Source organism: Mycobacterium sp. E3251, assembly GCF_001666835.1.
GTDB lineage: Bacteria > Actinomycetota > Actinomycetes > Mycobacteriales > Mycobacteriaceae > Mycobacterium.
Window position 1 is genome coordinate 1 of the sequence record NZ_LZJF01000141.1, and the last position, 56482, is coordinate 56482.

Below are 56482 nucleotides of genomic sequence, written 5' to 3' on the forward strand. Positions count from 1 at the left end.
GCGAACCTCGCGATTGCCCCGGCCCGCAGGTAGTCGCCATAGGAGAAACCTCCCGGCACCACCACGGCGTCGACGCCCCTGAGATCGGCGTCGGCATGCCACAGGCTGACCGCCTCGGCGCCGACATGCCGCGCCGCCCGCGCGGCGTCGACGTCGTCCAGGGTCCCCGGAAAGGTGATGATGCCGATTCGTGCCGTCACTTGGTTTCCCGGCTGATCGTCCAGTCCTCGATCACCGTGTTCGCCAACAGCGTTTCCGCTATGTCGGCCAGCACCGAATCGTCGACGGTGTCGTCTACCTCGAGTTCGAATCTCTTGCCTTGTCGCACATCTGAGATCCCCGGATGACCGAGTCGGCCCAACGCGCCGACAATGGCCTGACCCTGCGGGTCGAGAATCTCCGCTTTGGGCATCACATGAACGACTACCCGGCCCACCGGCGCTCCTCCTCAGATCTGTCTTCGCGCCAACTCTACCGGCGGAAGTGCAGCTAGGCCGTTACGGGCACGAGGCAATGTAGGCCTCGCAGAGGGGCGCGGTCATGGCGTTCAGCACGGGATCGTCCGCCATTGCCGGCCACGGGACCTGCGGCGGGCCCGACGACCAGAGCGTGAGCTCGCTGATCGTGCTGCTGGCGGGGTGGGCGAGCAGGTAGGTGTGCATGACGACCGGACCGCTGATCACCGCGGCCATCCGGTTCGTTTCGTCGCTGGTGATCGACGGTGATTGCTGCGGCGCACGTTGCTGGCAGGAGCGCAGCGCGGAGACGGCGTTGCTGAACACCGATCCGGCGATGGCGCCGCCGCTGGCCGTATCGCCACGCCAGTGCAGGATCTGTGCCTGCAACTGCCACTGCCCGTCCGGGTGGGCGACCGTGGCGTGTGCCACGACGGCCGAATCGCGGGGGTCCCGCGGCACCGGCGGTGTGGCACACAACTCCTCGAACCGGAATCGAGGCCCGGGCGTCGACCCGGTCACCTGCGCCGCCAGGCTCGCCAGCGGCGGCCAGCCGTAAACCGGGTCCAGCGGCACCGCTCGTCGCTGGATCCACGCGGAGTCGGGGATCTGGTCACACACGGGCGGACAGGCCTGCGGCTCGGTGTGTGCGGGCACAGCGACGATCAGAGCCACCCCGAGGCCGCCGACCACCACCATGGTCGCCAGGATCACCCGCATCGGCATCACCCCCGTCAGGGCACAATCGTAGTCATGCAGCTCACGCATTTCGGCCACTCCTGCCTACTTGCAGAATTCGACCACACCCGCGTGCTCTTCGATCCTGGAACGTTCGCGCACGGCTTTGAGGGCATAACGGGGTTATCGGCCATCCTGATCACCCATCAGCACCCCGACCACGTCGACGGCAGCCGCCTGCCGGCGCTGCTCGAAGGCAACCCGGACGCCGCGCTGTACGCAGACCCGCAGACCGCCGCCCAGCTGGGCGCGCCGTGCCAGGCCGTGCACGTCGGTGACGAGCTGACGATCGGTGAGCTGACGGTTCGTGCGGTCGGCGGCAAACACGCCGTAATTCACCCCGAAATCCCTGTGATAGAGAACATTTCATTTCTGGTGGGCGACGGCGATCATCGCGCCAGGCTGATGCACCCCGGTGATGCGCTCTTCGTGCCCGACGAGCCCGTGGACGTCTTGGCGACACCGGCGGCCGCCCCGTGGATGAAGATCGCCGAGGCCGTCGACTACCTGCGCGCGGTGGCGCCGGCGCGTGCGGTGCCTATCCACCAAGGGATCATCGCCCCGGATGCACGGGGGATCTACTACGGCCGGCTCACCGAGATGACCACGACCGATTTCCAGGTGCTGCCCGAGGAGGACGCGGTCACCTTCTGACCGCTACTCACCTCGAGGGTCACGCCGGCGTGCCGTTCGGCGATGGGCCACAGCGCTAGGCGATGTCGTCGGCCACGCCGCGGCCGGCGGCCCGGCCGGAGAAGATGCAACCACCCAAAAACGTGCCCTCCAGGGCGCGGTAGCCGTGCACGCCGCCCCCTCCGAAGCCGGCCACCTCACCGGCGGCGTACAACCCGTTCAAGGGTGTGCCGTCGGCTTTCAGCACGCGGGCGGCCAAGTCGGTTTCGATGCCGCCCAACGTCTTTCGCGTCAGGATGTGCAGTTTTACCGCGATCATCGGGCCTGCCTTCGGATCGGTCAGCCGGTGCGGTGCCACCACCCGGCCCAGCCGGTCGCCCAGATAGCCCCGGGCGGCGCGGATCGCGGTGATCTGGCCGTCCTTGCTGAACTTGTTGGCCACCTCGCGGTCGCGGGCGGTCACCTCGCCCTCCACAGTGGCGTAATCCAGCGGCGCCACGTCGGGCAACTTGTTCATGCCGGTGACCAACTCCCGCAACGAGTCTGCGCTGACGAAGTCCACACCCCGGTCGACGAACGCCTGCACCGGCCCCGGCGGCCCGGAGCGCGCCCGGTTACGCAGCAGCTCGCGCAGGCTCTGCCCGGTCAAATCGGGATTCTGCTCCTGCCCAGACAGTGCGAATTCCTTCTCGATGATTTTGGCGTTCAACACAAACCACGTGTAGTCGTATCCGGATTTGGTGATGTATTCCAGCGTGCCGAGGGTGTCGAAACCGGGGTACAGCGGCACCGGCAACCGCTTGCCGGTCGCGTCGAGCCACAGCGACGACGGCCCCGGGATGATCCGGATCCCGTGCAGCGGCCAGATCGGGTCGTAGTTGGTGATGCCCTCGGTGTAGTGCCACATCCGGTCAGGGTTGATCACCCGCGCACCGGCCCGCTGGGAGATGCCGATCATCCTGCCGTCAACGTGAGCGGGCACGCCGCTGAGTAACTGCTCGGGTATGCGGCCCATCCGCTCGGGCCAATTCTTCCGCACCAGCTCGTGGTTGCCGCCGATGCCGCCACTCGTGACTATCACCGCGGGAGCACGGAACTCGAACTGCCCCACGGCCGTTCGTGATGACGCCACGCCCCTGGGCGCGGCAGAGGGCTCCAGCACAGTGCCCCGGACGCCGGTCACCGCGACGCCCTCGACGATCAACTCGTCGACCTGGTGGCGGTGCGCGAAGCGCACTGTCGAGCGGTTCCGCAGCTGACGGGCGAAGATCTCGACCAATGCGGGTCCGGTGCCCCAGGTGATGTGGAAGCGAGGCACCGAATTGCCATGGCCCTGTGCGTCGTACCCGCCACGTTCGGCCCAACCCACCAACGGAAAGAGCTTGAGTCCCCGGTCACGCAGCCAACGGCGCTTCTCCCCCGCAGCGAAATCGACGTAGGCGTGCGCCCATTGGCGTGGCCAGTAGTCCTCGGGCCGGTCGAACGCTGCGGTACCGAGCCAGTCCTGCAGGGCGAGTTCGTGGCTGTCGCGGATCCCCAGACGGCGCTGCTCGGGGCTGTCGACGAAGAACAGGCCGCCGAACGACCAGAACGCCTGCCCACCCAGGTTGGCGCTACTCTCCTGGTCGACGATCAGCACCCGCAGGCCCCGGTCCACCAGTTCGCAGGCGGCGACCAGCCCTGCGAGTCCCGCCCCCACGATGATGGCATCGGCGCCGAACCCCGCGGCCGAAGAATCGCTCATGTCGGACCAGGGTAGTGCCCGCGCCGGACGGGTTGAGGGGACGCTTGGTCAGGCCGCGTCGAGAATCGCCTTGTCGCGCCGCCAGCGGTAAACCGCGGGCGCACAGCCGTGCATCAGCGACAGATCGACGGCGTCCACCATCGCCTGCAGCGGACCGGGTTTGCGCAGGTGACGAGCGGCTACGGCGACCCGCACCACCCCGCCGCGCCGGGCGATCCGCTCGGCGGACAGCACCACCATCCGGCACCACCACGGTTCGGTGAGAAAACCCTCCCCGATACCCAACACCCGGGAGCGCACCGTGGTGTGCCGAACCAGGTCGGTAATGCCATGCAGGTCGGCAAGCAGGCGAAAACCGTTGTCCGGCAAGGCCTTGATCACTCCCGGGGAAACCACCCAGCCGGGCGCCGCGAACAGCCGCGTGCGCAGCCCGAGGTGCTCGAGCACCCGGTCGGCAGCCATCAGCCGCAGGTTTGCCTCGTGTGCCCGAAGGATCGCGAACTCGCCGCGCCGCTTCTTGGTGGCCGCGTCGTCGTAGCCGTGCAGCACGATCGCATCGCCGCCGGAACGCCGGTCGGTCAACCATTCGACGGTGCGCGGGTCGTGGTCGAGTCGGTAGTCACCACTGAGCCGGGGTGCCACCAACAGCGACACCGGCACGTTACGGGCATCCATTTGCGCGCAGAACGCCTCAACGTCAGGCAGGGTACGTTCGCCTATCCCCGAGACCGAGACGATCAATTTTCCAGCCACACCCGCAGTTTGACGATCTCAGGTGTCGGAATGGTGAAGGACACGCAGACGGCAGGCGTATATCGGTACCGCAGGTCCTGCAGATTCGGCCGCGCGGCATGGGCCTACGGGCGACCGCGGAGGGAATCGGTTCGATATGCTAAGCAACGCCATGGATCAGGCCCCGTACGCAGCGGCCGACACCCCGCTGCCTTACGTCCCCGCCCCGCAGCTGGGCGAGGGTGAGCCGGTCTATCCCGACAAGCTGGATGCTGGACTGTTGCGCATTTCCGGCGTATGCATCCTGGCCACGGTGATGGCGATCGTGGATGTCACCGTCGTCAGCGTCGCGCAGCGCACCTTCATCGACCAATTCGCCTCCTCGCAGGCCGTCGTCGCATGGACGATGACCGGCTACACCCTGGCGTTGGCGACCGTCATACCGATCACCGGGTGGGCGGCCGACCGGTTCGGCACCAAGCGACTCTTCATGGGCTCCGTGCTGGCGTTCACGCTGGGCTCACTGCTGTGCGCGTTGGCCGCGAACGTCTTGCAGCTCATCATCTTTCGGGTGGCCCAAGGCATCGGCGGCGGCATGCTGTTGCCCCTGAGTTTCATGATCTTGACCCGCGAAGCGGGCCCTTTGCGGCTCGGTCGCCTGATGTCGATCCTGAGCATCCCGATGCTGTTAGCCCCGATCGGTGGTCCGATCATGGGCGGCTGGCTCATCGGCACCTCGAGCTGGCGGTGGATCTTTCTGATCAACCTGCCGATCGGAGTCATCACGATCGTGCTCGGGGCCATCATCTTTCCCCGGGACCACCCGGCGCGGTCGGAGACCTTCGACCTCGTCGGCGTGCTGCTGCTGTCCCCCGGCCTCGCGACATTCCTGTTCGCGGTGTCATCGATCCCGCACTGCGGGACCGTGGCAGATCGCCGCGTGCTGATACCGGCGACCATCGGTCTGGGCTTGATCGCCGGGTTCGTTGCGCACGCGTGGCGCCGTGCGGATCACCCCCTCATCGATCTGAGATTGTTCCGCAACCCCGTGCTCACTCACGCCAATGTGACGATGCTGGTGTTTGCCGGCGCCTTTTTCGGTGCCGGCTTGCTGCTTCCGAGTTACTTCCAGCAGGTGCTGCACCAGACGCCGAGGCAGGCGGGCCTGCGCATGATCCCCCAGGGCCTCGGCGCCATGCTGACCATGCGTCTGACCGGGCCGCTGGTGGACCGGCAGGGCCCCGGCAAGATCGTGCTGGTCGGCATCACGCTGATCACTGCAGGCCTGGGCACGTTCGCCATCGGTGTCGCCAGGCAGGCCGACTACCTGCCCACGCTGCTGATCGGCCTCGCGATCATGGGTCTCGGGATGGGCTGCACCATGATGCCGCTGTCGGTCGCCGCGGTGCAGGCGCTTGCCCCGCACCAGATCGCCCGGGGCACGACGTTGATGAGCGTGAGCCATCAGGTCGGCGGGTCGGTGGGCACCGCGCTGATGTCGATGATCCTGACCAATCAGTTCAACCGGAGCGACAACATCGTCGCCGCGAACAAGTTTGCGGCGCTACAGCAGCAGGCCGCCGTCAGCGGGGTGCCGGTCGACCAGTCCGCGATGCCGCACCAGACGCTTGACGCCGGTTTTTGGGCCAAGGTCGCACACGATCTTTCCCACGCCTATACGGCGGTATTTGTGATAGCGGTGGTGTTGGTGATGTTCACGATAATTCCGGCGTCCTTTCTGCCGAAAAAGCCGGCGAGCCAAACATTGGGTGAATAGCCCGAGGCCGCCCTGCGCGGCGGCGGTCGGCCGTCACGAGCTTGTCGAACGGTTCACTGCGCCCGCCCGCGGGTGAACATTTTCGCTCCGACCACCGGTCACCCGTCTGGCCAGCAGGAAAAGGGCGACAGACGAACCAAACGCCTAAAAGCTTCTACGCGAGGGTATCGGTATAGATATGCTCGGCAACACGATGCAGAAGGCCTATTCCGCCCCTTCCGATGCCGCGGGCGACCCCCCTCCAACCGGGCAGTCGGACACGGACAAACACGAGTCTCCCGACAAACTGGACGCTGCGCTGCTCCGCATCGCCGGGGTGTGCGGGCTGGCCTGCATCATGGCGATCTTGGACAACACCGTGGTGCTGGTCGCGCAGCCCACCTTCCTCGCGCAGTTCGGCTCGACCCAGGCCATCGTCTCCTGGACCATCGCCGGCTACATGCTCGCCTTCGCGACTGTGATCCCGATAACGGGTTGGGCTGCCGACCGGTTCGGCACCAAACGGCTCTTCATGGGTTCGATCTTGCTCTTCACGCTGGGCTCACTCCTGTGCGCGTTGGCGCCGAACATCCTGACACTTATCATCTTTCGAGTAGTCCAGGGTGTGGGCGGTGGCATGTTGTTGCCGCTGAGTTTTGTGATCCTGACGCGCGAGGCCGGCCCCAAACGTGTCGGCCGCCTCATGGCCATCGGCGGCCTCCCAATTCTGCTCGGCCCCATCGGTGGCCCGATTCTGGGCGGCTGGCTGATCGATTCCTACGGCTGGAAATGGATCTTCTTCGTCAACCTGCCGGTCGGTCTCGCCGCATTCGCTCTCGCGGCGGTCATGTTCGCCAAAGACCGCTCGGCCCCGTCGGAGGCATTCGACTTCGTCGGTGTGCTACTGCTGTCGCCCGGCGTGGCGGCGTTCCTGATCGGGGTGTCGTCCATCCCGGGCCGGGGCACAGTGGCCGACCGCTACGTCCTGGTACCAGCGCTTCTCGGGCTGGCCTTGATCGTCGCATTCGTCTTGCATGCCTGGTATCGCGCCGATCACCCACTGATTGACCTGCGGCTTTTCCAGAACCGCGTTGTCACCGAAGTCAACGTGACGTTGCTGGTATTCGCCGTTGCATTCGTTGGCGCCGGGCTGCTGGTTCCGAGCTATTTCCAGGTCGTTATGCACGAAACCCCGATGCAGGCCGGGCTGCACATGGTGCCGGTAGGAGTCGGTGCACTGGTGACCATGCCGCTCGGCGGGGCATTCGTGGACCGGCGGGGGCCGGGCAAGATCGTGGTGGCCGGCCTCGCGCTGATGGCCGTGGGTCTGGGCATCTTCACCTTCGGAGTGTCCAGGCAGGCCGCCTATCAACCGATGCTGCTGGTCGGGTTGACGGTCATGGGCCTGGGCATAGGCTTCACCACGACGCCGCTCAATGCGGCGCTGATGCAGTCGCTGGCGCCGCATCAGATCGCCCGCGGGACGACGTTGATGAGCGTCAACCAACAGATCGGTGGCTCGATCGGAGCCGCCTTGATGGCGGTGATACTGACCAATCAGTTCAATCACAACGCGTACATCGCCAGTGCAAACAAGTTGGCGGCTCTGCAAGGTGACGCCGCCAGACGTGGGCAGGCGGTCGACCCTGCTGCCATTCCGCGGCAGACGACCAGTCCCGATTTCGCGGGCAACCTTATGAACAGTCTTTCCCACGCCTACACGGTGGTCTACGTGCTGGCTGTCGTGCTGGTCGCGTTGACGATGATTCCGGCGTGGTTCTTGCCGAAGAAGGTACCGAGCCACGCGGTCGAAGGGTGAGCCGCCGTCACCGTTCTCCAGAGCCGCCGCCATCACTGTGGCCTTCGGCCACAGCCAACAGCCAACAGCCAGGCGTACTGGAACGCGGTCTCCTGCCACGCCTTGTAGCGACCACTGACCCCGCCGTGTCCGGCGTTCATCTGGGTCTTCAGCAGAATCGGACTGCCGTTGGCATTGGCGTGCCGCAAAGCCGCCACCCACTTGGCCGGCTCGACGTAGTAGACCCTGGTGTCGTTCAGGGAAGTCATCGCCAAAATGGCCGGGTACTGCTTGGCCTCGACATTCTCGTAGGGCGAATATGACTTCATGTAGGAATAGACATCTTTGTCCTGCAATGGGTTTCCCCATTCGTCCCATTCCGTGACGGTCAGCGGCAAGGAGGGATCGAGGATGGTGGTCAGCGGGTCGACGAACGGGACCTGCGCCAGGATGCCGGCGAAGAGATCCGGCGCCAGGTTGGCGACCGCCCCCATCAGCAGGCCGCCCGCACTGCCGCCCAGCGCCACCAGCTGATGCGGCCGGGTGACACCCGTGTCGACCAAGTGCCTTGCCACGGCTACGAAGTCGGTGAAGGTGTTCTTCTTCTCCAACAGCTTCCCGTGCTCGTACCACGGCCGGCCCATCTCACCGCCACCGCGGACGTGGGCGATGGCGAAGACCATTCCGCGGTCGAGCAGCGACAACCGAGCGATGGAGAAGCTGGGGTCGGTGCATATCTCGTAGGCGCCATAGCCGTAAAGCAAGGCCGGCGCCGGGAATTCGATCCCCGCGCGGTGCACGATGGATACCGGGATGCGGGTCCCGTCGTCCGCAAGGGCCCAGTCGCGCCGCTCTACGTAGTCCTCGGTGCGATAACCGCCGAGGACGGGTTGCTCACGCAGCAACGTTCGTTCTCCGGTGGCAAAGTCGATGTCGTATACCCGCGCCGGGATGACCAGCGACCCCGCTCTGATTCGCAACTTGGGTGCATCCCAGTTCGGGTTGCCCGCAAGACCGGCCGACATCAGCTCCGAGTCGAACGTAATCTCCTCGGGCTCACCGTATTCCCCTCCGGAATCGATGTGCCACACCTGGAGCCTGGGCAACGCCTCCCGCCGGTAGCTGACCACCAGATGGCCGGCGAAGGCGTCGACGCCGTCGAGTCGCACGTCGTCGCGGTGCGGGATCAGCGTGCGCTGCCGGGTCGGATCGCTCACCGGCGCTTCGGTCAGCGCGAAGTTCACCGCGGCCTCGTTGTGCAGAATCAGGAACCGGTCCTGCCCACCGACCACCGCATGCTCGACGGCGTACTCGATGCCTTCGCGCCGCGGCAGCACGACGGTGAAGGTTGCACGCGGGTCGGCGGCGTCGGCGTACCGGTACTCGGAGGTGATGGACGAACCCGATGCGATCAATACATAGGTCTCGCTCCGGGTGAGCCCCACGCCGAGCCAAAACCGTTCGTCGGCCTCGTGATACACCAACTCCGCGGCCTCGCCGGAGCCGACCCGGTAGCGCCAGACCTTGTCCGGGCGGTGCGCCTCATCCAGGGTCAGGTAGTACACGGTGCGGTTGTCGGCCGCCCAGGTCGCGCCCGCCCCGATGTCGGCGATCTGGTCCGGATACAGCTCGCCGGTGCGCAGGTCTTTGAAGCGCAGCGTATAGCGTTCGTCGCCGATGGTGTCGACGGAATATGCCAGCAGATTTCCGTCCAGGCTGACGGTGGCGGCACCGAGCGCGAAGAACTCGTGACCCTGCGCCTCGGCGTTCGAGTCGAGCAGGATCTGCTCGCCGGGTATTTCGGTGTCCTCTTCCAGTGTCGGCGGATCCCAGTCATCGGGATCGCTCACCGGACAACGGCACTGGACGCGGTACTGCTTTCCTTCGAAGGTGCGGGCGTAGTACCACCAGTCGCCCTGTCGCGTCGGAACCGACAAGTCGGTCTCCTTGGTACGCGCCTTGATCTCATCGAAGATCTTCTGCCGCAAGGGTTCTAGATCGGCTGTCATCCGGTCGACGTAGTCGTTTTCCGCCTCAAGGTAGGCGACGACTTCGGGGTCCGACTTGTCGCGCAGCCACTCGTAGGGGTCGATGAAGACGTCTCCGTGATGCTCGCGTCGGGTCTCCTCGCGCTTGGCGACGGGCGGCGCCGACGCGCCGGCGCCTGTATCCGTCATGCGCCGATCCAGTCGCCGAAACTCAGGCCGGAAATGCGTTCGTAGGCATCGATATAGCGGCCGCGAGTGGCATCGATGATGTAGTCGGGCAGCGGTGGCGGTGGTTGCGAACCATGGCGGTCCCAGCCCGACTCGGGGCTGGTGAGCCAGTTACGGACGAATTGCTTGTCAAAGCTCGTCTGCACAACCCCGACCCGGTAATCCTCGGCCGGCCAGTATCGCGAGGAGTCCGGCGTGAAGATCTCATCGGCCAGAAGCAGATTGCCGTCGCGGTCGGTGCCGAACTCAAACTTCGTGTCGGCGATGATGATTCCCCTCGTCAGAGCGTGGTCGGCGGCCTGAACATAGATCTGCAGCGTGCGGTCGCGCAGCTGGTTGGCATAAACCCCGCCCACTAATTCGATCACCCGGTTGAACGAGATGTTCTCGTCGTGATCCCCCAGCGCCGCTTTAGTGGCGGGGGTGAACAGTGGTTCGGAGAACTTGCTGGCCTCGACGAGGCCGGGAGGCAGGGTGATGCCGCAGACCTTCCCGGTCGCCTGATAGTCCAGCAATCCCGACCCGGTGAGGTAGCCGCGCGCAACGCACTCCACCGGCAGCATCTCCAGCCGCCGCACCACCAGGGCACGGCCAAGGACCTCCTCGGGGATCCGTGGGTCATCCGGTGGCCCGGCCAGGTGATTGGGAGCGTCGACAAGGCCGAAGAAGAAGACGCTCATCGCGGTGAGGATGCGGCCCTTGTCCGGGATGATGCTGTCCAGGACGTAGTCGTACGCCGAGATCCGGTCAGTGGCGACCAGCAGCAGATGTTCCTGGTCGACGCCATAAATCTCGCGGACCTTGCCGCTGGCCAGGTGCCGGTAGTCGGACAGTGCGGGGCGCATCGGGTCAGCCTATCGGGCACCCGGGAAGGGGCCGCGCGTCGGGAGCTGTGCTGGGATCGAGACTATGACCCCGCGGTTTTTGCCCTACTCCACCCGACCCGGCCGGCTGATGGTCCAGCTGCTCAGCGACTTCGCCGTCGTCCTGTGGACCGCTATCTGGCTGCTAGTCGGACTGGCGGTTTACGACGCCGTTTCGACGATCGCGGACGCCGGCCGGCAAGTCGAGAGCGGCGCGCATGGCATCGCCGGCAATCTGGCGTCGGCCGGCCACGGCGCCCAGCAGATCCCTTTGGTGGGGGACGCGGTCAGCCAGCCGCTGAACTCCGCCAGCCAGGCGGCGCTCGATCTTGCGGGCGCGGGCCACGACTTGGACTCCACCGCCAGCTGGCTTGCGGTCCTGCTGGCGATGGCCATCGCCGCCGTCCCCATCCTCGTCGCGGACGTGCCGTGGCTTCTCCTGCGGCTGCGGTTCTTTCGACGGAAGTTGACCGTCACCGCGTTGGCCGCGACCCCGGCCGGTGAGCAACTCCTTGCCTTGCGGGCATTGACGAACCGTCCGCCGGGAAAGCTCGCCGCGGTCAGCGCGGATCCGGTCGGTGGGTGGCGCCGGGAGGATCCGCTCACCATCCGGGCCCTGGCCGCGCTCGAACTACGCGCGGCCGGCATCTCGATCGGCGGCCTGTAGCAGCGCGCGGCCCAGGAGCAACAACCCGGCGACGACGACAACGAGCCACGCCGCCAACGCATCCCAAAAGAAGACGAGCGAAACGGTCAGCAATGACCGCTGGCCGATCTCGTTGGCCATGGCGTAGCTGGCCGCGGAGTACATGCCCAGCGGGAACACGAGCGCCCACCACACCCCGGCGAAGCGCAACATGTTGGGACGCCTGCTGATCCGGTGCAGGCCGAAGTAGATCAGTGGCGGTATCCACAGGGTGGCCGTCACCCACGTCACGACCGTGACGATGCGCACGGGGCCGGCCAGCCACGCGGGGGCCACGGCGTGGATGTTGTCGCCGGCCAGCGTCGCAATCGCCATGCCGCCCATCAGGATCCAGGTGTCCGGCTCGAATCCGTCCCGGTCCTGTCGCTCGTTGATTACCCGCCACAGGATCAACCAGGTCATCAGGCCATAGATGAGGATCGCCGCCACCCAAACGGCCACGGCTACGGTCAGCCACCACCGATGACCGGTTTCATACGCCGCCCGGGCGATGACGATCGCCAGCCCGGAGCTTCCCACGCTACCCAGTTCCCACGCCCCGTGGGCGTGGTCGCGCAGCGCCGGCCAGCGGCGCGCCAACATGTTCCGCGCGGTGAGCCCGACCAGCACCAACCAGGACGAGAGCCCTACCGCGCCGAGCACCCGCAGGACCCACACGCTGGACGACAACCGGGTGTCGATCACCGCGCAGGCGGCAACGAAGGTGAACAACCGAAGGGTGACATCAGGATCCGCCAGATCCCAACGCAACTTCTCGCGCCTGGCGACGGTTGTCGTGGCCACCAGCGCTACCAAGAACACGAGGCCGACGGTGGCGACGACGCCCAGCGTGTCACTGATCCAGCGGTAGCCGTGGTTGTGCGCGGCGATCGACAGGATTCCGGTCGCCATGACCGCGGCGAAGACGTCCGGCGTCGGCTCGGCCTCGGCGCGTCGGATCGTCACCGTTCCTCGAGGAGTTCCACAACCAGGTGCCGGATGCCGGTATGCCGATTACTGCGAGCCCATTCGACCGGCCGCACAACCCGCACGCCGCCGAACCGGGAGAACAGCTCCTCATAGAGCACGCGCAGTTCCAGCCTTGCCAGGTTGGCACCCAGGCAGTAATGCACGCCTTGACCGAACCCCAAGTGCGGGTTGGGCTTTCGGGCAACATCAAACTCGTCGGCGCGCTCGAATACCGCGGGGTCACGATTCGCCGAGCCCTCCCAGATCTGGATCTTCTGGCCCGCCTCGATCGGCTGCCCGCCGAGCGTCGCGTCGCGGGTAGCGGTGCGCCGCTTGGACGGCGACGGCGACGTCCACCGCACGATCTCCTCGACGGCGGTCGGCAGCGCGTCGAGATCCGCTCGCAGCGCACGTAATTGCTCGGGATGGTTGGCCAGCGCCAGCAGCCCTCCCGCGACCGCGTTGCGCGTCGTCTCCGCGCCGGCACTGAACAGCAGGCTGAAGAACAGGTAGAGCTCGAGATCCGATAGGGACGGCGCATCCGCGTCGTCGACCATCGCGTTCGCCACGACCGACAACATGTCGTCGGTTGGCTCAGCCCGCTTCGACGCGATCAGCTGCTGGCCGTATTCGTACATCCGCGACCCGGCCTCCTCCACCGACAGCTGCGACATCGTGGCCTTGCGCGAGCCGCCGAAGTCGAATTGCGGCTCGATGGCCTCGAACAGCCAATGTCGTTCGGATTCGGGCACTCCCAACAGGATGCAGATCATCTGCATCGGCAGCTCGGCGGCGATGTCGACCAGGAAGTCGAACGGTTCGCCGGGTACCACGGCGTCCAGCAGCCGGCGCGTCCGCGCCCGCAGATCGTCTTCGACCAGCCGGATCATTCGCGGTGTCAGCCCGGAGCTGACGAGTCGCCGTATCTGTGAGTGGCGCGGGTCGTCCATCATGTTGAGTACTTGCCCGGCGATGGACAGATCCTGTAGCAGGGTGCCGCCATACGGTCGGCCGCCGCCCGTGACGGAGGAGTAGGTCGCCGGATCCTTCAGTACCTCAAGCGTTTCCGCATAGGTGGCGACGGACCAGAAGCCCTCGCCGTCGGGGGTGTTGTCGGTCGGCTCGTGCCAGTACACCGGCGCCTCGCGGCGGTGGATGGCGAACAAGTCGTGCGGAAATCCGTTGGCGAAATTGTCCAGATCGGTGAAGTCGATCCCCGCGAGCGCGCCGGCGAGGGTCACAGGATCGCGCCCGGGGCGTACTTGGCGGCGTCCGGGTAGCGGCTTACCAGCGCGTCCACCGCAGCGGCCACCTCGTCCACCTGATCGCCGGCGGCGCCGATGAACGCCTTCTTGTCGGCCAGCGCCGCATCCAGCGCAGCCCGGTCCAGCGGCAGTCGCTCGTCGGCGGCCAACCGCTCCAGCAGATCGGGCTCCGCGCCCTGCTCCCGCATGGCCAGCGCCGTCGCGACCGCGTGCTCTCGGATCACATGGTGCGCGGCCTCGCGCCCCATCCCCGCGCGGACCGCCGCGATGAGGACCTTGGTCGTGGCCAAGAACGGCAGGTAGCGATCCAGCTCGCGGCTGATCACCGCGGGGTAGGCACCGAACTCGTCGAGCACGGTCAAGAACGTCTCGATCTGCCCGTCTATGGCAAAGAAGCTGTCCGGCAACGCAACTCGGCGCACCACCGAGCAGAACACGTCGCCCTCGTTCCACTGCGCGCCCGCAAGCTCGGCAGCCATCGAGGCGTAACCGCGCAGCACCACCTGCAGCCCATTGACCCGTTCGCAACTGCGGGTGTTCATCTTGTGCGGCATCGCCGACGAGCCGACCTGGCCCGGAGCGAATCCCTCGGTGACGAGCTCGTGCCCGGCCATCAGCCGGATCGTATGGGCCATCGACGAGGGTCCGGCGCCGAGCTGCACCAGCGCGGAGAGCACGTCGTGGTCGAGCGACCGCGGATAAACCTGCCCGACGCTGGTCAAAACCGTTGCAAAGCCCAGGAATTGGGCCACGCGACGTTCGAGTTCTGCCAGCTTTACCGCGTCGGCGTCGAGCAGGTCCAACATGTCCTGGGCGGTGCCCATCGGTCCTTTGATACCGCGCAGCGGGTAGCGGTCGATCAACTCGCGCAGCCGCGTCAACGCGATCAGCGTCTCTTGCGCGGCGGATGCGAACCGCTTGCCCAAGGTGGTGGCCTGCGCGGCGACGTTGTGGCTGCGCCCGGCCATCACCAGATCGCGGTAGGACACCGCACGTTCGGCGAGCCGCGCCACCACCGCGATTCCATGGGAGAAGACCAACTCCAGGGACCGCCGAATCTGCAACTGCTCCACGTTCTCGGTCAAGTCGCGGCTGGTCATGCCCTTGTGCACGTGCTCGTGACCGGCCAGCGCGTTGAACTCCTCGATGCGGGCCTTGACGTCGTGGCGCAGCGACCGCTCGCGCTCCGCGATCGAGGCCAGATCGACGTCCTCGAGCACCCGCTCGTAGTCGGCGATGGCGTCCTGCGGAACGTCCACCCCGAGCTCCGCCTGGGCGCGCAGCACGGCCAGCCACAGCCGGCGTTCCGCGACGACCTTGGCCTCCGGCGACCAGATCGCGACCATTTCCGCGCTGGCATACCGGGCGGCCAGGACGTTCGGAATGCTCACAGACATAGAGCTTACGATCCGGCGCCCATACCCTGGGCAGGATGTACTTCGCCGGCGTCGATCTCGCCTGGGCCGGGCGCAATCCCACCGGGGTCGCGGTCGTCGACGCCGGGGGCCGCCTCGTGCACATCGACGCGGTCGGCGACGACGCGGCGGTGCTCGCCGCCTTGTCGCCCTATGTGCGGGGGCAGTGCCTGGTGGGATTCGACGCGCCGCTGGTGGTGACCAACCCGACCGGCCAGCGACCCGCCGAAGCGGCGCTCAACCGCGACTTCCGCAAGTTTCAAGCCGGGGCGCACCCGGCCAACACGGCGAAACCGGAATTCGCCGACGGTCCGCGTGCGGCGCGACTGGCGCGCGCCATGGGCCTCGACATGGACCCGCGGTCACCTGCGTCCCGGCGTGCCATCGAGGTCTACCCGCATCCGGCAACCGTGGTGCTGTTCCGGCTGGTACGAACGCTCAAGTACAAGGCGAAGCCCGGCCGCGGCGTCGATCAGCTCAAATCCGAGCTGCTCTTGCTGATGGACGGCATCGAGAAGCTCGCGCACGCTGCGGTGCCCTTGCATGTGGCGGGCAATGAAGAGTGGGCCAGGCTGCGCAAACGCGTAACCACCGCCGAGCGCAAAAGCGAGCTGCGCCGCGCCGAGGATCCCGTCGACGCCGTCGTCTGCGCCTATGTGGCGCTCTATGCGCAGCGCTGTCCGGCGGACGTGACGATTTACGGCGACTTCGCCACCGGGTACATCGTGACGCCTTCGCTGCCGGCCGACCGCACGGGCCGCTGATCTATGGGGGCAAGCACCTCGATGAGATCGACCACCGTCCCCAGCGCCGCCGCGCGGGGATCGCGGCCCTCGACCAACGCGGACACCACGGAGCCGTCGACCGCACAGATCAGCGTGCACACCAGCTCGATGTGCACCGTGCGGCCCGATCGCTCGATGGCCTCGGCGACGGCCTCGGCGCGCTGCCGCAGGCTGCGACGCATGGTCTCGCGCAATGCGGGCAGCCGGGTGCACGCGATGTGTCGCTCGTAGCGCGAGATCAACTGGTCGCTGAGTCCGGGGCTGGACACGTCGCCGACAAGCAGATCGACCAACACCTCGGCGATGGTCTCCGGTCCGCGGCGCCGGCGGGAAAGGGCGGTAACCCGCGACCGCAGCTGCGCCACCTCGATCATCGCGATGTGTTCGACCGCGCGCGCGATCAAATCATCAAGGGACGAGAAGTAATACGTAGTGGACGCCAACGGCAGTCCGGCCCGTCGAGCGACCGCGCGGTGACCCACGGCATCGAATCCGCCTTCGGCAAGCAGCTCGGCGGCGGCGCTAACGAGCGCATACCGCCGACGTTCTCCCTTAGGAGTGACTGCTGCCGTCACGAGTAGCCATCGTGCCAGCCAAAGTGGTACTGCATTGCCATTTCGGCCAAACGGCCCGCCGGACCAACATGGCATGATGGCCCGCATGCCCGACTTGAGCCGCCGCGCCCTGCTGGGTCTCGGCGCCAGCGCCGCCGCGGGTGCGGCGGGCACGTACGCGCTCGACATCCTGTTCAAGCCCCGGCCATCTCAAGCCATGCCGCTCTCACCGGCCGGCACCCAGGCGCCGCTGGCGCCGCCGCCGGCCCCACCTCTGGAACCGGCTCCCCCGGGTCAGCCGGCGCCCACCATGGTGACGGGTTCCTTCGTCTCGGCGGCGCGCGGCGGGATCAACACCAATTGGGCCATCGCACGACCGCCCGGACAAACGAAGACGCTGCGACCGGTCATCGCGCTGCACGGCAAGGGCAGCGACGCATCCACGGTGATGGCCGGCGGTGTGGAACAGGGCCTGGCCCAAGCCGTCAACGCGGGCTTGCCGCCGTTTGCGGTGGTCGCCGTCGACGGTGGCGGCAGTTATTGGCACAAGAGGGCGTCCGGCGAGGACAGCGGGGCCATGGTGCTCGACGAGCTGATCCCGATGTTGAGCGGCCAGGGCCTGGACACCTCGCGGGTGGCGTTCTTGGGCTGGTCGATGGGCGGCTACGGCGCATTGCTGCTCGGGGGCCGGCTGGGTCCGGCGCGCACCGCGGCGATCTGCGCGGTCAGTCCCGCGTTGTGGCTCTCCTCCGGCGCGGCCGCGCCCGGTGCCTTCGACGGGCCCGACGACTTCGCGGCGAATTCGGTGTTCGGGATGCCCGCGTTGGGGTCGATTCCCATTCGGGTCGATTGCGGCGACAGCGATCCGTTTTACGCCGCGACCAAACAGTTCATCGCGCAACTGCCGCATCCGCCAGCGGGTGGTTTCTCACCCGGCGGGCACAACGGGGAGTTCTGGAGTTCGCAGCTGCCCGCCGAGCTGACCTGGATGGCGCCGCTGCTGACGGCGTAAGTGCGCTTGGCCGCCGAGAGTCACGCTGGCGCGGCGCTGGGCACCGAGTGTGCCGCCGGCGCTACGCTCGCGAAGGTGACGGCACCTTTCGATTGGGAGTTCCCCTACGCGTGGCCGCGCAAGCCCATGCTGGCGGAAAACGTTGTGTGCACGTCACAACCGCTGGCAGCCCAAGCGGGCCTGCAGATGCTCGCCGAGGGAGGAACCGCGGTGGACGCGGCCATCGCCACCGCCATCGCGCTCACGGTGGTGGAGCCCGTCTCCAACGGCATCGGCTCGGACGCCTTCGCCATCGTGTGGGACGGCCGGCAGTTGCACGGGCTTAATGCGTCTGGCCGTTCGCCCGCGGCCTGGACGCCGGAATACTTCGGCGGCAACGCCGTTCCCGTGGTCGGCTGGAATGCGGTCACCGTGCCGGGCGCGGTGTCGGCGTGGACCGAACTGCACGCCAAGTTCGGCAAGCTCGAGTTCGAAAAGCTCTTCGAGCCCGCAATCCGCTACGCCCGCAACGGTTTCCTGCTCTCACCGACCGTCGCGGAGCAATGGGCGGCGCAGATAGCGCTGTTCGAAAGGCAGCCCGGGTTCGCCGGCGCCTTCATGCCCGACGGGCGGGCGCCCGAACCCGGTGAGCGGTTCAGCTTTGCCGAACAGGCCACCACGCTCGAGAAGATCGCCGCAACCAACGGCGACGCGTTCTACCGCGGAGAGCTGGCCGCTCAACTCGAGGCGCACGCGCTGGCCAACGACGGCGCGATGCGCGCCAGCGACCTCGCTGCTCACCGCGCCGACTGGGTGGGCACCATCAGCGGCACCTATCGCGGGTACACCGTCCACGAGCTCCCGCCCAACGGTCACGGGATCGTGGCGCTGATCGCCCTGGGAATCCTGCAGCACTTCGACATGGGCTCGTTCCCAGTCGATTCCGCGGACAGCGTGCACCTGCAGATCGAGGCGGTGAAGCTGGCCTTTGCCGACGCGCAGGCCTACGTCGCCGACATCGAGCACATGCCGGTCCGCCCGGAACACCTGCTGGACGCCGACTACCTGAGGCAACGCGCGGCCCTGATCGATCGTGCCCGGGCGAGGCCGGCGTCAGCGGGCGCTCCGAGCGGGGGAACCGTGTACCTGACCGCCGCCGACGCCGCGGGGATGATGGTGTCGATGATCCAGTCGAACTACATGGGGTTCGGGTCCGGTGTCGTGGTGCCGGGCACCGGGATAGCGCTGCAGAACCGTGGTGCGAATTTCGCTGCGGCCGAAGGACACCCGAACCGGGTTGGGCCGGCCAAACGGCCATACCACACGATCATCCCGGGCTTTGTCACCAAAGACGGCGCTCCCGTGATGAGCTTCGGCGTGATGGGCGGAACGATGCAGCCTCAGGGTCACACGCAGGTGATGGTGCGCATCGCCGACCATGGACAGAATCCGCAGGCCGCGTGTGACGGCCCGCGGTTTCGGTGGGTGCAGGGCATGCAGGTCAGCTGCGAGAAAGGCTTCCCGGCCGCGACGCTGGACGAGCTTCGCCGCCGCGGACATGACCTGGTTGCCGTGGACGACTACAACCAGTTCGGCAGCTGCCAGGCGATTTGGCGGCTCGACGGCGGCTATTTCGCGGCGAGCGATCCCCGCCGCGACGGCCAGGCCGCGGGTTTCTAGACGTTGATCTTGCCCTCGGCCGCCAACAGCGCGATGTCGCTTCGAAAGTGGCTGCCCGGCAGTCGGATCGACCGCATCAGCTGGTAGGCCTGCGATCGCGCGGCGGCGAGGTCGGCGCCGGTGCCCACCACCGATAGCACGCGGCCACCCGACGAGATCACCTCGCCGTCATCGCGGCGCGCCGTGCCCGCGTGCAGCACCCCCTCGGCTTCCGAGCCGGCGACGACGTCCCCGACCCGAGGGCGCCCGGGATAATTCTCCGCCGCCAGCACCACCGTGACGGCCGCCCCCTTTTGCCAGCGCAGATCGCCGAAGTCGGCCAGCTTGCCGGTGCCCGCCGCGTACAGCAGCTGCCCGAGCGGCGATTCCAGCAGCGCCAGCACGGCCTGGGTCTCCGGATCGCCGAAGCGGCAGTTGAATTCGACCACGGCCGGACCGTTGGTGGTGATCGCAAGTCCGACGTACAACAACCCGCAGAACGGGCTGCCCCGCTGAACCATTTCCGCCGCAACGGGTTCCACGATATTGCCGACGATGTCCCGGTATACCTCGTCGGGAAGCCACGGCACCGGCGCGTAGGCGCCCATGCCGCCGGTGTTGGGTCCGGTATCGCCGTCACCGACACGCTTGAAGTCCTGCGCCGGCAGCAGCGGCACCACGGTCTCGCCGTCGACGACGCAGAACAGCGACACCTCCGGGCCGTCCAAATATGACTCCAGCAACACCGGGTGGCCCGCCTCGAGCAGTCCGGCGGCGTGCGCGCGGGCGACGCCGCGGTCCGCGGTCACCACTACGCCCTTGCCCGCGGCCAGCCGGTCGTCCTTGACCACCCAGGCGGGGTCGCCCGCGGGAGGCCCGAACCGATCCAGGGCGGCGTCCAAATGCGCCGGGCTGTCAACGGTTTCGCTGGCCGCGGTGCGAACTCCGGCCGCGGCCATGACCTCCTTGGCGAACGCCTTGGAGCCCTCGATGCGGGCGGCGTCCTTGCTGGGCCCGAAGCAGACGATGCCGGCGGCGCGCAGTGCGTCGGCCACCCCCAGCACCAACGGCACCTCGGGACCGATCACCACCAGGTCGGCACGCAGCTCGCGGGCCAGGGCGACTACGTCGGAACCCGACGTGATGTCGACGTCGTGCTGCTCGGCCACGCGGGCGGTACCGGCGTTGCCGGGAGCGACGAATAGTCCCGTGACCTGGGGGTCTTTCCGAAGCGCCAGCAACAGCGCATGCTCTCGTGCACCCGAACCGATCACCAGAACTCGCACGACACGTCAGACTAGCCCAGGCGTTCAGACGATTCGCTCCAGCAGGCCTTTCAACTCTTTTTGCTGCGCCGCAGTGAGGCGTCCGAGACGCTTGTTGAACTCGTCGGACAGCAGCGCCAACCCGTCCGCGGCGGCCTTGCGCCCGGCGGGGGTGAGCAGTAGTCGATGTCGCCGCAGATCGGAGGCGTCGATCTCACGGCGCACAAATCCCGCGGCCTCGAGTCGTTTGAGGTAGACGGTGACCGTCGCCTTGGGCATGCTCAACGTCGCCGCCAGTTCGGCGGGGTAGGGATGCTCGTCGATCTCGGCGAGCAGGAACAGCTCCTTGGATTCGAGCCCCAGCGCGCAGATGTCGGCCTCCGCGCACGAGATGACCGACAGCAGCACGCGGTAGTTCAACGACCAGATCTTGGCCGCGTCGATCGCCGGCATCGACTTGCCCGATCGTTCAGACATGAACTAGTTTAGGATGGAACAATCCCATAATCGAACAATTTACCAGGAAGGCGGCCCTCATGCCCCTGGATCAGTACGTGACACTCGGACGCTCCGGATTGCGCGTCAGCCGGTTGTGCCTGGGCGCCATGACGTTCGGCGAAGACCTCGGCTGGGGCACCAGTGTCGAAGAGTCCCAACAAATCATCGACCGTTACACCGAACTTGGCGGCAACTTCATCGACACCGCCAACTTTTACACCCGAAGCCATTCCGAGAAGATCATCGGCGACCACATCGGTCGCAACACCGCCCGCCGGGACCGCTTGGTGATAGCCACTAAATTCAGCGGCAACCTGTATCCGGGTGATCCCAACGGAGGTGGCTCCGGCCGTAAGTCCCTGATCAACGCTTGCGAGAACTCCCTGCGGCGCCTGCAAACCGATTACATCGACATGTACTGGCTGCACATTTGGGACGTGAACACTCCGATCGACGAGACGATGTCGGCGCTCGACGACCTCGTCCGCGCCGGAAAGGTCCGCTACATCGGCGTTTCGGACACCCCGGCGTGGAAGATCGCCGAGGCCAACCTCATCGCCCGGTTCCGCGGCTGGTCGAGCTTCGTCGGCCTGCAGGTCGAGTACTCGCTGTTGGAACGCTTCATCGAACAAGAACTGGCCCCGATGGCAGCGGAGTTCGGGCTCGGCATCACGCCCTGGTCGCCGCTGAAGAGTGGCGTGCTCAGCGGAAAGTACACCCGAGCCAATGCCGGCCAACGCGGCGCCGATCGCGGCGCGATGGTCGACGCATTCCTCAACGAGAAGACCTATGCGCTGATCGACGAACTCGAAGGCATCGCGAAGGCGCACGAGACGAACGTCGCCAGCGTCGCACTGGCCTGGGTGCTCGCGCAGCCCGCCGTCTCCTCGGTCATCATCGGGGCGCGCAGGCTCTCGCAACTCGAGGACAACGTCCGCGCCGTCGACGCGAACCTCAGCGCCGATGAACTGGCCCGGCTAACCGCGCTGACCAAGCCGAAATTCGGGTTCCCGCACAACATGCTGGAGATGGCGCCCGGCATCATCAACGGCGGAACGTCGGTCAACGGCGGCCGTGCGCCGATCTCCGAGTACGTGATGCCCGAAGGTGGCCGGCCTTACTGATACCTGCTCAGCCGAGGCCCTGATAGATCAGCCGGGTGTATTTGCGCGTGCGCTCGGTTCCGGCCGAAGTGACTTGCCCCATCTTGTTCATCACATAAGCGAATGTGGTGCGCCGGTCGGGGTGCATGACCGCCATGGAGCCGCCCCAGCCGCCCCAGTAGCAGACCCTCTCGTCGGGAATGTCGGGCACCGCCTCCGGATGGGGCAGGGCGAATCCGATGCCCCACCGTGCAGGCATGGCCAGCACCAGGTCGGTGCCGATGGCCTGCTCCTCGAAGATCAGGTCGATGGTGTCGGGGCCGAGGATCTGTATCCCACTGGCCATGCCGCCCAACGCGATTGGCGAGAGAGCACGGACCAGTGAACGGGCGTTGGCGTGTCCATTGGCCGAGCCGATCTCCGCGCGGCGCCATGCGGTCGTCTCGGCTGCCAGCGCGGTTTCCGAAGCCGGCGGAATGGCGGCGAACGTCTTGTACATCGGATGGTCATGGGGAATCGCGTCGAGCGGGACGTCCAGCGGCGGGGGCGGAACCAGTTCGGCGATGCGGTGGTCGTCCTCGGGCCGCGCACCGATCTGCAAATCAGCGCCCAGCGGCTCGGCTAGCTCCCGCTGCACAAACTGCTTCAGCGTCGTGCCGGTGACCCGGCGGACGATCTCGCCTACGAGGTGGCCGATGGTCACGGCGTGGTAGCCGGAGGCAGTGCCGGGTGGCCACCACGGCGCCTGAGCTGCAAGTTGGGAAGTGGCTTTCTTCCAGTCGTAGACGTCCTCGAGGGTGAAGGGCATCTCCCAGCCGGACACCCCGGAGGTATGGCTGAGGATGTGGCGCACTTCGATGTCCTGCTTCCCGTTCGCGGCGAACTCGGGCCAGTACTTCGCCACCGGGGCAAACGGATCGATGAGACCGCGGTCGACGAGCATCAGCGCCGCCAAAGCGGTGACATTTTTTGTGGACGAGAAGACGTTGACGATCGTGTCTTCCGACCATTCACGGGTTTTCGCCTTATCGGCATGTCCGCCCCAGATGTCCACGACGAGCTCACCGTCGACATCGATGGCGATCGCGGCACCGAGTTCGCCGCCGGTCGTGACCTCCTCGGCCAGGGCGGCGACGAGATCCTCGAAGCGGCTGTCGTAGTGGCCGTGGAGCACACCCGTCGTGAAGTGCGCGTCGATCGAGTCGCGGCCGCCGGCAATGCCTGTCTGGCTGTTCATCTGTGACCTCCTCGAGTCCATGAACTCACTGTGGGACGTGGGAAGCCGAAGAACATTGGTCAAAGGGCCTAGATTCCGGTCGGTGCGGCCGGCTGGGCATATAGGCGTTTCTGCTGATGTTTGCTGCATGCGATTGACTCACGCTGGCTAACATGACTGAGACCGAGCGGTGCGTCGATACGCCGCGATTGAACTGGAGCGATTTGGCTTTGAGCGAGCTCCCGACGGGGACGGTGACGTTGCTGCTGGCCGACGTCGAGGGCTCGACGCGGTTGTGGCAGACCCAGCCCGGCGAAATGCGCGCCGCAATTGCGCTCTTGGACCGAGCAGTATCGGACCTGGTGGCCAAGCACAACGGAGTGCGCCCGGTCGAGCAAGGCGAGGGCGACAGCTTCGTTGTCGCCTTCGCCCGCGCCAGCGACGCCGTCGCATTTGCGCTGGACCTGCAACTCACGATGCTTTCCCCGATCCATCTGCGAATCGGCGTCCATACCGGCGAGGTGCAACTGCGCGACGAGGCAAACTACATCGGACCGACCATCAACCGCGCCGCGCGGCTGCGCGACCTGGCTCACGGCGGACAGACGGTCCTGTCCGCCACGACAAGCGATCTGCTCGCCGACGGGCTGCCGGCCGACGCGTGGCTGCTTGACCTCGGCATCCACGCATTGCGGGACCTCCCCCGACCGGAACGGGTCACGCAGCTATGCCATGCCGACCTCCGCAACGACTTCCCCCCGCTACGCGCACCGAAAAGCACCGGCTCGAACCATCTCCCGCCGCAACTCACGAGTTTCGTCGGCCGCGACGCCGAAATAGACACCGTTCGGCGGCTCATCGCCGACAACCGGTTGGTGACCCTCACCGGCGCCGGTGGCGTCGGGAAGACGCGGCTGGCGCTACAGGTCGCAGCCAAGGCGGACGGCGATTTCGCGGACGGGGTGTGGTACGCCGACCTCGCCCCCATCACCACCCCCGACGTTGTGCCGCTCGCGGTGACGCGCGCGTTGGGGCTGCCCGACCAGGCCGGGCGTTCGACGATGGACACCCTGACCCGTGCCATCGCGGGTCGGCACATGCTGCTCGTGTTGGACAACTGCGAACACGTAATCGACGCCGCCGCGGCGATGGTCCTCGCGCTGCTGGGTGCCTGTTCCGCCGTCCGGATCCTCGCCACCAGCCGGGAACCGATCCGGGTGGCAGGAGAGACCGCCTGGGGGGTGCCCTCCCTGTCTCTCAGCGACGAGGCGGTGGCGTTGTTCATCGACCGCGCCCGCCATGTACGCTCGGATTTCAGTGTGACCGAAGGTCATTCGGCCACGGTGACCGAGATCTGCCGACGCCTGGACGGCATACCCCTGGCGATCGAGCTGGCTGCCGCACGGGTACGTGCGCTGTCGTTGACACAGATTCTCGACAGCCTGCATGACCGGTTCCGGCTGCTGACCGGCGGGGCGCGAACGGCGGTACGCCGCCAGCAGACGCTGCGCGCGTCAGTCGACTGGTCGCACGCGCTGCTCACCGAGCCCGAACGGGTCCTCTTCCGCCGCGCGGCGGTGTTCCTTGGCGGATTCGACCTCAATGCGGCGCAAGCGGTTTGCGCCGAGGGCGAGATCGAGCGCTACCAAACCCTCGATCAGCTCACGCTGCTCATCGACAAGTCACTCATCGCCATCGAAGACGGCGACCTAGGGTCGCGATACCGGATGCTGGAGACGGTTCGCCAGTATGCGCTGGAGAAGCTCGGCGAGGCCGGCGAGGCCGACGCGGTGCGCGCCCGCCACCGCGACCACTATGCGGCGCTCGCGGCGGAACTCGACGCGCCAGGGCGCATCGATCATCAGAGCCGGATCGAGCAGGCCACGGTCGAGATGGACAACCTGCGTGCGGCATTCGCCTGGTGTCGTGAAAACAACGAGATCCCGGCGGCTTTGCACCTCGCATCGGCGTTGCAAACGCTGTGGACCACTCGCGGCCGCGTGCGGGAGGGAACTGCCTGGTTCGACGCGGCGCTCGCTGACGCCGCCGCGCACGGCGTGGAGGTGCCGCTCCCCATTCGGGCCCGAGCACTCGCGGACAAAGCCACACTCGAGGGCGCGCAAACCATCCACGAAAACATGGACGAGGCGTTGGAGGCGTTGGCGCTCGCCCGCGAAATCGGCGAGCCGGCGCTGCTGGTTCGCGCGCTCGCCGGTTGCGGGATTATCTTCGCCTACGACGCGGTTGCTGCCGACACCTATTTCAGGGAAGCGCTCGGACTTGCCCGCATGGTGGGCGACGACTGGAGTTTGAGCCAGATCCTGGCGTTTCAAGCCTTCGCGGCGGTCACGGGCAAAGGCGACCCGATCGAGGCGCGCGCCGCAGGCGAAGAAGGCCGCGACATCGCTGACGCGATCGGCGACGGCTACGCCTCTCGCGGGTGCCGGTGGTGTATCGGGTTGTCGCAGTGGTGGGAAGGCGATCTGGCCGGGGCCGTAGCACAATTCCGGGAGCTGGTCGCCGAGTCTGGTGCCGCCCACGACGAAACGTGGCGGATGGCCAGTCTGGTCAGCCTCGGCCACATGCTCGCCTATACCGGCGACACCGCTTCGGCCCGGGCCGCCGCGGATGCGGCCGTGGAAGCCGCCCGCGACCTCGGTTCGTTCAACCAGGGTTACGCCTACGCGGCTTTGGCCGATGCGGCGCTGGCGGCGGGTGATGTTGCCGCATCCGCGAGCGCCGCCGACGCGGCGTGGCAGCGCTTGAAGGTTCAACCCGAACTGGCTGTCGTCAACGTCATTCCGCTGGCGGAGATCGCGCTGGCATTGGCGGACCTGACGGGGGCGCGCCGTTGGGCCGACGATGCCATAGCTGTAGCCCCCGGCGCGCATCGGGCATTCGCACTGACCAAGCGCGCCCGCGTCGCGATCGCGCAAAGCGATTGCGAGCAGGCGCAACGCGACGCGCACGATGCGTTGAGCGCAGCGGTGGACCTCAACGCGCACTTCGTCATTCCCGAGGTCTTCGAATGCCTCGCGACACTTGCCATTGGTGGCGGTGCGAACCGAGAAGCCGCACGCCTGCTGGGAACGGCAAAGGCGCTACGCGACCGCACCGGTTATGTGCGCTTCAAGATCTACGACGATGCCCACGAGGCTTCTGTGGCCGGCCTGCAGGAGGCTATGGGCGACAAAGACTTCGAAGAGGCATGGGCCGAAGGGGAGGCGCTGTCCGTGACGGAGGCGATCGCATATGCACGACGCGGACGCGGTGAGCGCAAACGGCCGGCGACCGGCTGGGCGTCACTGACCCCCGCCGAGATCAACGTGGTGAAACTCGTGAGCGAAGGGCTACCAAACAAGGACATCGCCGCGCGCCTCTTCGTCTCGGCACGCACCGTGCAAGCGCATCTCAGCCATGTCTACTCCAAACTGGGCGTCAGCTCGAGAGTGCAGCTGGCGCAGGAGGCTTCGCGCCACGCCTAGTCGGCGGCCTTGTCCCCGGAGTGCATCTTCAACGCGGCGTCAACGTTGGCCTTCTTGTCCTCTCCGGCACCCTTCGCGGCGGCCTTCTTCCGCTTCGCGACGACGGCGTCGACGGCACCGTTGAGCGCGGAACCGAGGGGGAACCCGAGGTAGTGGGTGAGAAAGACGGCCATCTCCTTGAGCTCCGTCTCGGTGAGCTCCCCGTTGAGCAACGCGGCGTTGATCTGAATCTCGGCCAGGTCGCGGTTGCCGATCGCGGTCACTGCCGTCAACGTCATGATGCGCTTGTCGCGCATCGACAATCCCGGTCGCGTCCAGATGCTGCCGAACAAGTGGTCGACGGTCAGGTCGAAGTAAGCGTCGCCCTCGATGTTGGGCATCTCCCAGCCGTAGACCTCGTTCATCTTCGCGAGGCCCTTGCGGCGAAGTTCGTCCATCACGCCTCTTTCTCTGTGTGTGGCATCCCGAGCCCGGCCGCCAGCCCCTCGTGCGCCAACCGGGCCAGCGGCAGATCCACCGACACCGCCTCGCCCAGGACCAGCGCCAGGCTCAGGTCTTTCTCTCCCAGCCCGCGGGTGTGCAGGAACGGCTGGTACAGGAAGTGTTCCGGCTCAAGGTCTTTCATGTCGTCACGGACCATTATCGCGCCGGGCCCGCCGGTGAGGGCATCGGTGTGACGCACCACCCGACCCAGCGCCTGCAGATCCAGTCCCGCCGCCTCCGCCAGTTTCATGGCCTCACACGCCGCAACATACGACGTGAAAGTCAACATGTTGCGGGCCAGCTTCATTCGGGTCCCAGCGCCGGGCTCACCGGCGTGGATGACGACCGCCGCCCAGTGTTTGAACGCCGGCTTGATCCGCTCGTATACCTCCCGATCAGCCCCCACCATGGTGGCGAGCTCGCCCTTCGCGGCGGCCGCGGCGCCACCGCTGACCGGTGCGTCCACGACATGGATGCCGTGCGGCTTGAGGTCACTGGCCAGTTCCGCAGCCGTGGTATCGCTGATGGTCGAGTGGATCGCGATGACCGTGCCCGGCTTGGCGTGGGCGGCGAGCTCGCCGACGACCTCGCGGACCTGCGCGTCGTCGAGGACGGTGACGTGGATGATGTCCGCGGCGGCGACGTCGGCGACGCTGTCCGCCAGGCGGGCTCCCTTCTCGACCAAAGGCGTCATCGCCTCGGTCCGGATGTCGTAAACCGTCACCCCGCCGGGCCATTCGGTCATCTTCGTGGCCATCGGCGCACCCATATTGCCCAGGCCGATGTACCCGAGCTTCAAGTCACTGGTCATATGCGCCGCTCCTTCTCATCGCTGCGCTCTGCATCGTCGCCGGCGGTCATGACCGGATTATCTGCCCGCCGTCAACGTTGAAGATTTGCCCCGTGATCCACGACGCCTCATCGGAGAGCAAGAACAGGCACATCCCGACCAGGTCCTCGGGAGTCCCCATGCGCGACAAGGGAAGACCCTTGACGATGTCGGCGACCATCTCCTGCGGCGTCGTGGTTCGGTTTGCCTCAGTGTCGATGGGCCCTGGCGCGATCGCGTTGATCCGGATGTTCTGGCCACCCAACTCACGGGACAGCTGCTGGGTCAGGCCGTTCACCCCGGCCTTGGCCAGGCCGTAATAGTTCGAGTACAGCCACGCCGCCGTGGACGACTGGTTGACGATCGCCCCGCCGCCGCGCTTGGCCATCTTCTTATAGACCGCGCGGGTGCACCACAACGCGCCGTCGAGGTTGACGCTCATGAACTTCTTGTAGTACTCGGGATCGATGGTGAGCAGGAAGTCCAGCTTCATGCCCCCGAAGATCGCGGCGTTGTTGACCAGATAGTCGATGCCGCCGAACTCGGCGAGCGCGCGGTCGGCCATCGCCTTCGCCGAAGCCGGGTCGGACACGTCGACCGGCACCGCCAGGGCCGTACCGCCGTCGGCCACAATCTGCTTGGCCACCGCCTCGGCCGCCTCGGATTTGATGTCGGCCACGACAACCGCGGCGCCTTCACGTGCCAGGGCCTCGGCGTAGGCCTGCCCGATGCCGCCGCCCGACCCGGTGACGATGGCGACTTTGTTCTCAAACCGCATGCTCTCGAGCTCCTCTAGTTGACCTTTAACCGACTGAAGTCGCGATGGTCTTGATCTCCAAGTACTCCTCGAAACCGGCCCGACCCATCTCTCGACCGTTTCCGGACTGTTTGTAGCCGCCGAAGGGGGCATCGGCCGAATACCACACGCCGCCATTGACATTGATGGTCCCCGCGCGGACCCGCGCGGCAACTCTCGCCGCCCGATCCGGATCGGCGCCGAATACGGTGCCCGACAAGCCATATGGCGAGTCGTTGGCGATGCGCACCGCGTCGTCGTCACCGTCGTGCGGAATCACCGTCAGCACCGGGCCGAAGATCTCCTCGCGCGCGCAGCGGGCGTCGTTGCCCAGCCCCGCGATCACGGTGGGCTCGATGAAGAAACCGACGTCGCGGTCGGACGGCCGGCCACCCCCGCACGCGAATGTGCCGCCCTCGGCGATGGCCGAGTCCAGGTAGCCCTGGATCCGATCGCGCTGGCGCGCCGAAATCACGGGCCCACAGATCGTTCCGGGGTCGGTGGGGTCGCCGGCCTTGATGCCGCCCATCGTTGCGGCCGCGATGGCTACAGCTTCGTCATACTTGGCCCGCGGCACCACCAGCCGGGTGGTGATCGCGCATCCCTGCCCGGCATGCATGCACACCGAGAACCCGGCCACGCCCACGGCACTGCTCAGGTCGGCATCGTCGAGGACGATGAACGCCGACTTGCCGCCGAGCTCGAGGAAGACCTTCTTGATGGTGGCGGCACCGTCGGCCATCACGCTGCGGCCGGTTGCGGTCGACCCGGTGAACGAAACCATGTCCACCCGAGGGTCTTTGGCCAACAGCGCACCCACGCCGTGGTCGCTGGAGGTGACGATGTTGATGACACCGGGCGGGAAGTCGGTGTGCTCGGCGATGAGTTCCCCCAAAACCGCGGCGCACCATGGGGTATCGGGGGCGGGCTTGAGGACGACGGTGTTCCCCGCGGCCAACGCGGGCCCGATCTTGGCGAGGTTGATCTGGTGGGGGAAGTTCCACGGGGTGATCGCACCGACGACGCCCACGGCCTCACGGGCGATGGTGCGCCGGGTGGGGATGCCCATCGGCGACGCCACGCCGAGATCCTGGTTGTAAACGTAGGATTCGGCGGTATCCGCCGCGAACGCGAGGTCGTTGACCGGAACTTCGAGCTGGGCGATGCTGGTGAGCATCCGCGGCGCGCCGACCTCGGCGATGGTCAGGTCGCGCAGCTCTTCGAGGTGCTGCTGCATCGCCTCGCGCAATTGACGCACGCACCGCACCCGCAACTCGGTGTCCCGCGACCACTCCGTCTCATCGAAGGCGCGCCGCGCGGCGTCGATGGCGCGGCCCATGTCGTCGGCGTCGGCGTCCGCCGCGACCCCGAGCACCTCCTCGGTCGCGGGGTTGATCGTCGGGAACGTGCCGGTGCTGCCGGGCGACATCTTCCCGTCGATGAAAAGTGCGCTCACGCCGTCGGCCAACAAGGCCATCTCCCGCTCCCGTCTCTGCGACCAATCGAGCACGCGAAATCTCAGTGAACTTCAGTGGACACTTGTCCGATATTCTCCGATGGAACCATAGCCGTCCGGCTGTCGGCGGTGCAAGGGTCGATCGCGATCGGGGCGGCCGCCGCCCGAAAACACGACATTAAGCCGCATCTTTGCGGATCGGGGTTGCTTCCGGCGGAGTCGGTCCGATAGCTTGGACATGTGTCCAGCGATGCACTGGTGACGACCAAGTCCCAGGCCGATCACCAGGCCGGCCGGCCCACGCGGAACCGCCGGCAGGAGGAAACCTTCCGGAAGGTGCTCGCGGCGGGCATCGAGACGCTGCGTGAGAAGTCGTACGCCGACCTGACGGTGCGCGCGGTGGCAGCCCGCGCCAAAGTCGCCCCGGCCACCGCTTACACCTACTTCTCGTCGAAGAACCACCTCATCGCCGAGGTCTACCTCGACTTGGTGCGCCAGGTCCCCTACTTCACCGACGTCAACGACCCGATGCCCACCCGGGTGGAACAGGTGTTGCGCCACCTGGCCCTGGTGGTCGCCGACGAGCCCGAGGTCAGCGCCGCGTGCACGACGGCGTTGCTCAGCGGAGGCGCCGAGCCCGCGGTGCGGGCCGCGCGCGACCGGATCGGCGCGGAGATCCACCGTCGCATCGCATCCGCGATCGGCCCCGCCGCCGACCCCACCGCCGTGTCCGCGCTGGAGATGTCGTTCTTCGGCGCGCTCGTCCAGGCCGGAAGCGGCGAATTCACCTATCGCGAGATCGCCGACCGGCTGGCCTATGTGGTCAGGCTGATCCTCACCGGCGCCGGAGAGACTAGCCAGGAGACAAGCACCGAATGACCATCCATGTTGGCGACCACGAGCTGGTCCTCGATCCGTACGACTACGACTTCCACGAGGACCCGTACCCGTACTACAAGCGCCTCCGCGATGAGGCCCCGCTGTATCGCAACGAGAACCTGAACTTCTGGGCGTTGTCGCGGCACCAAGATGTGCTGCAGGGGTTCCGCAACAGCACGACGCTATCCAACAAGTACGGCGTCTCGCTGGACCCGGCATCGCGCGGGCCGCACGCATCGAAGACGATGTCCTTTCTGGCGATGGACGATCCCGCACATCTGCGACTGCGGACGCTGGTGTCAAAAGGCTTCACCCCCAGGCGAATTCGGGAACTCGAACCCCGGGTCACCGAGATCGCGGTACAACACCTGGACACGATGCTGGAAAAGGCCAGGTCTTCAGCGGACGGCACCGTCGACTACGTCGACGAGTTCGCCGGGAAGCTGCCCATGGACGTCATCTCGGAATTGATGGGTGTCCCCGAACCGGATCGAGTTCAGGTGCGCGCCTGGGCCGACGGGGTGATGCACCGCGCGGAGGGCGTCACCGACGTGCCGCCGGAGGCCGTCGAGGCCTCCATCAACCTGATCGTCTACTACCAGGGGATGGTCGCCGAGCGGCGCAAAAAGCTGACGGATGACCTGACCTCGGCGCTGCTGGAAGCCGAGATCGACGGCGACCGGCTCACCGACGAAGAAGTCCTCGGCTTCATGTTTCTGATGGTGATCGCCGGCAACGAGACGACCACCAAACTCCTTGCCAATGCCGCATTCTGGGGGCACAAAAACCCGGATCAGCTGACTCCGGTCTATGCCGACCTGTCGCTGGTGCCGCTGTGGGTCGAGGAGACCCTGCGCTACGACACGTCCAGCCAGATCCTGGCCCGCACCGTGTCCGGGGAGCTCACCCTCTACGACACGACCATTCCCGAGGGCGACGTCTTGCTGCTGTTGCCCGGTTCCGGCCATCGCGACGAGCGGGTCTTCGACAATCCCGACGACTATCTGATCGGGCGCGAAATCGGGCCCAAGCTATTGAGTTTCGGTAGTGGCGCACACTTCTGCCTGGGCGCGCATCTGGCGCGGATGGAAGCCCGGGTCGCGCTCACCGAGTTGTTCAAGCGAATCCGCGGATATCAGGTGGACGAGGCCAACGCCGTCCGCGTCCACTCCAGCAATGTCCGCGGATTCGCTCACCTACCGATGACCGTGGAGGTCCGCTGAATGCCCCGCTTTGACCCCCTGCCCGAACGCCGGCCGGCCATCGTGGCCGGCGCCTCGTCCGGCATCGGAGAGGCCACCGCCATCGAACTCGCGGCGCACGGCTTCCCTGTCGCGCTTGGTGCCCGCCGAGTCGAGAAGCTCAACGACATCGTGGGCAAGATCAACGCCGAAGGCGGCGAGGCCGTCGGATTCCACCTGGACGTCACCGACCCGAACTCGGTCAAATCCTTTGTTGCACAGTCGGTCGATGCACTGGGCGAGATCGAGGTGCTGGTGGCCGGCGCCGGCGACACGTACTTCGGCAAGCTCGCGGAGATCACCACCGACGAGTTCGAGTCGCAACTGCAGATCCACCTCGTCGGCGCCAACCGGCTGGCCGCCGCGGTGCTGCCGGGCATGCTGGAGCGCCGGCGTGGCGATTTGATTTTCGTCGGCTCCGACGTGGCCCTGCGCCAGCGGCCGCACATGGGTGCCTACGGCGCGGCGAAGGCCGCTCTCGTGGCGATGGTCACCAACTTCCAAATGGAGCTCGAGGGCACCGGCGTGCGGGCCTCGATCGTGCACCCCGGCCCGACGAAGACCTCGATGGGCTGGAGCCTGCCGGCCGAAAAGATCGGCCCCGCACTGGAGGACTGGGCCAAGTGGGGCCAGGCCCGCCATGACTACTTCCTGCGCGCGGCGGACCTGGCGCGCGCCATCACGTTCGTCGCCGAGACACCGCGCGGCGGGTTCATCGCGAACATGGAGCTTCAGCCCGAAGCCCCGTTGGCTGACAAGAAAGATCGACAGAAGCTCGCACTCGGCGAGGAGGGAATGCCGTCATGACAACCACCGCGATTGTTCCGCGGGTTTCCGGCGGTGCGGAAGAGCATGGTCACCTCGAGGAATTCCGCACCGACCCAATCGGTCTGATGAAGCGCGTCCGGGAGGAGTGCGGCGACGTCGGCTGGTTCCAGCTGGTCGACAAACACGTCATCCTGCTATCGGGCGCGGGCGCCAACGAATTCTTCTTCCGCTCCGCCGACGAGGATCTGGACCAGGCCGAGGCGTACCCGTTCATGACGCCGATCTTCGGCAAGGGCGTCGTCTTCGACGCCAGCCCCGAGCGGCGCAAGGAGATGCTGCACAACTCGGCCCTGCGCGGCGAGCAGATGAAGGGCCACGCCAGCACCATCGAGGGCGAAGTCAAGAAGATGATCGCCGACTGGGGCGACGCCGGCGAGATCGAGCTGCTCGACTTCTTCGCGGAGCTGACCATTTACACCTCGACCGCCTGCCTGATCGGGCTGAAGTTCCGTGAGCAGCTCGACCACCGCTTCGCGGAGTACTACCACGAGCTGGAACGTGGCACCGACCCGCTGTGCTACGTCGATCCCTACCTGCCGATCGAGAGCTTCAAGCGACGCGACGAGGCACGCGTCAAACTCGTTGCGCTGGTGCAGGAGATCATGGACCAGCGGCTGGCCAATCCGCCGAAGGACAAGGCCGACCGGGACATGCTCGACGTGCTGGTCTCGATCAAGGACGAAGATGGCAATCCGCGGTTCTCCGCCGACGAGGTCACCGGGATGTTCATCTCGCTGATGTTCGCCGGGCACCACACCAGCTCGGGAACCTCGGCGTGGACGCTGATCGAATTGATCCGCCATCCCGACGTGTACGCCGAGGTGCTCGCCGAGCTCGAGGAGCTCTACGCCGACGGCCAAGAGGTGAGTTTCCATGCGCTGCGGTCGATTCCGAAGCTGGATAACGTGGTCAAGGAGACCCTGCGGCTACACCCGCCGCTGATCATTCTGATGCGGGTGGCTCAGGGCGAGTTCGAGGTCGAGGGCTTCGGAATCCACAAGGGCGACTACGTCGCCGCGTCCCCGGCGATCAGCAACCGGATCCCCGAGGACTTCCCCGATCCGGACGCCTTCAAGCCCGACCGCTACAACAAGCCCGAACAGGCCGACATCGTCAACCGGTGGACCTGGATTCCGTTCGGCGCGGGGCGGCACCGGTGCGTCGGCGCCGCTTTCGCCCAGATGCAGATCAAGGCGATCTTCTCGGTTCTGCTGCGCGAGTACGAATTCGAGATGGCGCAGCCGGCCGACAGCTACCACAACGACCACTCCAAGATGGTCGTCCAGCTCGCGCGGCCGGCGAAGGTCCGCTACCGCAAGCGCCAGAAGTAGGTTCCCCCATGGGATTCAGGATCGAAGCCGATCTGGATTTGTGTCAGGGCCATGCCATGTGCGAACTGGAGGCGCCGGACTATTTCCGGGTGCCCAAGCGCGGCAAGGTCGAGATCCTCGACCCGGAACCGCCGGAAGACGCCCGCGACGAAGTCGAGCGCGCGGTCGATATGTGCCCAACGCATGCACTGTTCATCAAAGAGAAAGAAGACTGACCATGGCGTCATCACGCGACGAACTCGAGGCATGGGTCGACCGCTGGCTGCAGGCCAACAAGGACTGCGAGAAGGCCGGTGACTGGCGGCCGTTGGCGGACTTCTACGCCCAGGACGCCACCTACGGCTGGAACATCGGGCCCAAGGAAGACGTGATGTGCGTCGGCGTCGACGAGATCCGCGACATCGCCCTCGGAATGGAGATGGAGGGCCTGGAGAACTGGGTGTACGAGTACCAGAAGGTGCTCATCGACGAGAAGCAGGGCGAGATCGTCGGCTTCTGGAAGCAGATCGTCAACAAGTCCGACGGCACCCAGGATGAGATCTACGGCATCGGCGGCAGTTGGTTCCGCCTCAACGCCGACAACCTCATCGAGTGGCAGCGGGACTTCTTCGACTTCGGTCACGTCGCGTACATGTTCGGCAAGCTCATCGAATCCGGCGACCTCAGCCCCGGCATGCAGAAGCGGATCGAGCGCAGCATCGCCGGCGAGAAGCTGCCGGGCTACTACCCGCTCGGCCAGGCACCGGTGCAGATCTGGTGACCGGAGCCAATGGCGGACCAACCAAGCATTTGATTTGTTGCACGCGCTATGCTGACGCGACAAGGGTGCCTGTGGCGCCCGTCACCAAGCTGTCCGGCATGAAGGGGCCGGCCAGCTCTGATCGATTCAAAGGCGAAATGGGGTCAGGACCATCGTGAAGACAAAAGGCGCACTGATCTGGGAGTTCAACCAGCCCTGGTCCATCGAGGAAATCGAGATCGGCGACCCGCAAGCGCATGAGGTCAAGATCCAGATGGAAGCGGCCGGCATGTGCCACTCCGACCATCACCTCGTCACCGGCGGAATCCCGATGGCCGGCTTCCCGGTGCTCGGCGGGCATGAGGGTGCCGGCATCGTCACCGAGGTCGGGCCGGGCGTGGAAGACATCGCGCCGGGCGATCACGTGGTGCTGTCCTTCATCCCGTCCTGCGGGCAATGCCCGACGTGTCAGGCCGGCATGCGCAACCTGTGCGACCTGGGGGCCGGACTGCTCGGCGGTGCGGCCGTCTCCGACGGCACGTTCCGCATCCAGGCCCGCGGCAAGGACGTCTTCCCGATGACGCTGCTCGGCACGTTCTCGCCGTACATGGTGGTGCACCGCAGCTCCGTGGTGAAGATCGACCCGTCTGTCCCCTTCGAGGTTGCCGCCCTGGTCGGCTGCGGCGTCACCACCGGCTACGGCTCGGCGGTCCGCACCGCCGACATCCGGCCGGGCCAAGACGTCGCCATCGTCGGTGTCGGCGGGGTCGGCATGGCAGCGCTGCAGGGCGCCGTCAACGCCGGTGCACGCTACATCTTCGCGATCGACCCGGTCGAATGGAAGCGCGACCAGGCGCTGAAATTCGGTGCGACCCACGTCTATCCCGACATCAACGCGGCGCTGATGGGCATCATGGAGGTCACCTACGGGCTGATGGCCCACAAGGTCGTGGTCACCGTCGGGGAGCTACACGGCGCCGACGTCGACAACTACCTCAACATCACCCAAAAGGGCGGCACCTGCGTGCTGACCGCCATCGGCAGCCTGCTGGACACCAACGTCAACCTCAACCTGGCGATGCTCACCTTGATGCAGAAGAACTTGCAGGGCACCATCTTCGGCGGCGGCAACCCGCAGTACGACATCCCGCAGCTGCTGTCGATGTACAAGGCCGGCAAGCTGAACCTGGACGACATGGTCACCACCCAGTACCGCCTGGAGCAGATCAACGAGGGCTACCAGGACATGCTGGACGGCAAGAACATTCGCGGCGTCATCCGCTACACGGACGCCGACAGGTAACAGACGCTCCAACCGACTGGGTCCCGAATGACGGGGTTCGGGCACCTGCTGGCGCCGGGACGGATCGGCGCCATGACGGTGCGCAACCGCCTGGTGATGTCTCCGATGGAGACCATGTACGGCACGCCTGATGGGCTGCCGTCCGAGCGCACGCGCGACTACTTCGCCGCCCGCGCCAGGGGCGGCGTCGGCCTGATCACGGTGGGCGCCACCGGGATCGACCACCAGCACCCGGAGACTCCCGGCGGGTTGCACCTGGCCACCGACGAATCGGTGGAGGCGCATCGGGCTCTCGTGGAGGTGGTGCACGAGCACGGCGCCAAGATCCAGCCACAAATCGTGCATGCCGGTCCCGACGGTCTGGGGCCGGAGATCTTCGGGGTCACGTCATTGGGCCCGTCGGTGATCCCCTCCTACCTCACCGGACGCCCGTCCATCGAGATCAGCAAGCAACAGCTGTGCGGGGTGTTCGATTTGTTCAAGGCCGCTGCGCGGCGTGCCGTCGAGGCCGGGTACGACGGCATCGAGCTGCACGCCGCGCACGGCTACATGCTGCTGGGCTCGTTCCTTGCGCCGCAACGCAATCGCCGCACCGACGACTATCGCGGTGATTCGGCACGTGGCCGGGCGCGGGTGGTCCTCGATGCGGTGGCCGCGATCCGTTCCGAGATCGGTGACACCCTGCCGATCACGCTGCGCATCTCGGGCTACGAAAGGGTCGCGGGTGGCCGGCCGATCTTCGAGACCGCGCAGCTGGCACCGGAGTTCGCGGCCGCGGGTGTCAACGCGTTCCATGTCAGCGGCGGGGTGATCGATCGGTTGGTGACCGGGATGGTCAACGGCGCCGATGACGGCGACGGGCTCAACGTCGGGGCCGCGGCGGCGGTCAAGCAGGTGGTCGACGTCCCCGTGATCGCCGTCGGCCGCATCCACGATCCGGCCCGGGCCGAACGGATCCTGGCCGACGGGCGCGCCGATTTCATCGCGATGGGTCGTCCCCTGCTGGCCGATCCCGAGCTTCCGCGCAAACTGCGCGACGGGCAGGTACACCGGATTCGCAAGTGTATATCCTGTGAAAACTGCATCGACGCAATGGAACTGCGTTTCTCTGTCGACTGCGCCGTCAATCCGCGCACCGGCAAGGAGCGCGAAATGACGGCGGCTCCCGCTGCGCGCCCCAAGCGTGTGGTGGTGATCGGCGGCGGGCCGGCCGGGCTGGAGGCAGCCCGGGTGGCCGCCGAGCGGGGACACCGCGTCACGCTTTTCGAACGCAGCACCGCGCTGGGCGGGGCGCTGCGCTGGGCATCGGTTCTGCATCCGGAGAACGAGCCTTTCCTGCGCTACCTGCGCAACGAGATCAAGCTCAGCAGCGTGGACGTCTGTCTTGGTCAAACGATTTCGTCTCAAGGCGTCATCGATGCCGACCCGGATGCGGTGATCGTGGCCACCGGCGGCAGGGTCGCCGTGCCGGTGATCCCCGGATCCGATCTGCCGCACGTACACACCGGCCCCGGGTTGCGCGAATTGCTGGGCGGGCGAACCGAATCCGGCGCACCGGCCTGGCAACGCCTGGGTGCTTCCGCGCTGGGCGGGTGGCGGCAGCGGCTGATGCATCCTGCCGCGGTCCGGATGGCCAGCCGCGCCTGGATGCCGCTCGGACGACGGGTCGCCATAATCGGCGGTGACCTGGTCGCCCTCGAACTGGCCGAATTCCTGGCGAGTCGGGGCCGGCTGGTGTCGATACTCGAATCCGGCAAAGACATCGCCCCGGAGGTGGGCAACAAACGCAAGACTGAACACATGGATCGCCTCGATCGGCTGGGCGTCACCGTGCATGTGCGGACCGCCGTCGAACGGATCACTACCGAGGCTGTGGTGTTCACCCCGGCCCGTGGCACCACCCGAGAGCTGGAGGCCGACAGCGTCGTGCTGGCCGGCACCGCCGAAGCCGACACCTCGATGTTCGACGCGCTGGTCGCCGCCCTGCCCGGCGCTCAGGTGCACGCCGCCGGCGACTGCACCGGGCTCGGGCTGATCCGCAAGGCCACCGAGGAAGGCGCGCGCGCCGCGTGCGCAATCTAGTGACAGGAGAACAGAAATGACCGAGGCCAAAGAATCCCAGGCCACTCCGGCGCTCGCCGCCTCGCAGGCCTCATGGCGATGCGTGCAAGCGCACGACCGGGAGGGTTGGCTGGCCCTGATGGCCGACGACGTCGTCATCGAGGATCCGATCGGCAAATCCGTGACCAACCCGGACGGCACCGGGGTCCGCGGGAAGGCAGCCGTCGGCGAATTCTTCGACAACAACATCGCGGCCAACCAGCTGTCCATCACTTGCGAGGAAACGTTCCCGTCGAGTTCGCCCCACGAGATCGCCCACATATTGGTGCTCAACAGCAAGTTCGAGGGCGGCCTCACCAGCTCGGTGCGGGGCGTCTTCACCTACACGGTCAACGACGCCGGACTCATCACCAACATGCGGGGGTACTGGAACCTCGATGTCATGCAGTTCGGCCAGGAGGACTGAGCCGGCCGCTCAGCCTAGCGACGCGTAAAGCTCAGATGCGTGACCCCGCTGGGACTGCTCACCGACTCCAGCTCGAATCGCTGCTCGAGGCCTTCCAGACCTTCCCACAACGGCTCCCCGTGCCCCAGCACGATCGGCACCAACACGACGTGCAGGTGGTCGACGAGGTCGGCTGCGAGAAATTGGCGGACGGTCGAGGGGCCTCCTCCCACGCGAATGTCTAAATCTCCCACAGTTTTTCGGGCCAGCTGAAGGGCTTCCTCGGCAGTGCCGTCGATGAAGTGGAAGGTAGTGCCGCCCTCCATCTCGATCGAAGGCCGGGGGTGATGGGTGAGAACGAAGACCGGGGTATGGAATGGGGGATCGGCGCCCCACCAGCCTTTCCATTCTGCGTCGCTGCCTTTGCGCACCCATGGGCCGCGCTGGGGCCCGAACTTGTTGCGCCCCATGATTTCGGCGCCGATTCCTGGCTCCCACTTGCCGGCGATGGCGTCGTCGATGCCTGTCGTGCCGCCCGCCTCACCGTGCATAGCGCGGAAGGTGCGTGTCGCGAAAAACCACTCGTGCAACCGCCGCCCGGCATGCCCAAACGGTGCGTCCAGGCTTTGGCCGCTACCCGTGGCGAAGCCGTCGAGCGAGACCGAGAGGTTGTGCACACGCACCTGTGACATGGCGGAATCTCCTGAACTTCTATCCGAGGCGTTGATCTTGCAAGGATTGACCATCACCACTTCTGGAATTCATCGCCGAGATTGCCGTCATGGTCGTGATGTGGACGGCGACCATGACCGTGGCGGCAATTTCGACGCCCTATGCTGGGGCCATGGCGTCGATCTTCACCAAGATCATCAACCGTGAACTTCCCGGCCGCTTCGTCTACGAGGACGACGACGTCGTCGCGTTCCTGACGATCGAGCCCATGACCCAAGGGCACACGTTGGTGGTGCCGCGGGCCGAAATCGATCAGTGGCAGGACGTCGATGGCGCGACGTTCGCCCGGATCATGAGCGTGAGTCAGCTCATCGGCAAGGCAGTGTGCAAGGCCTTCAGGACTGAGCGGGCGGGGGTGATCATCGCCGGGCTGGAGGTGCCCCATCTGCATGTGCACGTGTTCCCCACCCGCCGCCTGAGCGACTTCGGTTTCGCCAACGTCGACCGCAACCCGTCACCGGAGTCGCTGGACGAGGCGCAGGCCAAAATCAAGGCCGCCCTGGCTCAATTGGCGTGAGCCGGCTCCTGCGCAGGCACTTCGCTGACGCGCGGCAGCGTGACGCGGAAACAGCAGCCCTCCCCGGGCGCGGTCGTCACCGTGACGGCGCCGCCGTGCGCACGTACCAGCGAGTCGACGATCGATAGCCCCAGTCCGGTACCTCCGCTGGCGCGTGCCCGCGACGAGTCGGTGCGATAGAAGCGTTCGAAGACGCGCGACGCGTCCTGCTCTGTCATCCCGGGCCCCTTGTCGGCCACCTCGAGCACGGCGTCGTCCCCCGCCGTGCCGACCCGGACGGTGACGTCGGCGCGCTCCGGGGTGTGCTGCAAGGCATTCGCGACCAGGTTGCTCAGCACCTGTCGGATCCGCGGTTCGTCCCCGAGCACCTCCGGGGTGCCCGGGCCGTCGAGCACTTCCATGGCAATGGTGCGTTTGGGGTCCATCGCCTGCGCGTCGTGCACGGCGTCGCTGGCCAGCGCAAGCAGGTCGACCCGGTTGTGCTCGAGCGGTCGTTGCACATCCAGGCGGGCCAACAGCAGCAGGTCGTCGACCAGCAGCCCCATCCGGCTGGCTTCGCTTTCGATCCGCGACAACAGCATGGCGACGTCTCGCGCGGCGCCCTGCCGATACAGCTCCGCGAAGCCCCGGATGGTCGTCAGCGGGGTGCGCAGCTCGTGGCTGGCGTCGGTGATGAACCGCCGCATCCGCTCCTCGGAACCGCGGGCCTTCTCGGCCGACGACTCCGACGACGCGAGCGCTTCCTGAATCTGCGCAAGCATCCCGTTGAGGGCGAGGGACAGCCGGCCGACCTCGGTGCGTGGATCACGTTCCGGGACACGGCGATCCAGCTGGCCGGCGGCGATCGCCGCGGCAGTCTGCTCGACCTCGGACAGCGGCCGCAGGCTGCGCTGAACGACCGCAAAGCCGGCGATGCCGACCACGACCAGCACCGCCACCCCAATGCCGATCTGCAGCCAGACCAGGGAGCTGACGGTGTGTTGGACATCGGAAAGGTCGATCGCCACGGTCGTCAGGCCGTGTGGGCCGCGCACCGAAACCGCGCGCCACAGGATGTCGGACCCGTTGACCGACGGCAGCGTCGTCGGATTGGGGCCGACATCGTTGTTGGGCGGCAATGCCGGTTCGGAGTTGCGGTCGTTGATGGCGGTGAACGGCGTGCCATCAGTGCCGATGCCGCGCACGTAGAACTTCGACGGCGGGCGGGCAGGGTCCGGGCCCTCATAGGGCGGTGGCGACTGCCGCCGCGGGGCCTGCGCCCAACCGCGCGACGCGTCGAGCAGCGTCTGGTCGATCCGGGTAACCAGGCTGTGCCGCAGGATCGAAGTGACCGCGATGCCCGAGACTGCCAGCCCGCACGCCACCAGCACCAGAGTCGCCGCGACCAGCCCTACCCGGAGCGGCAATCCACGTCGATGCGGTGTAGTCATGCGAATTTTTCTTCGCTAACGCTGATGACCGAGCGCGGACTCAGCGCGGTTCCCGCAACACGTAACCCACTCCCCGCAGGGTGTGCAGCAGCCGCTTCTCCCCGGTGTCGATCTTGCGGCGCAGATACGACACGTAGGACTCGACGACATTGACGTCACCTCCGAAGTCATATCGCCACACGTGGTCGAGGATCTTGGGCTTGCTCAAGACCGTGCCGGCGTTGATCACAAAGTAACGCAGCAGCGTGAACTCGGTCGGCGACAGCGAGACCGGTTCGCCGGCCTTCCACACCTCATGGGTCTCCTCGTCGAGTTCGATGTCGGCGAAGGTCAGCCGGGCGCTGCGGGGCTCAGCTCCGCCCTTTCCGGCGCGCCGCAGGATGACCCGCAGCCGGGCGACGACTTCTTCCAGGCTGAACGGCTTGGTCACGTAGTCGTCGCCGCCCAGGGTCAGGCCGGCGATCTTGTCCTGCAATGAATCGCGGGCCGTCAGGAACAACGCCGGGGCGTCTATGCCGTCGGCGCGCAGGCGCCGCAGCACGCCGAACCCGTCCATGCCGGGCATCATCACGTCCAGGATCACCGCGTCGGGGCGTGCTTCCCGGGCCCGGTCCAGGGCTTGGGCGCCGTTGGTCGCGGTGTAGACCTCGAACCCCTGAAACTTGAGGCTCACCGAGAGCAGCTCGACGATATTGGCCTCGTCGTCGACCACGAGGACACGAGCCTCGGGTTTCGTTTCACTTGGGGTTGCCGTGGTCATCAGATTCTTCTGCCTCTTGTTGAACGTTTCCTATGTGAAGATTGTGTGGTTGCTGAAAGCTCAGTGCCAACACTCTGATAGTAGTCTGCCAGGAATCATCGCGACCGCTTGGACCTGCGCGGGCTGACGCGGTCGCGTCGCGAATAAACTCGTGGAATGAACCTCGCCGCACGGATCGTCTTGGCCGCGACCGCCCCGGCACGTGTCGGGCTTGCCGCCGCGGACGCCGGCCTGACCGTGGCAACCGCGGCGGTCGGGGTGGCGAAGCGGGCATTGGGCGAAGGCGGGACCGGCGGGACGAACGCCATGACCTCCATGCTGGGAATCGACGACGCGATCGTTCGCGCCAACCGGCTCGCGCGGCTGCTCGACGACGATGCGCCACTGGGACGCGCCGTGGCGCCGGACGGCCCGATCGATCGGCTGCTGCGCCCGGGCGGGGTCGTCGACATGCTGACAGCGGACGGCGGTCTGCTGGACCGCCTCACCGCGGAGGGCGGCGGTCTGCACCGCACGCTGCAACCCGGTGGCCTGGCTGATCAGCTTGTCTCCGAGGACGGATTGATCGAGCGGCTGCTGGCCGAGGATGGGCTGGCCGACCGCCTGCTGAGCGAGGGCGGTCTGGTCGACAAGCTGACGGCGAAGAACGGGCCGCTGGACCAGCTCGCCGACGTCGCCGACACTCTGGCGCGGCTGACACCCGGGATGGAAGCGCTGGAGCCCGCGATCGCCACGCTGCAGGACGCGGTCGTCGCGCTCACCATGGTGGTCAACCCGCTGAGCAATATCGCCGACCGGATCCCGCTCCCGGGCCGGCGGCGCCCTTCGTCCCGGGCGGTGCGCTCAACGCGCATCATCGACAGCGGCGAGTGACCGTTTAGGCTTGGACCGGTTTGATCCCGCCTCCTTAGCTCAGTGGTAGAGCACTCGCCTTGTAAGCGAGCGGTCGTCAGTTCAATCCTGACAGGAGGCTCCGTAAGGTGGATGATTGGTTTCATGCCCGCAGTCGGCGCCATTGAACGCTGTACCGATGGCTCATGGATGACACGCGTTTTCGCTGCAGCGGCGGCCGCGGTCGCCGTGGTCATTGCCGAATGCTCGTGTCCCACCGCTTCGGCTGACCCCACGTCCGAGACTCCACCGTTCCCGATCGGTCAGATGGGCGTGCCCGTGCATGCTCGGGCGGCCGATGGTGCGACCGCCGACATCACGGTCAACAGTGCGAGGTGGTTACCGCCGGGATGCACCACCCATTTTGCGATTCCGACGCCTGGCTCCTCATGCGGCGTGGTGGAACTGACTATCACCGGAACGTCCCACCCGTTCTTCAAGTTCGACCACGGCTACATATTTGCCGGGTACGGCGGTGGCAATCAGCCATGGACCCATCCCGACGAAGCGCCCCAGCCGGCGACGCTTGCGGTCGACTACCAGAGGCTCGACAAGATGCCCCCGCTGCAATCGGGCGGCCTTCACGACGGCCAAACCGCGCACGGATTCGTCGGTTTCGCTATGCCGACGGCTGGTGACCTGTACATGACGATCAACGATCCCGCGCAGCCAGCTCCCTACACCGAAGCGGGCTTCATCGTCCACACTTGACGCTCGTCGGTCGCCGTGCAGTACACGCGTGCGGTCGTTCAATCCTCAAGGCGTCTGGCGCTGTCAGATCCCCGCGCAGATATGGATGATTGGAATCGGCGCGCAGATGCTGGCCGAGACGTAAGGCCTCGGGCCGTAATAGCCACCCCAAGCGGGCGGCGGAGGCGGCGGCGGTGGGGCTGCCGGGGGCGGCGCTGCTGGTTGGGCCGCCTGGGCGAGAACCACACAGGTATCGGATGGTGCGTCGTAGACGGTGCCTTCGCCGCATTCAGCGGCCCTACTCACAGCCGGCGAGAGAGACGTGATGGCGACCGCCAGCGCGAATACGGCTGGGCCGATGACCGCCAAGCGGTTAGCTAACCTGAGCATCACATGTCTCCGTGCAGGGAGATCGTAGCGCTGACCCCATTGCTAGGGAAGGGGCCGAAGTACCCCTTCGGTCGCCGCCTTACGTGAGCGCACCCGTCGTCCCCGGTGATCGAAGTCGCCGGGTTCGAAGAAGCTGTTCGACCAGCCGGCGCAACGACTCTGGCGTAGCACCGGCCGTAGTGGGTAGCCGATGACGTAGGACGTGTTGTTCAGGTGGAGGTCGCGCGATGCCGGTTACGGCGGGGCCCGTTCCCGGGATGACTTCGGATTTGCACAGGGTCCGGATGGACCCGGGGCGCTTCCGCAGCGGGCGTTGGTTGCTGCTCGGCGAGGGAGTGCTGGTGACGGCGTTCGGCATTGCCGGGCTGATTTCGGCTGCCCTGCATCCGCACGCGGTGCCCACCGGCACCCCAGTTCTCGGGCTGGCATTGACTCCGGCGCAGAGCGCGATTCTGCTGACGCTTGGGGTACTGGCCATCGCGGCTGTCGGCAATCGCCGAGCGGCGGTGACTGTCACGGCGCTGAGTGCGGTGGCCTACCTGCTCTTGTTGTTCTTCAGCAGCGTGGCCACCGCGCGCACGGTACCGACACCCCTGGGATTTCACGCCGCTGACATCGTCCTGCACGGTTTACTCGGGGTGGTCAACTTCGCCCTGCTGATGTGGCTGATTCCCGACGAGTTGGGAGACGAGGCTTGGGTGCGGCGACGGGGACGCGACCGCGAGCCGAAGGCCGCTGCCTCCGATGCTGCCTTTCCGGACGTGGCTTCGGCGACGGAGGCAGGACCACCGCCCTTGGCGGCAGTGGCGCGCGCGCACGAAGTCGGAGCCTACGAAAGCCCGTCGCAACGTCCAGTCGTGCCTCGACAGGCAAGCCAGCCGGGGTCGACCATCCCGCCCGTCAGTGTTCCGGGTTCAGGCCGCACCCTTGCTGAACAACCGAGTAGCCAACAAACGAACGAGCCCTCGGCTCACAACTTCGAGAGCTCAACACAGCCGAACCGCATCGTCGCTCGGGCGAACGATGCACTGCGATCAGGTGGTGTCGTTCCCGTGGCCTTGGCAATTCTGGCCGCTGTCGTCGGCATCGCCATCTGGTTACGACGCCGCTGAACAGCCAAACCCTCCGTAATTCCCCTTCACGGTCCTCGTTCACCGCCGAAGATCCGCGCGGAGCCGCAGTCAAGACGTCCCCGACGCTGCTAGGGCGAGTACGGCGGGCCTGGGATGCGGTCCAGACCTCCCTGGATACCCTGCAAATCCCCTTCGATGCCTTGCAGCTTTCCCTCGATGGCCTGCAGATCGGAGAGCGCATTCTGGTAGGCCGGCGACAAGTCGGCCGCTGAGGCGGGTTGCGACTGGGGGCAGTAAGCGACGATGGCGCCCGCGGTGACTTCGGCGCTTTGATTGGCGTCCCAAATCGACGATCGCCGAACGAATTCGACCGCATCCGCAAAATTGGGTTGGTGCGCCAGGAAGTCGCAGACCGCGTGACCTTGGGTCATCACGTATTCGTGGCTCGGGACTGGTACCCCTTCGTGCTTCAACGCGGCGATGAACGCCGCGTCGGCGACCTCGGTTCGCGGAGTGGGTGCTTGCGGCACAACGGGTTTGGGCGTGGGCGAAGCCGATGGCGGTGCTTCCGACGGCTGGGCCGATGAATCCTCGCGGTGGACCGAAAACATCATCACCACCGCGGCGACGACGGCCACCAGAGATAACGGCAACGCCGCGAGCAGGCCCAAGTGCCGCGACACGCCCTTACGCCGGCGAAGCGTGGTGCCGATTTGGCCGCCCCGCGACCCGGTGTTGGCGGCAATGTCGGTTTCATGCGCTTTGGCCGCCGCGGGGAGAGACGCCCCGACACTGTGGGCCAGGAGCTCGTCGAGCAGTTCGTCAACCTCGCGCGATGACGGCTGACCGCCGTGCTCCCGGCCCGCTTGGCGCCCGAGCGCGATGCGCCGCAATTCCGCATCGATGGTCTCGCGGTCGCGCATATCAACCAGTTTGAGCGTGTCAGGACAACGTCACAACCCCCGGTAAATGCGGGCCGATGACGGCGCCCTTACACGGCTGCGTCCCCGCTGGCCAGATGGCGTTGCCAACGTTGCCTCGAACGGCCCCGAACGCCGGGGGAGACTCGCTGCGGGCCGGCCGTCACTGTTGCCGGTTGGACCCCGCGCATGGCTCATCGAGGTGGCGCGGTGACAGGCCGGAGGCCCCGGATCCGATTCGTTGCCAGTCGGCCTTCGAATGACATGAAAAACGTTCTGGCGCAGTCGATTACATCTTTCCCATACCCCGCGTGGTACGCTTGCCCGGGATGCCCGTCGGCATCCGTTCAAAATGAGAGAAGTTGAAGGTATGACACAGGGAACTGTGAAATGGTTTAACAGCGAAAAAGGCTTCGGTTTTATCGCTCCGGACGGCGGCGCAGCAGATGTGTTCGTCCACTACTCGGAAATCCAGGGAAACGGCTACAGGTCGCTGGAGGAAAACCAGCGAGTTGAGTTCAGTGTCGAGCAGGGGGCCAAGGGTCCGCAGGCAGTCGGAGTGACCGCCGTCTAGGGCGAGTTCTACCGTGTGGGCTGGTGGGTTGTTTCCCACCAGCCCACAGCACGTTAAAGGGTGTTTCGGGCCGCTTCCGGCAGGACACAGATGGGCAAGAATTTCGGGCTCGACGAATGACAGGCGCTCGGCGCCGCGTCGTTGCTCATTCTGGCGTGTAGATTGGTGGCAGCAGTCCATGTTCGCGCTGCCGACTAACCAAATTCTTGTGGAGATGATCAGATCCACGAATCGATCGCCCTTCGCCCAGCCAACCATGTTTGGGCCGGAGCCAAACTAACTTGAGGACCCGCTTCATGACATCGTCCGATTTGTTTTCACATCGCTACGAGCCCGAGGTCGTGTCACCTGCCAGTCGCGATGCGGAACCGGTGCAACTTCCGACTTTCTCCGACCGCCCCAATAGCGATTCCGCAGCTCCCAAGCCCTGAGCGCCTGAGCGCGATGCCGGCCTGACCGCGACCCGTCTCGGCCACGCTCCGTCGCCTACTGCGCCGGAGGCGGGACGGGACCTGGCGGTCCGTCGGTCGGGGGCGGTGGCGACGGCGACCGCTGCGTGCAGTCGGGCACGAAGATCACCACATGCCCGACCATCGTCCAACCGATCGCGCACCCCGGCGGCAGCAGAGGGCGGGTACCCGGGGCAGTGATCAGCGCCGTCACCACCACGGTGAGCAGCGCCGGACGGATGAGACGGGAGGCGACCTTGGCGGTTGCCGTGGTCGTCGCAGCTCGGCGAATCCTGGTCCGTCTCTCGTTCGGTTCAGCCGCGGCGTCAGCCATGTTGCTTTCCACTCTGCTGGGCGGGCGATTCTCAAGTCTGGAATAAGCCGCGGCCGCCTGCAACTCGAGGGGCTTTCCCGGTCGCCTCGGGCTCTTACTGCCACGGCGCGTGAATCGCGTTGAGATTACTCAGGTTTTGCACTTCAGGAATACCTCGAAGTCCCCCTAGGGAGATACTCGCAACGGCATTGATCTCAGGCGGTCAAATGCGAAAGACTGTTCAGGGCAAATCGACGGAAGTGACTTCAGTGAGCCCCAGGCCGACAGTCGCCGCGCCGGTGTTTCTCGGCGTAATCGCGTTCCTGGTCGTCGGCTGTTCGTCCCCGACGGCGAAGCCCAATGCGACGGTGACGACGGCTTCAACCGCAGCGACGCCTGCTGCCGCACCACTTGCCTCGAGAACCGTTGCCGCAGCACCAAATCCGCCCCTTGGCGCGCAGCCGCAACTCGCGTCCGACCCGGCTCGGTTGGCCGACGACCTCGTCGCGGACGAGCGTGCGCTGCGTGACCCGTCGGCGGCGGAGCCGGCGCTGACGGCGGCGGCGCACCGCGAGCAGGCCGCGTACCGCGCCATTGGGCGGCATCCCGAGTGGGACTCGATCATCCGGCCGCGCATACCGCCGGAGCTGGCTGACGTCTACGACCGTAACCTCGATGCCCGTCGCCAGCTTCAGGCGATGACACCCGCGAAAGACACCCTGCCCGCGTGGCGGATCGAACCGCCCGCACCCGTTGACGAGCTGATGAATGACTACCACGCGGCGGAAGCGGAGACCGGCGTCGGCTGGAACTACCTGGCGGCGATCAACCTGGTCGAGACCCGATTCGGCAGCATCAACGGCACGAGCACGGCCGGCGCCCAAGGCCCGATGCAGTTCTTGCCGTCCACATTCGCCACCTACGGCCAGGGCGGCGATATCAATTCGCCGCGCGACAGCATCATGGCGGCGGGCCGCTTCCTCGCCGCCAACGGCTTCACCGACGACCCCGACCGCGCCATCTACGGCTACAACCACGCACACGAATACGTCCGGGCGGTCGACCAATACGCCGAACTGATCGCAACCGACCCCGCCGCGTTTCCCACCTACTACCGATGGGACGTCTATTACGTCACCACCGCCGGCGACGTGTTGCTCCCGGTCGGTTACGCGGCGCCGTCACCGGTCCCGGTCGGGGACTACCTCGCGACCCATCCGCAGTAACGCCGCCGCCGCTACGCCCGGTCCTTCTTGCGGGCGAGGAACGCTCGCATATGGTGTTGCGGCTCCCCGGTCAAAAAGGCCAGACCGAACTGCTCGATGCTGTCCTCGATCGCCCCGTGGACGGTCATGTCGAACCACTTGTTGAGTAGGCGTTTTTGCTGCCGGACCGCATTCGGGCCGAATCCGGCTAGTTTGCTTGTGAGTTCGGCGATGCGCGAGTCGAGCGCGTCGGCGGCGAGCGCCTCATGCACCAGACCCCACGTCGCGGCCGTGCGTGCGTCGATCGTCTCGCCCGTCAGCAGGAGCCAGGCCGCGTGCGACGCCCCGATCAGCGCGGGCATCAAGGCCGAATGGATCACCGAGGGGATCCCGACCGCCACCTCCGGCATGCCGAATACGGCGCCGGATTCGGCGATCCGCAGATCGCAGCACATCGCGACCTCGAGCCCGCCGCCGAGGCAGTAGCCGGCCAGCCGGGCGATGACGGGGACGGGGCATTCGCGGATCGACTCGCACAGCGTCGCGAGCCGACGGATAAACGCCTCGGCGCTAACCCGGTCCAGGTCGACCATCTCGTTGATATCGGCCCCACCGATGAACGCCGCGTCCCCTGCCCCGCGCAGCACGACCACCCGGACGTCACCGTCATCGCCGACGGCACGGAAAGCCTGGGTCAATTCCTCCACGGCGCCCGTGCCGACGATGTTGAGCCGTTTCGAGTTGGTCAGCTCGATGGTGCGTACGCCGCCGTCGTGAGCGACCCGGACGAACCGTTTCTCCATCGCGTTCACGCGCCCCTCACAGGTACTTCAGGGCGATGTCTTGCAGGTGCGATCGAACGTCTTGACCGGTGGCCTTCTCCAGCTTGATCCCCAGTTCGCCCGCGAGGTTCACGAAGCCCATCAAAAGCATGATCTCCCCATCCGGCTCATCGATCACGTTCTCGACCAGCCGGCTCCAGGCGAACTCGTTGCCGCTGTCAGACGTCCAAGCCGTCATCACGTCGATGGCTCGGCGGACGTTCTCTCGCACATCCATTCCCCGGAGCCTGCCACGACGACTCGATCGCCGCCCGCCAACGGGCGCATGGGCTAGACCGGCGGATCGTCAGTACAGCGGAACCCAAACTCCCATGTACCAGAAGCCCCAGCCGCCGAACTGCCAGTTGAAGACCGGGATGGCGGTGTAGGAGTCGTATTGGAACGGCCCGAAATCGACCTGCGCGACGGCGACGTCACGCTGCGGCCCGGACCACGGACGGTTCCAGCCACCGGGAGGCGGCGGGCCGTCCCAACCCCCTGGAGGGGGCGCGCCCACCCAGTGGGGTGGCGCGTGGCCGGGCGCCGGACCGTCGTTCCAGCCGTGTCCCCGCGGCGGGGGTGGCGGAGGTGCCCCGTGGTCGACGATGCTGAAGCCCGCCCGCGCATCGCCGGGCCCGCCAACCTGGGCGTTACCGCTGACGTACGTCCCGCGCGGAACGTAGGGCTGATGCGGAGGCTGGGTGCTCGGCGGGTTGAGGGCCTGCCTGCCCTGCGGCGGCGGGTTGTGCTCGTTCGCCGGGGCGTTGGGTTGTCCACCCGGTCCGTTCTGATCGTGATCACCCGGTTGGTTGCCCGGCCCGCCCTGCTGAGGGTATTGCCCGTGGTCGTTCGGCGCCGGCGAGTTCTGTCCGCCCTGCGGTGGGTTGTTCTGCCCGCCCTGCTGGGGGGACTGGTTGGGCGCCGGCGAGTTCTGTCCGCCCTGCTGCGGGTTGTTGTTCTGTCCACCCTGCGGTGGGTTCTGCCCGTGCCCACCCTGGGGAGGATTGTTTTGGCCACCGGGCGCGCCGCCGGGTCCACTCTGTTGCCGGCCGGGGTTGCCCCCGCCCTGCTGCCCGCCGGGCCCGCCCTGCTGCCCACCGGGGCCGCCCTGCTGACCGCCGGGGCCGCCGGGGTTGCCCCCGCCGCCACCGCCACCGCCACCGCCATGGCAGCCAGGGCACGGCGGGGGTGGGTCGAGCGGAGCCGCGAAGGCCGAACCCGCGTTCAAGGTAACCGCGGAGATGCTCAGGCCCGCCGCGACGGCCGCCGCGCCGACGACACGTTTCATAGACATAGCTGCGTCCCCTCTTGGGTCTCGGTCCCCTGCACTACGGGCAGGTCACGTCCAACTCGAAAGATTTGGTCACCGGCTGCGGTTGCTGCGGGTTGCTCATGTCGAGCCCGGTCGCGGTGCCCTTGATTGCGTAAGTCTTCCCGTTGACCGCGGCCCCCGCGTTGCCCCCTTGATTGGGGGCCGCGTCAGAAAAGCCGAGCGTGATGCCGTTGACGCTGCCGAGCCCGACCGAGTGCACGATGGGCGGGTTGGCGTTGCTGACCACGGCGCCGACCCCGGCTGTCGGGTCGCCGATGCCGATGTTGGTGTTGTCGCCCGCCGGCGCGCACGTGACCTGACCGCTGACGTTCTGGGCCTGGCCGTCGACGATGACCTGCGGACCCGTCGCTGACGGCGACGAGGAACCCGACGATCCCGTGCTTGACTTGTTACCCGAACAGCCGGCACACGCCGCGACCACTACGGCCACACCCGCCACGCCGACGACGATCCCACGCTTCACTACTGCTCTCCTTCGTGTCGCTGGTGTCGCAATAACGAACTCATTGGCCTCGTCAACCTAGCGAGCCCTGGGCAGTGCCGCGGCGCGCGGATACCCGCTACCCGCAAGTTACAAACGCTGTGTTAAAACCGTGCGGGCGCGGTCGCAGTCAAGGGAGAACGTGCAACCCCCACCTGCCCAGCAGCGGGTCGATGAGCGTGAAGTAGGTCGTGTAGTCGTCGCCGTCGGGTGAGGACATCAACAGGCCCACGGCACTTACGGTGCCGTCCGGGTTCTTCACGAAACCCGGACTGCCGCTGTCGCCATTGAGGCTGAACACGCTGGCTTCGACAACGTCACCGTCTACGTGTGTGACGGAACCACAGGTCTCACCGGTGACCGCACCCAATTTACAGAAAGGCATGCCTTCGCGAATCTGGTTAGCGCTCAACACATCCCGGACAGTGTATCGTCCTCCGACATCTCCGAGGGGCGCCCCCACGCTCGGGCGAAGGAGGATGATGGCGGCGTCCCTCGCGTCACCCTCCTTCTCGCTGGCGGTGATCTTTCCCAGGGGGACGTCATTGCCGTATGTCCACTGTGAGCCATCGTGGGCATCGCAGTGGCCGCTGGTCATCAGGTAGTAACTGCCGTCATTGCCCTGCGCCGCGAAACCCGATGTGCACGAGCTTTTTTCGTCTTCGACCTTGATGCCCGGCGTGACACCTGGATCGGCCTGCGCCGGGTTCGCCAGCGCCGTCGCGGCGGCGAGCACAGCACCGACCAAGCCCAAACTTCGCAACCACCGCAATGCCACGCCGCCTCTCTTGATGTGTCGGCCAGCATGCTAACAGCGCCAGCGGGTTTCGGCCGCTCGAGGAGCCCCGCCCGATACAACCGAATTGACATGAACGACAAAATGTTTAGCGAATACCCTGCCGGACAACGATTTTGACCCTAGGCCGACGAACAACCGATCAGTCGTCGAGATGCCGGGCGAGGAACCCCAGGACGGCGTCGGCGAAGATGTCGTTGCGGTCGCCGGCGACCATGTGCCCGGCACCGCGCACATCGGTGAACTCGACCTGCGGAAAGCGCGCCAGGAATTCGTCCGCGCGTTCCTGGCTGACGAGGTCGCTCATCTGGCCCCGGATCAATAGCATCGGCACGCCGCCGCGAAGGATGGCGTCGACGGCGGCGTGCATGCGCTCGGGGTCGGTGACCTCGAAAGGGGGATATGCGGCGGTCCCGCTGATGAACTGGGGATCCCAGTGCCAATACCAGCGATCGCCACGTCGGCGCAGATTCGTGGTCAAGCCGTCCAAGTCGGTTGGCCGTGGGCGGTGTGGGTTGTATTCGGCGATCGCGTCAGCGACCTCGTCCAGCGAGGCGAAGCCAGATTCCACCCGATCGGACATGAAGGCGTGTATCCGATTGGCGCCGGACTGGTCCATGTTCGGCACGATGTCGACCAACACGACCGCGCTGGCGATGCCCGGGGAAATCTCACCCGCGAGCAGCATCGAGGTGAACCCGCCCAGAGAGGCGCCGACCAGCACCGGCTGTGGGGGCAGCGTGCCCAGCACTTCCTGGACGTCGCCGGCGAAGCTGACGACGCGGTAGTCGCCTTCTTCAGACCAGTCCGATTCGCCGTGGCCGCGCAGGTCGACCGTGACGGCTTGCCAACCACGCTGGGCGACGGCTGCCGCTGCCCTGCCCCAGGAGCGGCGGGTCTGCCCGCCGCCGTGCAGGAACACCACGGCGCGTGCTTGAGGATCGCCGAGCCGGTCGGCCACGATGCGCACGCCGCCGGGCCCCTGGATCGAAAACGGTTCCACTGCCATGGGCATCAGGTGATACTAAGCCGCTTCGGCGCCGACCCGGTCTCGAAGCTGCTCCAATACGATGCAGCGGGGCGTCCAGAGGAGAAACCGATGCAGCTTGACGAGTACATGTCCTTGGACGCGACCGCGTTGGCCGGACTGGTCGACCGCAAGCAGGTGACGCCGACCGAACTCCTCGCGTTGGCGCGCCAGCGAGCGGAAGCGGTGAATCCGCGGTTGAACGCGATCGTCCGCCGACTCGGTGATGTGGCGGACCGGCGGGCCGCCGACCCGAGCCTGCGCGGACCTTTTGCCGGTGTGCCCTTCGTGATCAAAGACCTTGCCCAGGAGTATCGCGGCTTTCCGACCTCGAGCGGTTCCCGTTCGCTGGCCAATGACGTGGCCAACCAACATGCCCTGGTGACTCAGCGGTTCCTGGACGCGGGGCTGGTGATCTTCGCAATGACCAATACGCCTGAGTTCGGGGCCAAAGGCGTGACGGAATCGGATTACTGGGGCCCCGCTCGCAACCCGTGGAACACCGAGCACACTCCCGGCGGTTCCTCGGGTGGATCCGGCGCAGCGGTCGCGGCCGGGGTCGTCCCCGCGGCCGGGGCCAACGACGGTGGTGGATCGATCCGCATTCCCGCCGCCTGCAACGGGCTGGTCGGGCTCAAGTTCAGCCGGGGGCTGTCGCCCTACGGCCCGCAGACCGGCGAGCCGATGTTTGGGATGGTGACCCAGGGCGTGGTGTCACGCACCGTGCGCGACAGTGCCGCGCTGTGTGACGCGATCGTCGGCCGCGATCCGCACGCCGCCTACGAAGTTGCTCTTCCGCAAGGCACTTTCGCCGACCACATCAAGCGCCGGCCGGGCACGCTGCGCATCGGATACTCGTGGTCCTCGGCGATAAACCCGCATCCCGATCGGGAAGCCGTCGCCGCGGTGGAACGGGCGGTGGCGCTCCTCAACGATCTGGGACACCGGGTCGAGGAGGTCCCGCCCCCGTACGACGACGCCGCGCTGGCGCGCGACTTTCTCACCATTTGGTTCGCGCAGCTCTATCAGCACGTCGCCGACGCCAGACAACGCATGGGCGCCCACGACCGCGATTTCGAGGCCGACACCTTGGCCGTGAGTGAACTCGCCCGTGCCACCGGCGTTCTGGCGCCCATTTTCGCCTTGGAGAACAGAAACGATCACATCCGATCCCTGTCGACGTTCCACGAGACCTTCGATTTCTTATTGACCCCGACCCTGGCCACGCCGCCCCTTCGGGTGGGCGCCACAACGACGCCGCGCCCGCTGCAACAGGTGGCCCGCCTCGCCAGCAAGCTGCGGGCAGGAAAAGTCATGGCGCGCAGCGGAATTCTCGATCAACTGATTCAGGAAAGCTTGGGCTGGGTGCCGTACACGCAACTCGCCAATATCACCGGGCGGCCCGCGATCAGCGTGCCCCTGCATTGGACGGAGGCCGGACTTCCGCTCGGTGTGCAGTTGGTGGGGCGCCTGGGCGCCGACGGCGATCTACTTCAGCTGGCAGCACAGCTCGAAGAAGCCGGGCCCTGGGCGCACCGGTACCCGGCGCCCGCGTGACTAGCCCGGGGACCCGGGCTTGTCCTCCGGCGCGTGATCGCCCCGCCACAACTTGGCGAACCGCCGGGCCACATCGCCAAGCCGGTACCCCGGTCGTCGTGAAGCGTTGATCCGGCCGAGGGCCTGTTTGCCCTCGGCGGCGTAGTCCTTGACCGTTTCGTCGCCTTCTTCAGCGCGCATCCTCGACCTCCGCTCCTCATCAAGCTGCTTGTGTCCGCGCCTAACGCTCGGACGGTTCCGCCGGCGTCAAACGCTCCGGCGCATGCGCCGGTGTGAGCCGTTCAGGTGTTTCCGTCGGCGCCGGTCGCTCGGGTGTCTCGCTCGGAGTACCCCGCTCCGGCGGCTCGCTTGAGTCCATCATTTAGCCCTCCGATCGGCTCAGCGTTGCCTACCCGCCGACCCCGGGGGACGAAACGCCTAGGGCCTTGCTTACCGACGCCCGTCAGGACACCGGTTCCTTACTCGCCTTCACCGGCGTGGTGCTCGGGGGCAGCTTGAGCAGGTTGCCGCGGAGGCTGCCCCGCGCGGTGCGCGCGGCCACCAGCAGCCAGGTGAACAACAGGCCGGTGTACGCGATGGCCGCGGCCACCCGGAACGCGGGCAGATGCGTGTGGCCGGCGAGCTGGGAGGTACCCGTGACGAAGGTTCCGACCGGGAAGGTCAGGCTCCACCACGTCAGGGCGAACGGCATGCCGCGCCGCAGTGTGCGCACCGTCAGCGCGGTGGCGAGCGCGATCCACAACACCGCGAAGCCCCACACCGGAACTCCGTACAGGATCGCGAAGGCGTTCATGTCCTCGGCCACTTCGGGGTCGACGGCCAGACCGGCGCCAGCACCCAAAAGCCCCGCGGCGGTGATGGATTGGCCGAGGGGACCCAGGACGATCCACAGCGTTGGCACCCGCGCGGAACCCGACGTGCCATACAGCGTCAGGCGCGCCCAAATCATCGCGATGATGTTCAGGGAAGCCAGCAACGACAGCCCGAACATCGCGTAGCAGCCGTACAGCATGGTCTCCCGGCCGGTGCCCGGCGACAGGTGCGGCAGCAACAATGCACCGGTCGCCGCGGTCACCATGGGCGGAACCACCGGCATGAGCCAGCCACCGAAGGCCGCGTCAGGTTCGACGTTGTGCTGGGTGAACATCAAGAACGGGATGCTCACCGCGGTGAACAGCCCGCCCAGCGTTCCGGCGGTCCACAGCACCCAATCCAGGTCGACGGCGATGCGTTCGCCCACCAGGTCCCTGCCGACCAACACCGCTCCCCCGCCGACCGTCATCAACGCCATCGGGGCGGCGCCGTAG

Annotated in this window: 55 protein-coding genes, 1 tRNA gene and 1 pseudogene (1 of these 57 cut by a window edge); 26 read left to right on the top strand and 31 right to left on the bottom strand. The window is 66.6% G+C overall.

The annotated features are described in order from the left end of the window. The 3 genes from A5697_RS16760 to A5697_RS16770 all read right to left on the bottom strand — a co-directional run. Window positions 1-200 (bottom strand): phosphoribosylformylglycinamidine synthase subunit PurQ (locus tag A5697_RS16760; protein WP_197501036.1); only part of this gene is annotated, 200 nt, incomplete at its 3' end. Continuing rightward, window positions 197-436 carry a phosphoribosylformylglycinamidine synthase subunit PurS gene (gene purS, locus A5697_RS16765; RefSeq protein WP_066955000.1) on the bottom strand — a complete coding sequence of 80 codons (240 nt, stop codon included), beginning with the start codon at window positions 434-436 and terminating at the stop codon, window positions 197-199. The genes A5697_RS16760 and purS, both read right to left, overlap by 4 nt. A 61-nt stretch (window positions 437-497) precedes the next feature. Continuing rightward, the gene (locus A5697_RS16770) at window positions 498-1232 is read right to left on the bottom strand and encodes an ATPase (RefSeq protein WP_197501037.1); all 735 of its coding nucleotides are present in this window, start codon (window positions 1230-1232) and stop codon (window positions 498-500) included. On the opposite strand from A5697_RS16770, the gene A5697_RS16775 reads away from it, so the two are divergent. Next, entirely contained in the window at window positions 1209-1847 is a 639-nt protein-coding gene (locus A5697_RS16775; RefSeq protein WP_067950259.1) for an MBL fold metallo-hydrolase, read from the top strand. The two genes, A5697_RS16770 and A5697_RS16775, sit on opposite strands and share 24 nt — an antisense overlap. A 55-nt stretch (window positions 1848-1902) precedes the next feature. Here A5697_RS16775 and A5697_RS16780 read toward each other — a convergent pair whose 3' ends face one another. Together A5697_RS16780 and A5697_RS16785 are read right to left on the bottom strand one after the other, a co-directional pair. After that, the gene (locus A5697_RS16780) at window positions 1903-3570 is read right to left on the bottom strand and encodes an FAD-binding dehydrogenase (RefSeq protein ID WP_068011435.1); all 1668 of its coding nucleotides are present in this window, start codon (window positions 3568-3570) and stop codon (window positions 1903-1905) included. Window positions 3571-3618: 48 nt separating this feature from the next. Then, complete coding sequence (locus A5697_RS16785) at window positions 3619-4323, bottom strand: DUF2334 domain-containing protein (protein ID WP_067950255.1); 705 nt, start codon at window positions 4321-4323, stop codon at window positions 3619-3621. 136 nt (window positions 4324-4459) lie between these two features. Here A5697_RS16785 and A5697_RS16790 point away from each other — a divergent pair, with 136 nt between their 5' ends. Both A5697_RS16790 and A5697_RS16795 read left to right on the top strand, forming a co-directional pair. Next, the gene (locus tag A5697_RS16790) at window positions 4460-6079 is read left to right on the top strand and encodes a DHA2 family efflux MFS transporter permease subunit (RefSeq protein WP_068011436.1); all 1620 of its coding nucleotides are present in this window, start codon (window positions 4460-4462) and stop codon (window positions 6077-6079) included. A 178-nt stretch (window positions 6080-6257) separates the two neighbouring features. Then, on the top strand, window positions 6258-7877 hold the full coding sequence (locus A5697_RS16795) for a DHA2 family efflux MFS transporter permease subunit (protein ID WP_067950251.1): 1620 nt from the start codon (window positions 6258-6260) through the stop codon (window positions 7875-7877). Window positions 7878-7909: 32 nt separating this feature from the next. Here the strand turns inward: A5697_RS16795 and A5697_RS16800 are convergent, their stop codons facing one another. Together A5697_RS16800 and A5697_RS16805 are read right to left on the bottom strand one after the other, a co-directional pair. After that, on the bottom strand, window positions 7910-10033 hold the full coding sequence (locus tag A5697_RS16800; RefSeq protein WP_068011437.1) for a S9 family peptidase: 2124 nt from the start codon (window positions 10031-10033) through the stop codon (window positions 7910-7912). Then, a complete protein-coding gene (locus A5697_RS16805; protein WP_067947737.1) occupies window positions 10030-10917 on the bottom strand; it encodes a phosphoribosylaminoimidazolesuccinocarboxamide synthase in 888 nt (295 codons plus the stop codon). The genes A5697_RS16800 and A5697_RS16805 overlap by 4 nt, the downstream gene beginning before the upstream one ends. 64 nt (window positions 10918-10981) lie before the next feature. On the opposite strand from A5697_RS16805, the gene A5697_RS16810 reads away from it, so the two are divergent. Beyond that, complete coding sequence (locus A5697_RS16810) at window positions 10982-11602, top strand: hypothetical protein (protein WP_067947739.1); 621 nt, start codon at window positions 10982-10984, stop codon at window positions 11600-11602. On the opposite strand, the gene A5697_RS16815 is transcribed toward A5697_RS16810, so the two are convergent. From A5697_RS16815 to purB, 3 genes are read right to left on the bottom strand one after another with little or no spacing between them, the layout of a single operon-like run. After that, window positions 11567-12586 (bottom strand): tellurite resistance/C4-dicarboxylate transporter family protein, encoded by a 1020-nt coding sequence (locus tag A5697_RS16815; protein WP_067947741.1) that lies wholly within the window; start codon window positions 12584-12586, stop codon window positions 11567-11569. The genes A5697_RS16810 and A5697_RS16815 overlap by 36 nt on opposite strands. Continuing rightward, on the bottom strand, window positions 12583-13830 hold the full coding sequence (locus tag A5697_RS16820) for a cytochrome P450 (protein WP_068011438.1): 1248 nt from the start codon (window positions 13828-13830) through the stop codon (window positions 12583-12585). Before A5697_RS16820 ends, A5697_RS16815 begins: the two co-directional genes overlap by 4 nt. Beyond that, window positions 13827-15245 (bottom strand): adenylosuccinate lyase, encoded by a 1419-nt coding sequence (gene purB / locus A5697_RS16825; protein WP_067947747.1) that lies wholly within the window; start codon window positions 15243-15245, stop codon window positions 13827-13829. The genes A5697_RS16820 and purB overlap by 4 nt, the downstream gene beginning before the upstream one ends. A 41-nt stretch (window positions 15246-15286) precedes the next feature. Here purB and A5697_RS16830 point away from each other — a divergent pair, with 41 nt between their 5' ends. Next, window positions 15287-16033, top strand: coding sequence for a DUF429 domain-containing protein (locus tag A5697_RS16830; protein ID WP_067947756.1), 747 nt, complete (start codon window positions 15287-15289; stop codon window positions 16031-16033). On the opposite strand, the gene A5697_RS16835 is transcribed toward A5697_RS16830, so the two are convergent. Beyond that, window positions 15967-16629 (bottom strand): TetR/AcrR family transcriptional regulator, encoded by a 663-nt coding sequence (locus A5697_RS16835; RefSeq protein WP_067947758.1) that lies wholly within the window; start codon window positions 16627-16629, stop codon window positions 15967-15969. The genes A5697_RS16830 and A5697_RS16835 overlap by 67 nt on opposite strands. 73 nt (window positions 16630-16702) lie before the next feature. On the opposite strand from A5697_RS16835, the gene A5697_RS16840 reads away from it, so the two are divergent. Together A5697_RS16840 and A5697_RS16845 are read left to right on the top strand one after the other, a co-directional pair. Continuing rightward, entirely contained in the window at window positions 16703-17620 is a 918-nt protein-coding gene (locus A5697_RS16840; protein ID WP_067947759.1) for an alpha/beta hydrolase-fold protein, read from the top strand. A gap of 75 nt (window positions 17621-17695) precedes the next feature. Continuing rightward, entirely contained in the window at window positions 17696-19279 is a 1584-nt protein-coding gene (locus A5697_RS16845) for a gamma-glutamyltransferase family protein (protein ID WP_067947800.1), read from the top strand. On the opposite strand, the gene purD is transcribed toward A5697_RS16845, so the two are convergent. Both purD and A5697_RS16855 read right to left on the bottom strand, forming a co-directional pair. Next, window positions 19276-20544, bottom strand: coding sequence for a phosphoribosylamine--glycine ligase (gene purD / locus A5697_RS16850; protein ID WP_067947761.1), 1269 nt, complete (start codon window positions 20542-20544; stop codon window positions 19276-19278). The genes A5697_RS16845 and purD overlap by 4 nt on opposite strands. 24 nt (window positions 20545-20568) lie before the next feature. Then, a complete protein-coding gene (locus A5697_RS16855; protein WP_231972090.1) occupies window positions 20569-21000 on the bottom strand; it encodes a MarR family winged helix-turn-helix transcriptional regulator in 432 nt (143 codons plus the stop codon). 59 nt (window positions 21001-21059) lie between these two features. Here A5697_RS16855 and A5697_RS16860 point away from each other — a divergent pair, with 59 nt between their 5' ends. After that, entirely contained in the window at window positions 21060-22145 is a 1086-nt protein-coding gene (locus A5697_RS16860) for an aldo/keto reductase (protein WP_068011439.1), read from the top strand. A gap of 7 nt (window positions 22146-22152) precedes the next feature. Here the strand turns inward: A5697_RS16860 and A5697_RS16865 are convergent, their stop codons facing one another. Continuing rightward, window positions 22153-23490, bottom strand: a complete 1338-nt coding sequence (locus tag A5697_RS16865; protein WP_231972091.1) for a serine hydrolase domain-containing protein — start codon at window positions 23488-23490, stop codon at window positions 22153-22155. A gap of 23 nt (window positions 23491-23513) precedes the next feature. On the opposite strand from A5697_RS16865, the gene A5697_RS16870 reads away from it, so the two are divergent. Further along, the gene (locus A5697_RS16870) at window positions 23514-26825 is read left to right on the top strand and encodes a LuxR C-terminal-related transcriptional regulator (protein ID WP_082953444.1); all 3312 of its coding nucleotides are present in this window, start codon (window positions 23514-23516) and stop codon (window positions 26823-26825) included. Here A5697_RS16870 and A5697_RS16875 read toward each other — a convergent pair. Genes A5697_RS16875 through A5697_RS16890 form a run of 4 tightly spaced genes read right to left on the bottom strand, consistent with a single transcriptional unit; the run spans window position 26822 to window position 30410 of the window. Next, entirely contained in the window at window positions 26822-27262 is a 441-nt protein-coding gene (locus tag A5697_RS16875; RefSeq protein ID WP_068011440.1) for a carboxymuconolactone decarboxylase family protein, read from the bottom strand. The genes A5697_RS16870 and A5697_RS16875 overlap by 4 nt on opposite strands. After that, complete coding sequence (locus tag A5697_RS16880) at window positions 27262-28119, bottom strand: NAD(P)-dependent oxidoreductase (RefSeq protein ID WP_068011441.1); 858 nt, start codon at window positions 28117-28119, stop codon at window positions 27262-27264. The genes A5697_RS16875 and A5697_RS16880 overlap by 1 nt, the downstream gene beginning before the upstream one ends. Before the next feature lie 46 nt (window positions 28120-28165). Beyond that, window positions 28166-28915: an SDR family oxidoreductase gene (locus tag A5697_RS16885; protein ID WP_067947767.1), complete on the bottom strand. Its 750-nt coding sequence runs from the start codon at window positions 28913-28915 to the stop codon at window positions 28166-28168. A gap of 25 nt (window positions 28916-28940) precedes the next feature. Continuing rightward, a complete protein-coding gene (locus tag A5697_RS16890) occupies window positions 28941-30410 on the bottom strand; it encodes an aldehyde dehydrogenase (protein ID WP_068011442.1) in 1470 nt (489 codons plus the stop codon). A 219-nt stretch (window positions 30411-30629) separates the two neighbouring features. Here A5697_RS16890 and A5697_RS16895 point away from each other — a divergent pair, with 219 nt between their 5' ends. From A5697_RS16895 to A5697_RS16935, 9 genes are all read left to right on the top strand, one after another. Then, window positions 30630-31268, top strand: a complete 639-nt coding sequence (locus A5697_RS16895) for a TetR/AcrR family transcriptional regulator (protein ID WP_068011443.1) — start codon at window positions 30630-30632, stop codon at window positions 31266-31268. After that, window positions 31265-32491, top strand: coding sequence for a cytochrome P450 (locus tag A5697_RS16900; protein ID WP_067947773.1), 1227 nt, complete (start codon window positions 31265-31267; stop codon window positions 32489-32491). The genes A5697_RS16895 and A5697_RS16900 overlap by 4 nt, the downstream gene beginning before the upstream one ends. Beyond that, a complete protein-coding gene (locus tag A5697_RS16905) occupies window positions 32492-33316 on the top strand; it encodes an SDR family oxidoreductase (RefSeq protein ID WP_068011444.1) in 825 nt (274 codons plus the stop codon). Continuing rightward, a complete protein-coding gene (locus tag A5697_RS16910) occupies window positions 33313-34668 on the top strand; it encodes a cytochrome P450 (RefSeq protein WP_067947777.1) in 1356 nt (451 codons plus the stop codon). The genes A5697_RS16905 and A5697_RS16910 overlap by 4 nt, the downstream gene beginning before the upstream one ends. Before the next feature lie 8 nt (window positions 34669-34676). Next, complete coding sequence (locus A5697_RS16915; RefSeq protein ID WP_067947779.1) at window positions 34677-34883, top strand: ferredoxin; 207 nt, start codon at window positions 34677-34679, stop codon at window positions 34881-34883. Beyond that, on the top strand, window positions 34880-35428 hold the full coding sequence (locus A5697_RS16920; protein WP_197501045.1) for a nuclear transport factor 2 family protein: 549 nt from the start codon (window positions 34880-34882) through the stop codon (window positions 35426-35428). The genes A5697_RS16915 and A5697_RS16920 overlap by 4 nt, the downstream gene beginning before the upstream one ends. A gap of 154 nt (window positions 35429-35582) precedes the next feature. After that, the gene (locus tag A5697_RS16925) at window positions 35583-36710 is read left to right on the top strand and encodes an NDMA-dependent alcohol dehydrogenase (RefSeq protein ID WP_067947783.1); all 1128 of its coding nucleotides are present in this window, start codon (window positions 35583-35585) and stop codon (window positions 36708-36710) included. A gap of 27 nt (window positions 36711-36737) precedes the next feature. Beyond that, complete coding sequence (locus A5697_RS16930; protein WP_068011445.1) at window positions 36738-38792, top strand: FAD-dependent oxidoreductase; 2055 nt, start codon at window positions 36738-36740, stop codon at window positions 38790-38792. A 16-nt stretch (window positions 38793-38808) separates the two neighbouring features. Continuing rightward, window positions 38809-39237: a ketosteroid isomerase family protein gene (locus A5697_RS16935; RefSeq protein ID WP_067947788.1), complete on the top strand. Its 429-nt coding sequence runs from the start codon at window positions 38809-38811 to the stop codon at window positions 39235-39237. A gap of 14 nt (window positions 39238-39251) precedes the next feature. Here A5697_RS16935 and A5697_RS16940 read toward each other — a convergent pair whose 3' ends face one another. Then, the gene (locus A5697_RS16940; protein ID WP_067947790.1) at window positions 39252-39908 is read right to left on the bottom strand and encodes a dihydrofolate reductase family protein; all 657 of its coding nucleotides are present in this window, start codon (window positions 39906-39908) and stop codon (window positions 39252-39254) included. A 152-nt stretch (window positions 39909-40060) separates the two neighbouring features. Between A5697_RS16940 and A5697_RS16945 the strand changes: the two genes are divergently transcribed. Further along, window positions 40061-40465 carry an HIT family protein gene (locus tag A5697_RS16945; protein ID WP_067947804.1) on the top strand — a complete coding sequence of 135 codons (405 nt, stop codon included), beginning with the start codon at window positions 40061-40063 and terminating at the stop codon, window positions 40463-40465. Here A5697_RS16945 and A5697_RS16950 read toward each other — a convergent pair. Both A5697_RS16950 and phoP read right to left on the bottom strand, forming a co-directional pair. Further along, window positions 40437-41895, bottom strand: a pseudogene (locus A5697_RS16950) (sensor histidine kinase). The gene A5697_RS16945 and the pseudogene A5697_RS16950 overlap by 29 nt on opposite strands. A gap of 40 nt (window positions 41896-41935) precedes the next feature. Next, entirely contained in the window at window positions 41936-42655 is a 720-nt protein-coding gene (phoP, locus tag A5697_RS16955; protein ID WP_067947794.1) for a two-component system response regulator PhoP, read from the bottom strand. A gap of 156 nt (window positions 42656-42811) precedes the next feature. Here phoP and A5697_RS16960 point away from each other — a divergent pair, with 156 nt between their 5' ends. The 4 genes from A5697_RS16960 (at window position 42812) to A5697_RS16975 (ending at window position 45738) form a co-directional block, all read left to right on the top strand. Then, window positions 42812-43528 (top strand): hypothetical protein, encoded by a 717-nt coding sequence (locus A5697_RS16960; protein WP_067947796.1) that lies wholly within the window; start codon window positions 42812-42814, stop codon window positions 43526-43528. Between the two features lie 28 nt (window positions 43529-43556). Beyond that, a tRNA-Thr gene (locus tag A5697_RS16965) sits at window positions 43557-43628 on the top strand. 68 nt (window positions 43629-43696) lie between these two features. Further along, window positions 43697-44257, top strand: a complete 561-nt coding sequence (locus A5697_RS28110; protein ID WP_068011446.1) for a hypothetical protein — start codon at window positions 43697-43699, stop codon at window positions 44255-44257. 626 nt (window positions 44258-44883) lie between these two features. After that, window positions 44884-45738: a DUF4383 domain-containing protein gene (locus tag A5697_RS16975; protein ID WP_197501038.1), complete on the top strand. Its 855-nt coding sequence runs from the start codon at window positions 44884-44886 to the stop codon at window positions 45736-45738. Window positions 45739-45827: 89 nt separating this feature from the next. On the opposite strand, the gene A5697_RS16980 is transcribed toward A5697_RS16975, so the two are convergent. Beyond that, window positions 45828-46622: a DUF732 domain-containing protein gene (locus A5697_RS16980; RefSeq protein WP_068011448.1), complete on the bottom strand. Its 795-nt coding sequence runs from the start codon at window positions 46620-46622 to the stop codon at window positions 45828-45830. A gap of 367 nt (window positions 46623-46989) precedes the next feature. Between A5697_RS16980 and A5697_RS16985 the strand changes: the two genes are divergently transcribed. After that, window positions 46990-47193, top strand: coding sequence for a cold-shock protein (locus tag A5697_RS16985; RefSeq protein WP_067951426.1), 204 nt, complete (start codon window positions 46990-46992; stop codon window positions 47191-47193). A gap of 486 nt (window positions 47194-47679) precedes the next feature. Here A5697_RS16985 and A5697_RS16990 read toward each other — a convergent pair whose 3' ends face one another. Continuing rightward, window positions 47680-47976: a hypothetical protein gene (locus tag A5697_RS16990; RefSeq protein WP_156673338.1), complete on the bottom strand. Its 297-nt coding sequence runs from the start codon at window positions 47974-47976 to the stop codon at window positions 47680-47682. 248 nt (window positions 47977-48224) lie between these two features. Here A5697_RS16990 and A5697_RS16995 point away from each other — a divergent pair, with 248 nt between their 5' ends. Then, on the top strand, window positions 48225-49181 hold the full coding sequence (locus tag A5697_RS16995; protein ID WP_068011450.1) for a lytic transglycosylase domain-containing protein: 957 nt from the start codon (window positions 48225-48227) through the stop codon (window positions 49179-49181). A gap of 11 nt (window positions 49182-49192) precedes the next feature. Here A5697_RS16995 and A5697_RS17000 read toward each other — a convergent pair whose 3' ends face one another. The 6 genes from A5697_RS17000 to A5697_RS17025 form a co-directional block, all read right to left on the bottom strand. Then, complete coding sequence (locus A5697_RS17000) at window positions 49193-49963, bottom strand: enoyl-CoA hydratase (protein WP_067951450.1); 771 nt, start codon at window positions 49961-49963, stop codon at window positions 49193-49195. 16 nt (window positions 49964-49979) lie between these two features. After that, complete coding sequence (locus A5697_RS17005) at window positions 49980-50219, bottom strand: hypothetical protein (protein WP_046185545.1); 240 nt, start codon at window positions 50217-50219, stop codon at window positions 49980-49982. 69 nt (window positions 50220-50288) lie between these two features. Then, entirely contained in the window at window positions 50289-51269 is a 981-nt protein-coding gene (locus A5697_RS17010; RefSeq protein ID WP_068011451.1) for an MAP_0585 family protein, read from the bottom strand. 40 nt (window positions 51270-51309) lie between these two features. Continuing rightward, window positions 51310-51777 carry a lipoprotein LpqH gene (locus A5697_RS17015; RefSeq protein ID WP_068011452.1) on the bottom strand — a complete coding sequence of 156 codons (468 nt, stop codon included), beginning with the start codon at window positions 51775-51777 and terminating at the stop codon, window positions 51310-51312. Window positions 51778-51925: 148 nt separating this feature from the next. Then, entirely contained in the window at window positions 51926-52573 is a 648-nt protein-coding gene (locus tag A5697_RS17020; protein ID WP_067951436.1) for a S1 family peptidase, read from the bottom strand. Between the two features lie 160 nt (window positions 52574-52733). Next, complete coding sequence (locus A5697_RS17025; RefSeq protein WP_197501046.1) at window positions 52734-53600, bottom strand: alpha/beta fold hydrolase; 867 nt, start codon at window positions 53598-53600, stop codon at window positions 52734-52736. A 90-nt stretch (window positions 53601-53690) separates the two neighbouring features. On the opposite strand from A5697_RS17025, the gene A5697_RS17030 reads away from it, so the two are divergent. Further along, window positions 53691-55175 carry an amidase gene (locus tag A5697_RS17030; protein WP_068011525.1) on the top strand — a complete coding sequence of 495 codons (1485 nt, stop codon included), beginning with the start codon at window positions 53691-53693 and terminating at the stop codon, window positions 55173-55175. On the opposite strand, the gene A5697_RS17035 is transcribed toward A5697_RS17030, so the two are convergent. Together A5697_RS17035 and A5697_RS17040 are read right to left on the bottom strand one after the other, a co-directional pair. Continuing rightward, window positions 55176-55355: a hypothetical protein gene (locus tag A5697_RS17035; protein ID WP_068011453.1), complete on the bottom strand. Its 180-nt coding sequence runs from the start codon at window positions 55353-55355 to the stop codon at window positions 55176-55178. It abuts the gene before it with no gap. A 262-nt stretch (window positions 55356-55617) separates the two neighbouring features. Then, window positions 55618-56482: the 3' portion of a TDT family transporter gene (locus A5697_RS17040; RefSeq protein WP_068011454.1), read on the bottom strand. Its footprint extends 284 nt past the window's final position; the window shows 865 of its 1149 coding nt (coding positions 285-1149); the start codon falls outside the window, past its right edge; the stop codon is at window positions 55618-55620.

What these genes read in the sequence shown, in the direction of transcription:
- A5697_RS16775 (WP_067950259.1), top strand. Translation starts at nt 1,209, where the DNA reads ATGCAGCTCACGCATTTCGGCCACTCCTGCCTACTTGCAGAATTCGAC.
- A5697_RS16780 (WP_068011435.1), bottom strand. Translation starts at nt 3,570, where the DNA reads ATGAGCGATTCTTCGGCCGCGGGGTTCGGCGCCGATGCCATCATCGTG.
- A5697_RS16790 (WP_068011436.1), top strand. Translation starts at nt 4,460, where the DNA reads ATGCTAAGCAACGCCATGGATCAGGCCCCGTACGCAGCGGCCGACACC.
- A5697_RS16795 (WP_067950251.1), top strand. Translation starts at nt 6,258, where the DNA reads ATGCTCGGCAACACGATGCAGAAGGCCTATTCCGCCCCTTCCGATGCC.
- A5697_RS16800 (WP_068011437.1), bottom strand. Translation starts at nt 10,033, where the DNA reads ATGACGGATACAGGCGCCGGCGCGTCGGCGCCGCCCGTCGCCAAGCGC.
- A5697_RS16805 (WP_067947737.1), bottom strand. Translation starts at nt 10,917, where the DNA reads ATGCGCCCCGCACTGTCCGACTACCGGCACCTGGCCAGCGGCAAGGTC.
- A5697_RS16810 (WP_067947739.1), top strand. Translation starts at nt 10,982, where the DNA reads ATGACCCCGCGGTTTTTGCCCTACTCCACCCGACCCGGCCGGCTGATG.
- A5697_RS16830 (WP_067947756.1), top strand. Translation starts at nt 15,287, where the DNA reads ATGTACTTCGCCGGCGTCGATCTCGCCTGGGCCGGGCGCAATCCCACC.
- A5697_RS16840 (WP_067947759.1), top strand. Translation starts at nt 16,703, where the DNA reads ATGATGGCCCGCATGCCCGACTTGAGCCGCCGCGCCCTGCTGGGTCTC.
- A5697_RS16855 (WP_231972090.1), bottom strand. Translation starts at nt 21,000, where the DNA reads ATGTCTGAACGATCGGGCAAGTCGATGCCGGCGATCGACGCGGCCAAG.
- A5697_RS16860 (WP_068011439.1), top strand. Translation starts at nt 21,060, where the DNA reads ATGCCCCTGGATCAGTACGTGACACTCGGACGCTCCGGATTGCGCGTC.
- A5697_RS16865 (WP_231972091.1), bottom strand. Translation starts at nt 23,490, where the DNA reads ATGCAGCAAACATCAGCAGAAACGCCTATATGCCCAGCCGGCCGCACC.
- A5697_RS16870 (WP_082953444.1), top strand. Translation starts at nt 23,514, where the DNA reads ATGACTGAGACCGAGCGGTGCGTCGATACGCCGCGATTGAACTGGAGC.
- A5697_RS16875 (WP_068011440.1), bottom strand. Translation starts at nt 27,262, where the DNA reads ATGGACGAACTTCGCCGCAAGGGCCTCGCGAAGATGAACGAGGTCTAC.
- A5697_RS16880 (WP_068011441.1), bottom strand. Translation starts at nt 28,119, where the DNA reads ATGACCAGTGACTTGAAGCTCGGGTACATCGGCCTGGGCAATATGGGT.
- A5697_RS16885 (WP_067947767.1), bottom strand. Translation starts at nt 28,915, where the DNA reads ATGCGGTTTGAGAACAAAGTCGCCATCGTCACCGGGTCGGGCGGCGGC.
- A5697_RS16890 (WP_068011442.1), bottom strand. Translation starts at nt 30,410, where the DNA reads ATGGCCTTGTTGGCCGACGGCGTGAGCGCACTTTTCATCGACGGGAAG.
- A5697_RS16900 (WP_067947773.1), top strand. Translation starts at nt 31,265, where the DNA reads ATGACCATCCATGTTGGCGACCACGAGCTGGTCCTCGATCCGTACGAC.
- A5697_RS16905 (WP_068011444.1), top strand. Translation starts at nt 32,492, where the DNA reads ATGCCCCGCTTTGACCCCCTGCCCGAACGCCGGCCGGCCATCGTGGCC.
- A5697_RS16910 (WP_067947777.1), top strand. Translation starts at nt 33,313, where the DNA reads ATGACAACCACCGCGATTGTTCCGCGGGTTTCCGGCGGTGCGGAAGAG.
- A5697_RS16915 (WP_067947779.1), top strand. Translation starts at nt 34,677, where the DNA reads ATGGGATTCAGGATCGAAGCCGATCTGGATTTGTGTCAGGGCCATGCC.
- A5697_RS16930 (WP_068011445.1), top strand. Translation starts at nt 36,738, where the DNA reads ATGACGGGGTTCGGGCACCTGCTGGCGCCGGGACGGATCGGCGCCATG.
- A5697_RS16935 (WP_067947788.1), top strand. Translation starts at nt 38,809, where the DNA reads ATGACCGAGGCCAAAGAATCCCAGGCCACTCCGGCGCTCGCCGCCTCG.
- A5697_RS16940 (WP_067947790.1), bottom strand. Translation starts at nt 39,908, where the DNA reads ATGTCACAGGTGCGTGTGCACAACCTCTCGGTCTCGCTCGACGGCTTC.
- A5697_RS16945 (WP_067947804.1), top strand. Translation starts at nt 40,061, where the DNA reads ATGGCGTCGATCTTCACCAAGATCATCAACCGTGAACTTCCCGGCCGC.
- phoP (WP_067947794.1), bottom strand. Translation starts at nt 42,655, where the DNA reads ATGACCACGGCAACCCCAAGTGAAACGAAACCCGAGGCTCGTGTCCTC.
- A5697_RS16960 (WP_067947796.1), top strand. Translation starts at nt 42,812, where the DNA reads ATGAACCTCGCCGCACGGATCGTCTTGGCCGCGACCGCCCCGGCACGT.
- A5697_RS28110 (WP_068011446.1), top strand. Translation starts at nt 43,697, where the DNA reads ATGACACGCGTTTTCGCTGCAGCGGCGGCCGCGGTCGCCGTGGTCATT.
- A5697_RS16975 (WP_197501038.1), top strand. Translation starts at nt 44,884, where the DNA reads ATGACTTCGGATTTGCACAGGGTCCGGATGGACCCGGGGCGCTTCCGC.
- A5697_RS16980 (WP_068011448.1), bottom strand. Translation starts at nt 46,622, where the DNA reads ATGCGCGACCGCGAGACCATCGATGCGGAATTGCGGCGCATCGCGCTC.
- A5697_RS16985 (WP_067951426.1), top strand. Translation starts at nt 46,990, where the DNA reads ATGACACAGGGAACTGTGAAATGGTTTAACAGCGAAAAAGGCTTCGGT.
- A5697_RS16990 (WP_156673338.1), bottom strand. Translation starts at nt 47,976, where the DNA reads ATGGCTGACGCCGCGGCTGAACCGAACGAGAGACGGACCAGGATTCGC.
- A5697_RS17000 (WP_067951450.1), bottom strand. Translation starts at nt 49,963, where the DNA reads ATGGAGAAACGGTTCGTCCGGGTCGCTCACGACGGCGGCGTACGCACC.
- A5697_RS17005 (WP_046185545.1), bottom strand. Translation starts at nt 50,219, where the DNA reads ATGGATGTGCGAGAGAACGTCCGCCGAGCCATCGACGTGATGACGGCT.
- A5697_RS17010 (WP_068011451.1), bottom strand. Translation starts at nt 51,269, where the DNA reads ATGAAACGTGTCGTCGGCGCGGCGGCCGTCGCGGCGGGCCTGAGCATC.
- A5697_RS17025 (WP_197501046.1), bottom strand. Translation starts at nt 53,600, where the DNA reads ATGGCAGTGGAACCGTTTTCGATCCAGGGGCCCGGCGGCGTGCGCATC.
- A5697_RS17030 (WP_068011525.1), top strand. Translation starts at nt 53,691, where the DNA reads ATGCAGCTTGACGAGTACATGTCCTTGGACGCGACCGCGTTGGCCGGA.
- A5697_RS17035 (WP_068011453.1), bottom strand. Translation starts at nt 55,355, where the DNA reads ATGCGCGCTGAAGAAGGCGACGAAACGGTCAAGGACTACGCCGCCGAG.